The organism is Streptomyces sodiiphilus (genome assembly GCF_039529215.1).
GTDB classification, from domain to species: Bacteria; Actinomycetota; Actinomycetes; order Streptomycetales; family Streptomycetaceae; genus Streptomyces; species Streptomyces sodiiphilus.
This window is the reverse complement of record NZ_BAAAMJ010000010.1, coordinates 229,159-285,767: the sequence shown is the minus strand read 5'-3', so window position 1 is coordinate 285,767 and position 56,609 is coordinate 229,159. Positions and strand designations below refer to the sequence as shown.

The 56,609-nt window shown below is 73.6% G+C and carries 49 protein-coding genes, 1 tRNA gene and 1 pseudogene (1 of these 51 running past the window's edge); 29 read left to right on the top strand and 22 right to left on the bottom strand.

Annotated features, from left to right (window positions below; all coding sequences use genetic code 11):
• Window positions 1-183 precede the first annotated feature (183 nt).
• Entirely contained in the window at window positions 184-1,041 is an 858-nt protein-coding gene (locus tag ABD299_RS06450; protein WP_344259531.1) for an alpha/beta fold hydrolase, read from the top strand.
• Between the two features lie 67 nt (window positions 1,042-1,108).
• On the opposite strand, the gene ABD299_RS06445 is transcribed toward ABD299_RS06450, so the two are convergent.
• The 9 genes from ABD299_RS06445 to ABD299_RS06405 all read right to left on the bottom strand — a co-directional run bounded on the left by ABD299_RS06445 (window position 1,109) and on the right by ABD299_RS06405 (window position 6,871).
• On the bottom strand, window positions 1,109-1,717 hold the full coding sequence (locus ABD299_RS06445) for a MarC family protein (RefSeq protein ID WP_344259530.1): 609 nt from the start codon (window positions 1,715-1,717) through the stop codon (window positions 1,109-1,111).
• A 45-nt stretch (window positions 1,718-1,762) separates the two neighbouring features.
• Window positions 1,763-2,605, bottom strand: coding sequence for a PHP domain-containing protein (locus tag ABD299_RS06440; protein ID WP_344259529.1), 843 nt, complete (start codon window positions 2,603-2,605; stop codon window positions 1,763-1,765).
• A gap of 57 nt (window positions 2,606-2,662) precedes the next feature.
• Window positions 2,663-3,301: a DUF6758 family protein gene (locus ABD299_RS06435; RefSeq protein ID WP_344259528.1), complete on the bottom strand. Its 639-nt coding sequence runs from the start codon at window positions 3,299-3,301 to the stop codon at window positions 2,663-2,665.
• Window positions 3,302-3,344: 43 nt separating this feature from the next.
• Window positions 3,345-3,938, bottom strand: coding sequence for a suppressor of fused domain protein (locus ABD299_RS06430; RefSeq protein ID WP_344259814.1), 594 nt, complete (start codon window positions 3,936-3,938; stop codon window positions 3,345-3,347).
• Window positions 3,939-3,956: 18 nt separating this feature from the next.
• Window positions 3,957-4,907 carry a DMT family transporter gene (locus ABD299_RS06425; protein ID WP_425581265.1) on the bottom strand — a complete coding sequence of 317 codons (951 nt, stop codon included), beginning with the start codon at window positions 4,905-4,907 and terminating at the stop codon, window positions 3,957-3,959.
• 132 nt (window positions 4,908-5,039) lie between these two features.
• On the bottom strand, window positions 5,040-5,312 hold the full coding sequence (locus ABD299_RS06420) for a hypothetical protein (protein WP_344259527.1): 273 nt from the start codon (window positions 5,310-5,312) through the stop codon (window positions 5,040-5,042).
• A 107-nt stretch (window positions 5,313-5,419) separates the two neighbouring features.
• Complete coding sequence (locus ABD299_RS06415) at window positions 5,420-5,647, bottom strand: DUF3107 domain-containing protein (protein ID WP_344259526.1); 228 nt, start codon at window positions 5,645-5,647, stop codon at window positions 5,420-5,422.
• Window positions 5,648-5,826: 179 nt separating this feature from the next.
• Window positions 5,827-6,465: a TetR/AcrR family transcriptional regulator gene (locus ABD299_RS06410; protein ID WP_344259525.1), complete on the bottom strand. Its 639-nt coding sequence runs from the start codon at window positions 6,463-6,465 to the stop codon at window positions 5,827-5,829.
• A 172-nt stretch (window positions 6,466-6,637) separates the two neighbouring features.
• A complete protein-coding gene (locus tag ABD299_RS06405) occupies window positions 6,638-6,871 on the bottom strand; it encodes a hypothetical protein (RefSeq protein WP_344259524.1) in 234 nt (77 codons plus the stop codon).
• 152 nt (window positions 6,872-7,023) lie between these two features.
• Between ABD299_RS06405 and ABD299_RS06400 the strand changes: the two genes are divergently transcribed.
• The 4 genes from ABD299_RS06400 (at window position 7,024) to moeZ (ending at window position 11,904) form a co-directional block, all read left to right on the top strand.
• Window positions 7,024-8,043: an alpha/beta fold hydrolase gene (locus ABD299_RS06400; protein ID WP_344259523.1), complete on the top strand. Its 1,020-nt coding sequence runs from the start codon at window positions 7,024-7,026 to the stop codon at window positions 8,041-8,043.
• An 8-nt stretch (window positions 8,044-8,051) separates the two neighbouring features.
• Complete coding sequence (locus ABD299_RS06395) at window positions 8,052-9,173, top strand: DUF3152 domain-containing protein (RefSeq protein ID WP_344259522.1); 1,122 nt, start codon at window positions 8,052-8,054, stop codon at window positions 9,171-9,173.
• 461 nt (window positions 9,174-9,634) lie between these two features.
• Complete coding sequence (locus tag ABD299_RS06390) at window positions 9,635-10,609, top strand: NAD-dependent epimerase/dehydratase family protein (RefSeq protein WP_344259521.1); 975 nt, start codon at window positions 9,635-9,637, stop codon at window positions 10,607-10,609.
• 116 nt (window positions 10,610-10,725) lie between these two features.
• The gene (moeZ, locus tag ABD299_RS06385; protein ID WP_344259520.1) at window positions 10,726-11,904 is read left to right on the top strand and encodes an adenylyltransferase/sulfurtransferase MoeZ; all 1,179 of its coding nucleotides are present in this window, start codon (window positions 10,726-10,728) and stop codon (window positions 11,902-11,904) included.
• A 77-nt stretch (window positions 11,905-11,981) separates the two neighbouring features.
• On the opposite strand, the gene ABD299_RS06380 is transcribed toward moeZ, so the two are convergent.
• Complete coding sequence (locus ABD299_RS06380; protein ID WP_344259519.1) at window positions 11,982-13,604, bottom strand: alpha/beta hydrolase; 1,623 nt, start codon at window positions 13,602-13,604, stop codon at window positions 11,982-11,984.
• Between the two features lie 217 nt (window positions 13,605-13,821).
• On the opposite strand from ABD299_RS06380, the gene ABD299_RS06375 reads away from it, so the two are divergent.
• Window positions 13,822-14,256, top strand: coding sequence for a hypothetical protein (locus ABD299_RS06375; RefSeq protein ID WP_344259518.1), 435 nt, complete (start codon window positions 13,822-13,824; stop codon window positions 14,254-14,256).
• Between the two features lie 48 nt (window positions 14,257-14,304).
• Here the strand turns inward: ABD299_RS06375 and ABD299_RS06370 are convergent, their stop codons facing one another.
• The 5 genes and pseudogenes from ABD299_RS06370 to ABD299_RS06350 form a co-directional block, all read right to left on the bottom strand.
• Window positions 14,305-15,909 (bottom strand): alpha/beta hydrolase, encoded by a 1,605-nt coding sequence (locus ABD299_RS06370; RefSeq protein ID WP_344259517.1) that lies wholly within the window; start codon window positions 15,907-15,909, stop codon window positions 14,305-14,307.
• Window positions 15,892-16,805, bottom strand: a pseudogene (locus tag ABD299_RS06365) (ABC transporter permease); the annotation flags it as partial. The gene ABD299_RS06370 and the pseudogene ABD299_RS06365, both read right to left, overlap by 18 nt.
• Before the next feature lie 38 nt (window positions 16,806-16,843).
• On the bottom strand, window positions 16,844-17,599 hold the full coding sequence (gene modA / locus ABD299_RS06360) for a molybdate ABC transporter substrate-binding protein (protein WP_344259516.1): 756 nt from the start codon (window positions 17,597-17,599) through the stop codon (window positions 16,844-16,846).
• On the bottom strand, window positions 17,596-18,006 hold the full coding sequence (locus tag ABD299_RS06355) for a TOBE domain-containing protein (RefSeq protein ID WP_344259515.1): 411 nt from the start codon (window positions 18,004-18,006) through the stop codon (window positions 17,596-17,598). Before ABD299_RS06355 ends, modA begins: the two co-directional genes overlap by 4 nt.
• A gap of 96 nt (window positions 18,007-18,102) precedes the next feature.
• On the bottom strand, window positions 18,103-20,859 hold the full coding sequence (locus ABD299_RS06350; RefSeq protein ID WP_344259514.1) for a flippase-like domain-containing protein: 2,757 nt from the start codon (window positions 20,857-20,859) through the stop codon (window positions 18,103-18,105).
• A 185-nt stretch (window positions 20,860-21,044) separates the two neighbouring features.
• Here ABD299_RS06350 and ABD299_RS06345 point away from each other — a divergent pair, with 185 nt between their 5' ends.
• From ABD299_RS06345 to nudC, 5 genes are all read left to right on the top strand, one after another.
• The gene (locus tag ABD299_RS06345; protein ID WP_344259513.1) at window positions 21,045-21,371 is read left to right on the top strand and encodes an MGMT family protein; all 327 of its coding nucleotides are present in this window, start codon (window positions 21,045-21,047) and stop codon (window positions 21,369-21,371) included.
• Window positions 21,372-21,553: 182 nt separating this feature from the next.
• On the top strand, window positions 21,554-24,871 hold the full coding sequence (locus ABD299_RS06340; protein WP_425581264.1) for an ATP-dependent helicase: 3,318 nt from the start codon (window positions 21,554-21,556) through the stop codon (window positions 24,869-24,871).
• A gap of 38 nt (window positions 24,872-24,909) precedes the next feature.
• Window positions 24,910-25,623, top strand: coding sequence for a LolA-like protein (locus ABD299_RS06335; protein WP_344259511.1), 714 nt, complete (start codon window positions 24,910-24,912; stop codon window positions 25,621-25,623).
• Between the two features lie 63 nt (window positions 25,624-25,686).
• Window positions 25,687-29,052, top strand: a complete 3,366-nt coding sequence (locus tag ABD299_RS06330) for an ATP-dependent DNA helicase (RefSeq protein ID WP_344259510.1) — start codon at window positions 25,687-25,689, stop codon at window positions 29,050-29,052.
• A 10-nt stretch (window positions 29,053-29,062) separates the two neighbouring features.
• Complete coding sequence (gene nudC, locus ABD299_RS06325; RefSeq protein ID WP_344259509.1) at window positions 29,063-30,004, top strand: NAD(+) diphosphatase; 942 nt, start codon at window positions 29,063-29,065, stop codon at window positions 30,002-30,004.
• Between the two features lie 21 nt (window positions 30,005-30,025).
• Here the strand turns inward: nudC and ABD299_RS06320 are convergent, their stop codons facing one another.
• Window positions 30,026-30,268 (bottom strand): mycoredoxin, encoded by a 243-nt coding sequence (locus ABD299_RS06320; RefSeq protein WP_344259508.1) that lies wholly within the window; start codon window positions 30,266-30,268, stop codon window positions 30,026-30,028.
• 217 nt (window positions 30,269-30,485) lie between these two features.
• On the opposite strand from ABD299_RS06320, the gene ABD299_RS06315 reads away from it, so the two are divergent.
• From ABD299_RS06315 to ABD299_RS06300, 4 genes are all read left to right on the top strand, one after another.
• Window positions 30,486-32,759, top strand: coding sequence for an ATP-dependent DNA helicase UvrD2 (locus ABD299_RS06315; RefSeq protein ID WP_344259507.1), 2,274 nt, complete (start codon window positions 30,486-30,488; stop codon window positions 32,757-32,759).
• A 146-nt stretch (window positions 32,760-32,905) separates the two neighbouring features.
• Window positions 32,906-33,223 carry a hypothetical protein gene (locus tag ABD299_RS06310; protein WP_344259506.1) on the top strand — a complete coding sequence of 106 codons (318 nt, stop codon included), beginning with the start codon at window positions 32,906-32,908 and terminating at the stop codon, window positions 33,221-33,223.
• 156 nt (window positions 33,224-33,379) lie between these two features.
• Window positions 33,380-33,700: a WhiB family transcriptional regulator gene (locus ABD299_RS06305; protein ID WP_425581275.1), complete on the top strand. Its 321-nt coding sequence runs from the start codon at window positions 33,380-33,382 to the stop codon at window positions 33,698-33,700.
• On the top strand, window positions 33,697-34,029 hold the full coding sequence (locus ABD299_RS06300; protein WP_344259504.1) for a hypothetical protein: 333 nt from the start codon (window positions 33,697-33,699) through the stop codon (window positions 34,027-34,029). Before ABD299_RS06305 ends, ABD299_RS06300 begins: the two co-directional genes overlap by 4 nt.
• A gap of 58 nt (window positions 34,030-34,087) precedes the next feature.
• Here ABD299_RS06300 and ABD299_RS06295 read toward each other — a convergent pair whose 3' ends face one another.
• Together ABD299_RS06295 and ABD299_RS06290 are read right to left on the bottom strand one after the other, a co-directional pair.
• Entirely contained in the window at window positions 34,088-35,500 is a 1,413-nt protein-coding gene (locus ABD299_RS06295) for an ABC1 kinase family protein (RefSeq protein ID WP_344259503.1), read from the bottom strand.
• An 86-nt stretch (window positions 35,501-35,586) separates the two neighbouring features.
• Window positions 35,587-36,723 (bottom strand): TOMM precursor leader peptide-binding protein, encoded by a 1,137-nt coding sequence (locus tag ABD299_RS06290; protein WP_425581263.1) that lies wholly within the window; start codon window positions 36,721-36,723, stop codon window positions 35,587-35,589.
• 214 nt (window positions 36,724-36,937) lie between these two features.
• Here ABD299_RS06290 and ABD299_RS06285 point away from each other — a divergent pair, with 214 nt between their 5' ends.
• Window positions 36,938-37,540, top strand: coding sequence for a M48 metallopeptidase family protein (locus ABD299_RS06285; RefSeq protein ID WP_344259501.1), 603 nt, complete (start codon window positions 36,938-36,940; stop codon window positions 37,538-37,540).
• Between the two features lie 31 nt (window positions 37,541-37,571).
• Here ABD299_RS06285 and ABD299_RS06280 read toward each other — a convergent pair whose 3' ends face one another.
• Together ABD299_RS06280 and ABD299_RS06275 are read right to left on the bottom strand one after the other, a co-directional pair.
• On the bottom strand, window positions 37,572-38,096 hold the full coding sequence (locus ABD299_RS06280) for an NUDIX hydrolase (RefSeq protein ID WP_344259500.1): 525 nt from the start codon (window positions 38,094-38,096) through the stop codon (window positions 37,572-37,574).
• Entirely contained in the window at window positions 38,093-39,547 is a 1,455-nt protein-coding gene (locus ABD299_RS06275) for a zinc-dependent metalloprotease (RefSeq protein WP_344259499.1), read from the bottom strand. The genes ABD299_RS06280 and ABD299_RS06275 overlap by 4 nt, the downstream gene beginning before the upstream one ends.
• Window positions 39,548-39,713: 166 nt before the next feature.
• On the opposite strand from ABD299_RS06275, the gene ABD299_RS06270 reads away from it, so the two are divergent.
• The 4 genes from ABD299_RS06270 (at window position 39,714) to ABD299_RS06255 (ending at window position 42,775) form a co-directional block, all read left to right on the top strand.
• Window positions 39,714-40,826, top strand: coding sequence for an SDR family oxidoreductase (locus ABD299_RS06270; protein WP_344259498.1), 1,113 nt, complete (start codon window positions 39,714-39,716; stop codon window positions 40,824-40,826).
• Window positions 40,827-40,870: 44 nt separating this feature from the next.
• Complete coding sequence (locus tag ABD299_RS06265; protein ID WP_344259497.1) at window positions 40,871-41,326, top strand: molybdenum cofactor biosynthesis protein MoaE; 456 nt, start codon at window positions 40,871-40,873, stop codon at window positions 41,324-41,326.
• Window positions 41,327-41,456: 130 nt separating this feature from the next.
• Window positions 41,457-41,654: a hypothetical protein gene (locus ABD299_RS06260; RefSeq protein WP_344259496.1), complete on the top strand. Its 198-nt coding sequence runs from the start codon at window positions 41,457-41,459 to the stop codon at window positions 41,652-41,654.
• 26 nt (window positions 41,655-41,680) lie between these two features.
• Entirely contained in the window at window positions 41,681-42,775 is a 1,095-nt protein-coding gene (locus ABD299_RS06255) for a YlbL family protein (protein WP_344259495.1), read from the top strand.
• An 86-nt stretch (window positions 42,776-42,861) separates the two neighbouring features.
• On the opposite strand, the gene ABD299_RS06250 is transcribed toward ABD299_RS06255, so the two are convergent.
• Window positions 42,862-43,482, bottom strand: a complete 621-nt coding sequence (locus tag ABD299_RS06250; RefSeq protein WP_344259494.1) for a PPA1309 family protein — start codon at window positions 43,480-43,482, stop codon at window positions 42,862-42,864.
• Window positions 43,483-43,618: 136 nt separating this feature from the next.
• Here ABD299_RS06250 and ABD299_RS06245 point away from each other — a divergent pair, with 136 nt between their 5' ends.
• From ABD299_RS06245 to ABD299_RS06235, 3 genes are all read left to right on the top strand, one after another.
• Window positions 43,619-46,663 carry a UPF0182 family membrane protein gene (locus ABD299_RS06245; RefSeq protein WP_344259812.1) on the top strand — a complete coding sequence of 1,015 codons (3,045 nt, stop codon included), beginning with the start codon at window positions 43,619-43,621 and terminating at the stop codon, window positions 46,661-46,663.
• A 45-nt stretch (window positions 46,664-46,708) separates the two neighbouring features.
• Window positions 46,709-46,785, top strand: a tRNA-Met gene (locus tag ABD299_RS06240).
• A gap of 323 nt (window positions 46,786-47,108) precedes the next feature.
• Window positions 47,109-48,794 carry a tetratricopeptide repeat protein gene (locus ABD299_RS06235; protein ID WP_425581262.1) on the top strand — a complete coding sequence of 562 codons (1,686 nt, stop codon included), beginning with the start codon at window positions 47,109-47,111 and terminating at the stop codon, window positions 48,792-48,794.
• A gap of 18 nt (window positions 48,795-48,812) precedes the next feature.
• On the opposite strand, the gene ABD299_RS06230 is transcribed toward ABD299_RS06235, so the two are convergent.
• On the bottom strand, window positions 48,813-49,412 hold the full coding sequence (locus ABD299_RS06230; protein ID WP_344259492.1) for an SACE_7040 family transcriptional regulator: 600 nt from the start codon (window positions 49,410-49,412) through the stop codon (window positions 48,813-48,815).
• Window positions 49,413-49,523: 111 nt separating this feature from the next.
• On the opposite strand from ABD299_RS06230, the gene ABD299_RS06225 reads away from it, so the two are divergent.
• The 6 genes from ABD299_RS06225 to ABD299_RS06200 form a co-directional block, all read left to right on the top strand.
• Complete coding sequence (locus ABD299_RS06225) at window positions 49,524-51,155, top strand: carboxyl transferase domain-containing protein (RefSeq protein ID WP_344259491.1); 1,632 nt, start codon at window positions 49,524-49,526, stop codon at window positions 51,153-51,155.
• 13 nt (window positions 51,156-51,168) lie between these two features.
• The gene (locus tag ABD299_RS06220) at window positions 51,169-53,226 is read left to right on the top strand and encodes an acetyl/propionyl/methylcrotonyl-CoA carboxylase subunit alpha (RefSeq protein WP_344259490.1); all 2,058 of its coding nucleotides are present in this window, start codon (window positions 51,169-51,171) and stop codon (window positions 53,224-53,226) included.
• Window positions 53,223-54,164 carry a hydroxymethylglutaryl-CoA lyase gene (locus ABD299_RS06215; RefSeq protein WP_344259489.1) on the top strand — a complete coding sequence of 314 codons (942 nt, stop codon included), beginning with the start codon at window positions 53,223-53,225 and terminating at the stop codon, window positions 54,162-54,164. Before ABD299_RS06220 ends, ABD299_RS06215 begins: the two co-directional genes overlap by 4 nt.
• Before the next feature lie 2 nt (window positions 54,165-54,166).
• Entirely contained in the window at window positions 54,167-55,324 is a 1,158-nt protein-coding gene (locus tag ABD299_RS06210) for an acyl-CoA dehydrogenase family protein (RefSeq protein ID WP_344259488.1), read from the top strand.
• A 398-nt stretch (window positions 55,325-55,722) separates the two neighbouring features.
• On the top strand, window positions 55,723-56,469 hold the full coding sequence (locus tag ABD299_RS06205; RefSeq protein ID WP_344259487.1) for an ATP-binding cassette domain-containing protein: 747 nt from the start codon (window positions 55,723-55,725) through the stop codon (window positions 56,467-56,469).
• Window positions 56,466-56,609: the 5' portion of a hypothetical protein gene (locus tag ABD299_RS06200; protein ID WP_344259486.1), read on the top strand. It continues 1,089 nt past the right edge of the window; 144 of the gene's 1,233 nt are visible here — the first part of the coding sequence; the start codon lies at window positions 56,466-56,468; its stop codon lies off the right edge, out of view. The genes ABD299_RS06205 and ABD299_RS06200 overlap by 4 nt, the downstream gene beginning before the upstream one ends.

The following is a 56,609-nucleotide window of genomic DNA, read 5'->3' as shown; positions in this document are numbered from 1 at the left end:
CGCGAGGCGGCCGCGGAGGAGCGTCCGGGGCCGGGACGCAGCAGCCGGCGGTCCCGGAGGCGGAGGCCGGCGAGGCTCCGGCAGGCGCCCCGGCCGCGGACGCCGCGCCGAGCCGGCCGCGTCGCCGCCGGCGGTCCCGCAGCGGCGCCGCCTCCTCGGCCTCCGAGGAGTGAGCAGCCGGACGTGAGCAGGCCACCGTTCATCGCGCCACCGGGCGGGGTCCGGGCGTACCGGCTGGAAACGGCCCGGGGCGCGTTCGCTGTTCTGGACGCCGCCCCGGAGCGGGAGCCCCGGGCCACCGCCCTGCTGGTTCCCGGTTACACGGGCAGCAAGGAGGACTTCATCGCGCTGCTCGGACCGCTGGCCGAGGCCGGCTACCGGGCGGTGGCGGTGGACGGCCGCGGGCAGTACGAGACCCCCGGCCCGCGCGAACGCCACGCCCGCTCCGCCTATGGCCTGGCCGCGCTCGCGGAGGACGTGCTGGCCCAGGCCCGGGCGCTGGGCACCGGCGGCCTGCACCTGGTCGGGCACTCCTTCGGGGGTCTGGTCAGCCGCGGTGCCGTGCTGCGCGCCGCCGCCGCACGGCACACGCCGTTCGATTCGCTGACGCTGATGAGTTCGGGCCCGGGGCGGATCGCCCGGCTGCAGCGCTGGCGGGTCCGGGCGCTGTGCGGCGGTCTGCCGGTGCTCGGCCCGAAGGCCGTGTGGCGGATGTGGCACCCGGCCGAGGACCGCTCCGAGGTCGGTGACTTCCTGCGCCGCCGCTGGCTCGCGCACACCCACGCGCAGCTGCTGGCGGTCGGCCGGACACTGCGCCACGAGCCGGACCGGGTCGCGCACCTGGCCGCCACCGGCCTGCCGGTGCACGTCCTGTCGGGGGAGCGGGACGGCGCCTGGCCGGTCCCGCTGCTCGACCGGATGGCCGGCCGTCTGGGGGCGCACCGCACGGTCGTCAAGGGTGCCGAACACTCCCCGAACGCGGAGCAGCCCCTGGTCACCGCGGCCGTCATGGTGGACTTCTGGGCGGGGCTCGGGCGCTGAGAGCGGCCCGCGCGCTCTTCGGCCGTGCGCTCCTCGGCCGTGCGCGCCGGGCGGGTGGTGCCGGTGATCAGGTGGTGCCGGTGATGAAGCCCTGGATGCCGTTGGCGATCTGCTGCACCGCGATCGCCGACAGCAGCATGCCGGACAGCCGGGTGACGAGCACCACGCCGCCGTCCTTGATGATGCGGATGATGAGCAACGAGTAGCGCAGGGTCAGCCAGAGGACCAGGTGCATCACGGCGATCGCCGACCAGACGGCGGTGTGCTCCCAGGGACCGTCGGCGCGCTGCACGGCGAGGATGACGGTGACGATCGCCCCGGGGCCGGCCAGCAGGGGCATGCCCAGCGGCACCAGGGCGACGTTGACGTCCTTGGTCTGGCTCGGCTCGTCGCTCTTGCCGGTCAGCAGATCGAGCGCGATGAGCAGCAGGAGCAGCCCTCCGGCCACCATGAGGGCGGGCAGCGACACCCCGAGGTAGTCCAGGATCTGCCGTCCGGCGAGTCCGAAGACGGCGATGACGCCGAGCGCGACCAGGGTCGCCTGCCAGGCCATCCGGCGCTGGACCTTGACCGGGCGGCCCGAGGTCAGGGCGAGGAAGATCGGTGTGGTGCCGGGCGGGTCCATGATCACGAAGAGGGTCACGAAGACGGACCCGAAGAGAGCGAAGTCGAACACGGGAGGGCCTCGGAGGTGGCGGGAGCGGTGAACGGTCGGGCGGGTTCAGCCGGTCAGCGGCTTCGCCCCGTCGGCCCGGGCGGCGATCTCGGCGTAGACGCCGGGCGCGGTCGTGTACTCCCCGAGCCGGCAGGGCTTGCGGCTGCCGTGGTAGTCGCTGGAGCCGGTGACCAGCAGGCCCAGATCGGCGGCCAGACCGCGCAACCGCCGGCGGGCGGCGGTGTCATGGTCCATGTGGTCGGCTTCCAGGCCGTCCAGTCCCGCCTCGGCCAGCTCGGCGATCTTCTCGGCCGGCACCGTGCGGCCGCGCTTGACGGCCAGCGGGTGCGCGAAGACCGCGACGCCGCCGGCCGCGTGGATGAGCCGGACCGCCTCGAAGGCGTCCAGCTCGTGCTTGGCGACGTGCGCGCGCCCGCCGTCGGCGATCCACTCCTGCGTGAAGGCGCCCGCGATGTCCTCGACGACCCCGGCCTCCACCATGGCGGTGGCGATGTGCGGGCGCCCGACCGCACCCTGGGCGAGCTCGCGGACACGTTCCCACTCGACGGGAGCCCCGAGCTCGCGCAGCCGGGCGACGATCGCCCGGGCACGGGGCACCCGGTCGTCCCGCAGCAGCTCCCGCTCCCGGGCCAGGGCGGGCTCGGCCGGGTCGAAGAGGTAGGCCAGCATGTGCAGGCTGGTCCCGTCCAGCCGGCAGGAGAGCTCCGCGCCGGTGACCAGGGTCAGACCGCGGGGGAGGGCCGCCGCGGCCTCGGTGTGCCCGGCCACGGTGTCGTGATCGGTCAGGGCGACGACGTCCAGCCCTTCCCCGGCGGCCCGGCGGACCAGTTCTGCCGGGGTGTCGGTGCCGTCCGAGGCCGTGGAGTGGGTGTGCAGGTCGATGCGCACGGCGACGGCTCCCGGGGGCGGTACGGACGGCGGACGCCCCCAGGATAGCCGCGGCCCTCAGGACAGGATGCGGGGCGACAGCGCTCCGCAGGGGAGCAGGTCGACCTCCGACCCCGCGGCGCGGATGTCGGTGAGCACCAGTTCGTCGTACATCAGCAGCCCGGAGTGCTGGGGCCACACGACCGCCCACAGCCACACCCCCAGGGCCTCCCCGGCGAACACCGCGCGGTCCGGCGGGGTGTCCTTGAGGAGCCACAGCGGGGTGGGGCGGCCCGCCGCGTGCACCTTGGTCTGCGGGGGGCGGCCGACGTCGAGCTGAGGCCCCGGATCCGGGCCCTCGATGCCGGCGTACCGGGCGCCGAGCCCGACGCCCAGTTCCTCGGCGATCAGCAGCAGCTCACCCGGCCCGCCGAGCGGGCTGGGTCCAGAACAGGCCACGGCGACGGCCCGGCCGCCGCTGCGGTCGTCACCGGCCGAGGCCACCCCGGTGAACAGCCAGCCGACGGGCAGCGGCCAGGGCATCCACACCGGCACCTTCGTACGGTTCACCACCACGGTGAGCGCGTCCACGCTGGGAGGTATGACCGGCTGGAGCGGATGCACCGGGCCGTGCGCGTCGCACCGCCAGGAGTCGGAGAAGAGGCCGGGAGCCCGGACCCGGCCACCGCACTTCGGGCAACTTGGTTCGCCCCTCATGCTGACCAACGGTCCCCGGGTACCGCCGCCGCGTCAAGCGCTGTCACTCGCCCAGGCGTACCCCGGCGCGCGCCGGGTCCCGCAGATCCGTGCCGTGACGCAGCCACCGTTCCTGGAGGGCCTCGGCGCCGTGCACCCGCTTCCACGCCGCCTCGTTGGGCGTCATGGGCAGCAGCGGCATGAACCGGACCGGCTCGCAGGGGTCGGGAAGGGCCAGGTCGGGCACCAGTCCGCCCGGCTCGCCGACCAGCACCGAGGTGAAGGGCGCGTTGGGCCACAGCGGACCGCCCGTGTCGAGGGAGCCGCCGGGAGCCACCACGACCCCCTCGACCTGCGGCGCGGCGGCCAGCGCCGCCAGCGGCCGGAGCACCCGGTCGGTGTCGGCGCGGCCGGCCCGGACGGTCAGCAGCAGCTCCGCCCGGGGGCCGCGCAGCGGGTCGGCGACGGCTGCCGTGGGGTCGGTCATCGGGGCCGCGCACATGCCGAGCGTGGCGTACCGGACCAGGCCGCCGCCGTCGGGAGTCACGAAGCGGAGCACTTCGATGCGTTCGGTGCCCAGAAAGGTCACCGAGGCCCGGGCGTCGGGTTCACCCAGTGCTTCGGTGAGTTGCTGCTCGGCCCGCTCGCGTACCCGCATGGCATCCACGCGACGAGCCTACGGTGCCGGCGCGGGCCGCACCCGTTCGGCCCTGATCACCACGGCGAGGCCGGCCAGGATGACCGCGAGCGCCGGGTAGGCGGCGAGCGGCGGGAGCTGGCCCAGCCAGAGCGCCGCGATGAGGGCCGCCCCGGGAGTCTCCAGCAGGATCGCGGTGGACGTGACCGAGGGGCCGAGCCGCTGCACGACGCGGTTCAGCAGTGAGTGGCCCAGCAACTGGGAGGCGAGCGCCAGGACGAGCAGTTTCAGCCAGGTCTCGGCGGTGTAGTCGCCGCCGAGAGACGTCCCGGTGGCCAGGCAGGCGGCCAGGAGCAGCACGGAGGTGGTGCTGTAACAGATGAAGGTGTAGCCGGTGGTGCTCGTGGTCCGGCGCACCTCGGCGCCGATCAGCACGTAGACGGCCGCCGTCATGCCGCCCGCCAGGGCCAGGGCGTCACCGGCCAGCGCCCTGGCGGAGACCGTCAGATCCACCCCGGTGAGCATGATCACCCCGGCGAACGCGACCGCGGTGCCCAGCCACACCTGGGCAGGCGGCCGGTGGCCGCGCAGCCGCAGCAGCACGGTCGTCCAGATGGGGGTGGTGGTGACCAGAGCCACCGAGGAGGCGACGGAGGTCAGGTGCAGGCTGGGCAGCCAGAGGGCGAAATGCGCGGCGAGCGCCGCACCGGCGGCCAGCGACAGCAGCCACGTCCGGCGGTCCAGGCGGGCCAGTTCCCGGCGTAGCCTGCCGCGCAGCGCGACGACCGGCGCCAGGCCGGTGACCGCCATCGCGTTGCGCCAGAAGGCGATGGCCAGGGCGGGCGCCGCGGTGGCGGCGATGAGCGGCCCGGACAGGGAGATACCCAGCACGGCCACCGCGAGCAGCAGCAGATCGGCGCGCACCTGGGACAGGGGCACCGGAGCCACTGCCGTGGGACCGGCGGCGCGCCGGGTATCGGCAGCGGGCACAGTTCCTCCTGCGGGGGACGGACGGGTGCGGAGCGCTCCCCAGAGTAAGCCGTGGCCGGGGGCTGCTCCGTCATCCCCGGCGGGCGCGCGGGGACGGCTGCGGTGCCTCGCGGCGCTGCCGGGACGTGCGGCTCAGCCGAGTCCGCGGGTGACCCGCGGCGCCGGGGCGGGGGCCCGGAACAGCAGCGAGACCAGCGCGACGCTCACTCCCAGCGCGACGGTGAGCGTCGCCGCGGCGTGCCCCTGCCCCAGCACCGCCCGGGCGATCACCCCGCCCAGCAGCGCTGCCGCGGGGCCGGTGACCAGGGCCAAGGCCTGGTCGGGGAAGCGTGAGGGACGCCAGCGGGTCGCGGCGAAGGCGACGCCGAGCCCGAGCACGAGGGAACCGATCGCCTCCCAGAACATGGCCACCTCCCGGAGCGGGGCACTGCGGACGTTCCGGTCCTACCCCTGCCGCGGGAAACACAAAACGGCGGCCGGATGAATTCCGCCGGCCGCCGTCTCGCGGTGTCTCACAGCGCTCCGAAACCGACCCTGCGGGTGGCCTGCTCACCGATCTCCACGTAGGCCACCCGGTCGGCGGGGACCAGCACGGTGCGGCCGCGTTCGTCGACGAGCTTGAGCAACTGGCTGGTGCCGGAGAGGGCGTCGCCGACGGCCTTCTCCACCTCCTCGGCAGACTGTCCGCTCTCCAGAACGATCTCGCGCGGCGTGTGCATGACGCCGATCTTGATCTCCACGGCTTGTCCCTCCGCTGGTGCTGACGTGCGCGACGGTCCGCGCCGTACCCGCACAGGTTATCCGCGCCTCACCCGGGCGGACGGCCACCCGCCCACGCCCAGAGCGAACACGGCGAAGGGAACGAACGGGACGAAGGCGGTGGGGGTTCCCCGGCCCGGCCGGGAGAGCGGCCCGCCGGTCAGCCGTGCTGGCCCTGCTGCATGGGGAAGCCGGCGATGCCTCGCCAGGCCAGCGAGGCGGTCAGGTTCTTGGCCGTCTCGCGGGGGATCTGCCGGCCCGAGCCCAGCCAGTACCGGGCGGTGATCTGTGCCAGCCCGCACAGGCTCACGGCCAGCAGCATCGCCTGGTCCTCGGGGAGGTTGGCGTCCTCGACGATCAGTGGGCTGACCAGCTCCGCGCAGTCCAGCGAGACCTTGTCGACCCGTTCGCGCACCGCCGGCTCGTTGGTCAGGTCGGATTCGAAGACCAGCCGGAAGGCGCCGCCCTCCTGCTCGACGTACACGAAGTAGGCGTCCATCGTCGCGGCGATGCGCTGCTTGTTGTCGCTGGTGGAGGCCAGCGCCTCGCGCACGGTGCTCACCAGCGCCTCGCAGTGCTGGTCCAGCAGGGCGAGGTAGAGCTCCAGCTTGCCGGGGAAGTGCTGGTAGAGCACGGGCTTGCTGACCCCGGCCCGGTCGGCGATGTCGTCCATGGCGGCCGCGTGGTAGCCCTGGGCGACGAACACCTCCTGTGCCGCGCCCAGGAGCTGGTTGCGCCTGGCCCGCCGCGGCAGGCGGGTGCCGCGGGGGCGGGCCTCGGTGTGCTCGATGGCTGTCACGCCGCCTCCCAGTATGTCGACCGTTGCGCTGCTGTCCTGCGCGGTGTGCTCGCCATCGTACGTTCGGGTAACCGTGCCGGGCGCATCGTGAGGGCAGGGTTTCACTGTGTGGACAGTCACAAACCGGGTGGCTCCGCCGTAAGGCGGACAGACCGGCCGCGGCCGTGCCCGGCTATCTGTCGTACTCGTCGTCGTCGTACTCCACGGCCAGCGCCTGTTCCTGGACATCGGCCGGGTCGGCCTCCTCCACTTCCTGCCCGGGGGGCGGGGTGCCGTGGTGCGGCAGCAGGTCGGCCCGCTGTTCGGCGGCGTCCTCGGCGGGTACCTCGGCGGGCGCCTCCGGGAAGCCGTTCTCCTCCTCGGGCAGCTCGTCCATGCTCTCCGGCTCGGTCGGGTTCACCGACATCCGCACGCACCTCCAGTGGACAGTGGGGAGGTCCAGCCTAGGAGGGGAGGACGCGACATGCGAACGCGGCGGCGACGCCGGGCCGCGAACCGGCGGGCGCGGTGGCGCACCGGGCGTGGTGGCGTGGTGTGACGGTCTCGTAATATTGCGCCATGCCAACCACCGAAGAGCAGCGGACGCAGGCCGCGCTGGCTGCCGCGGAGGGCTGGCCGGGTGTGAGAGAGGGCGAGACGATACGCACGGTCTCGCTCTCCGGCCTGGTGCTGGCCGTCCGCCGTCGCGCGGCCCACCGGGACCAACTGGCGCCGGCGCTGTTCGTGCACGGCCTCGGGGGCTCCTCGCGCAACTGGTCGGCGCTGATGGAGCACCTGGCCGGCGACGTCGAGTGCGAGGCGCTCGACCTGCCGGGCTTCGGTGCCTCGCCCCCTCCGCCCGGTGGCGACTACTCCCTGCCCGGGCACACCCGGGCCGTGATCCGGTTCCTGGAGGCCGCGGGCCGGGGTCCGGTGCATCTTTTCGGCAACTCGATGGGCGGAGCCGCCGTGACCCGCGTCGCGGCCCTGCGGCCGGACCTGGTGCGCTCGCTGACACTCGTCTCGCCCGCGCTGCCCGAGCTGCGGCCGCAGCGCACCGCGCTGCCCACTGCGTTGCTGGGGATGCCGGGGATGGGCCGGCTGCTGCGCCGGATGACCGCGCAGCTCGCCCCCGAGCAGCGCGCCCGTGACGTGCTGCGGCTGTGCTACGGGGATCCGGCACGGATCACTCCGGAGGAGTTCTCCGCCGCCGTCGCCGAGTTCGAACGGCGCCAGAATCTGCCCTACTTCTGGGACGCGCTCAGCCGCAGTGCCCGCGGCATCGCGGACGCCTACACCCTGGGCGGCCAGCACTCGCTGTGGCGGCAGGCCGAACGTGTGCTGGTGCCCACGCTGTTGGTCTACGGTGGGCGGGACAAACTGGTCTCCTCCCGGATGGCGGGCCGGGCCGCGGCGTCCTTCGCCGGTTCGCGGCTGCTCGTCCTTCCGGACTCGGGGCACGTGGCCATGATGGAATACCCGGACGTCGTGGCACGGGCCTTCCGGGAGTTGCTGGCCGAGACGTCCACTCCGACCCAGACATTCACCCAGACACCCACCGGTTCCGGCGAGCGGTCGCCGGGAGAGACGGCGGGGTAGGGAGCCGCATGGAGCGCCGCAACGAGTCCGGCCCCGCGGCCGGCACCGCCGACCGGCCGCGGGGCGGCCCCGCGGTGGTGCCGCCGTCACCGGGCGGGTACGGCGGGCCGCGCCAGGAGTACGTCGAGGCCTTCGACGGTCCGGCCGCACCCGTGCTCCCCGATCAGCCGGTGTCCGGGCCCGACGACACCATGGGCGGGCCGGCCCCTGACCGGGAGGCTCCGGCACGGCCCTCCGGGCGCCACCGCGCACCGTCACCACGGTCCGCCGCGGGCGGGCGGGAGGAGGCGTCGGAGAGCCACTGGGGCCGGACCCTCACGGGGATGGCCGCGGCCGCGGTGGTGACGGTGCTGGCTGTCGTGGTGACCGGGCAGGTGGCCGGGGAGCGCACGGCCGCGGACATATCCGGAGCCGGGGACGGGGATCCGTCGGTGACGGGGGAGAAGGACGGGGAGGTCGGTCCGGCAGGCGGGAGCGGGGAGGCCGTGGAGTCCGGCGGAGAGCCGGCCGGTGCCGGTGCGGAGCCGGATTACGACGAGCTCATGACCACCGGGTTCGACCTCGACCCCGGCCTCACCGCCACGGGGGAGCTGGCCCCGGTCGGTGGCAGTGACCCGGCCGCGGACCCGGACGCCGCCACTGTGCTGCGCTACCGGGTCGATGTCGAGCGGGGGGTGGAGTGGGCCCCGGAGATCTTCGCGGAGGCCGTGCACCGGACTCTCAACGACGAACGCGGGTGGGGGAACAGGGGAGAGCGGAGTTTCGCCCGGGTCTCCTCCGGGCCCCACGACTTCGTGGTCACCCTGGCGAGTCCGGGCACCACGGCCGAGTGGTGTGCCAAGTCGGGGCTCGACACGTCGGTGGAGAACGTCTCCTGCGACTCGGCCAGCACCGAGCGGGTCATGATCAACGCGTGGCGGTGGGCCCAGGGGGCGGAGACCTACGGGGACGACATCGAGGGCTACCGGCAGATGCTCATCAATCACGAGGTGGGGCACCGGCTGGGCTACGGCCACGTGCTGTGCCCGGAGGACGGAGCCCTGGCGCCGGTGATGATGCAGCAGACCAAGTTCCTCACGACGAACGGCCGCACCTGCCGCGCCAACCCCTGGCCCCACCCGGAGCGCTGACCCTCTCTCCTGACCGCGGTGCCCCTGCCGCGGGCGGGCTCACCGAGAGCCCTGTCCCGCCGGTTAACGCCGAAGCGCGTCGATAGTTACGGTTCTTCACCCTTTCCGGTGGCGCGACGGACAACCGTCCGTCATGACCCCGTCCTCCGGCCCTACCGTCGTCCCGCGGACGCCGCTCCGGCTCTTCCGGTTCCGGCCGCGGTGCCCGCAGCAACCACAGGCCGTTCACGGGAGATCGGGGCGCGGATGCCTTTCGTGCCGTTCGTTCACGCAGAGGGGCCCGGGCGGGCAGGGGTCCTTCCGGCGGTTCCTCCGGCTGCCGTTCCGGCGCCCTCCCCCCCCCTCGCCCGACCGTCGCAGCAAGGAGCGCCAACGATGATCAGACAGCCGTCCGGGGCCCCCTTCCCGGAACCCGTCCCCGCCGGTGCGGTGGGAGGCCCTCCCCGGCCGGAGGTGGCACGGTGAGGGTTCTCCTCCTGGGAGCCGGCGGCTACCTCGGCCGCTTCGTCGCCGACCGGCTGCTCGCCGACCCGGCCGTCCAGATCACGGCGCTGGGCCGCGGCGACGACGCGGATGTCCGCTTCGACCTGTCCACCGGCAGCCCCGGGGCGCTGACCCGTTTCCTGGACGCGGTGCACCCCGGTGTCGTCGTCAACTGTGCCGGGGCGATCCGCGGCACGGCCGGCGAACTGGTCCGGCACAACACGGTGTCCGCCGCCACGCTGTGCGAGGCGCTGCGCCGCAGCGGCTGCGGAGCCCGGCTGGTGCAGCTGGGTTGCGCCGCCGAGTACGGCCCGTCCCCGCACGGCTCCTCCCTCGCCGAGGACGCCACCGCAAGGCCCGGCGGCCCCTACGGTGTCAGCAAGCTCGCCGCGACCGAGCTGGTGCTCGGCTCGGGGCTGGACGCCATCGTGCTGCGCGTGTTCTCCCCGACGGGGCCCGGCACTCCGGCGGGTTCCCCGCTGGGCCGGCTGGCGGACTCCCTGCGCCGGGCCCTGCAGCACGGGGACAGCGAGCTGAAGATGAGCGGACTGGGCGTCCAGCGCGATTTCGTGGATGTCCGCGATGTGGCCAGGGCGGTGCACGCGGCGACGCTGTCGGCCGCTCAGGGCGTCATCAACATCGGCACCGGCCAGGCCGTCCGGCTGCGGGATGCCGCCGTGACCCTGGCCCGGATCTCCGGGTACGCCGGCACCCTTCACGAGCTGGACGGTCCGCTGCCGGGGCCGCCCGCGCCGCGCAGTGCTCCGGGCGAGCCGGCCGGGCACCTCCCCACCCCGGCCGGACAGGTGCCCTGCCCTCCCTACCCGGACGGGTGCGGTGCGTGGCAGCAGGCGGACGTGCGCACCGCCCGCGACCGGCTCGGCTGGCGGGCCAGGATCAGCCTGGAGGAGTCCCTGGCGGACATCTGGATGGAGGCCGCCTGCCGGATGTGACAGGTTCCGTCCTGTGGGACGCCGCCGTCTCGCACGCCGGGACGGGTGTCTCGGAATGAGATCGGCCGTGGCAGTGTTACGGGGAGTACGACTGTCCCTAGACCATCGGAGTCCCCGTGTCGCTGCCACCCCTGGTCGAGCCGGCTGCCGAGCTCACCGTCGACGAGGTCCGCAGGTACTCCCGCCACCTGATCATCCCGGATGTGGGGATGGACGGGCAGAAGCGGCTGAAGAACGCGAAGGTCCTGTGTGTCGGTGCCGGCGGGCTGGGTTCGCCCGCGCTGATGTACCTCGCCGCAGCGGGCGTGGGCACGCTCGGCATCGTGGAGTTCGACGAGGTGGACGAGTCGAACCTGCAGCGGCAGATCATCCACAGCCAGGCGGACATCGGCCGTCCCAAGGCTGTCTCCGCCAAGGAGACGGTGCAGGGCATCAACCCGTACGTGCGGGTCAACATCCACGACGAGCGCCTGGACTCGTCGAACGTGATGGAGATCTTCGCCCAGTACGACCTGATCGTGGACGGCACGGACAACTTCGCCACCCGCTACCTGGTCAACGACGCCTGCGTCCTGCTGGACAAGCCCTACGTCTGGGGTTCGATCTACCGCTTCGACGGCCAGGCGTCGGTGTTCTGGTCCGAGCACGGGCCCTGCTACCGCTGCCTGTACCCCGAGCCCCCGCCGCCCGGCATGGTGCCCTCCTGCGCCGAGGGCGGCGTCCTGGGTGTGCTGTGCGCCTCCGTCGGGTCGATCCAGGTCACCGAGGCCATCAAGCTCCTGACCGGCGCCGGTGACCCGCTGGTCGGCAGGCTGATGATCTACGACGCCCTGGAGATGACCTACCGTCAGGTCAAGGTCCGCAAGGACCCCGACTGCGCGGTCTGCGGGGAGAACCCGACCGTCACCGAACTGATCGACTACGAGGCGTTCTGCGGTGTCGTCTCCGAGGAGGCGCAGGCCGCCGCCCTGGAGTCGACGATCACTCCCAAGCAGCTCAAGGAGTGGATCGACGGCGACGAGAAGATCGAGATCATCGACGTCCGGGAGCCGAACGAGTACGAGATCGTCTCCATCCCCGGTGCCCGGCTGATCCCCAAGAACGAGTTCCTCATGGGCAGTGCGCTGGGGGACCTCCCGCAGGACAAGCGGATCGTCTTGCACTGCAAGACGGGTGTCCGCTCCGCGGAAGTCCTCGCGGTGCTCAAGAACGCCGGCTTCGCCGACGCCGTGCATGTCGGCGGCGGAGTGATCGGCTGGGTCAACCAGATCGAGCCCGACAAGCCCGTCTACTGACCGGCCCTCCGCTCGTGCGGGCGCCCCCGCTCCGGAGAACCCTCCGGCCCGGGGGCGCCGTTGTGTCCCCCGAGGGCTCAGCGGCACACCAGGCCGTCCGGTGGCACCGCGCCGGAGAGCAGATGGCCGTCCACCGCGCGGCCCACGCAGTCCGCGCCCCCCTGGTAGGCGCCGTGTCCCTCTCCCTCCAGGGTGAGCAGCACCCCCACCCCCTCGCCCAGCTCCTCCCGCATCCGCTCGGCACCGGCGTAGGGAGTGGCCGGGTCGCCGGTGGTGCCGATCAGCAGGATGGGACGCGCTCCCGCCGCGTGCACCCGGGGCTGGTCACGCTCACCGGTGACCGGCCAGTGGCTGCAGCCCAGCAGCCCCCAGACCAGGAACTCCCCGAAGACCGGTGAGACCTCCTCGAAGGCGGCCCGGTGCTCGCGCACGGTGGCCACGTCCGGCCGTGAGGCGAAGTCCGCGCAGTTGATGGCGGTGTTGGCGGCGTGCAGATTGTTGTACCGGCCGTCCGGCGAGCGTCCGTTGTAGCCGTCCGCCATGGCGAGCAGGGGCCCGCCGTCGCCGCTCAGGGCGCTCTCCAGCGCCTGCGTCAGGTGGGCCCAGGACCGCTCCGAATACAGCGCGGACACCACCCCGGTGACGGCGAGGCTCTGGGTGAGCAGCCGCTCCCCGTCCCCGGGCAGCGGGCGGCCGTCCAGCTCCGTCAGCAGGTCGCCGACGGCCCGCCGGCCCTCCGTCACGCTCCGGCCCACCGGGCACTCCGGCTGCCCGGCACAGTGGGTCAGGTAGTTGTCCAGCGCCAGCTGGAAGCCCTCCGCCTGGCCCAGGGCGCGGTCGACGACATCCCGGGTGGGGTCGACCACGGCGTCGAAGACCATGCGGCCCACCCGTTCCGGGAAGAGGTGCGCGTACACCCCGCCCAGCTTCGTCCCGTAGGAACTGCCGAAGTAGTTGAGCTGCCCGTCGCCGAGTGCCTGGCGCAGGAGGTCCATGTCCCGCGCGGTGCCGGCCGTCGTCAGATGCGGCAGCAGCGGCCCCGCGTTCGCCGAACAGCCTTCCGCATAGGTGCGCTTGGCGGTCAGCAGCGCCCGTATCTCCTCCGGCGTGTCCGGAGTGCTGTCGACGCTCTGGCCCGCCGCTTCGATCTCCGGTGGCTCCAGGCACTGCACGCCGGCGCTCTCCCCGACGCCGCGCGGGTCGAAGCTGACCAGGTCGAAACCGGCCTGGAGGGTGCGGTACCGGTCGGCGAGGCGGGGCAGCCGCGCGACGCCGGACCCGCCCGGGCCCCCGAAGTTGAACACCAGCGACCCGATCCTGTCCCGGTCGCCACCGGTGCTCCGGGTGCGGATGACGGCGATCTCCAGCGTCTCGCCCCCGGGATCGGCGTAGTCGACGGGCACGGTCAGACTCGCGCACTGCCACCGGTCGCCGGGAGCGGGACCGCCGCCCTGCAGCACGCCGGGTTCCCCGCAGCGTCTCCAGTCCAGGGTCTGCCCGGTCAGCTCCGGCGGCAGCGGCGGCTGCTCCCCGGTCTCCGGCACCGGCCCGGGAGGCTGCTGTATCAGCGGGGTGCTTCCCGCGGACCCGTCGGCGCTCCCGTCCCGTCCGGCCCCGAGGCCGCACCCGGCGGCCAGGAGCATCACCATGCCGGCCGCCGCGCACGCGCGCCCGGCCCCGCGGACATCGCTGCTCCGCATCAGCCCCCCTGTCTTCCCGGCTCTTCGTCCCTGCGTACCGTCACGGAGACTACTTGGCCCCACCCCGACAGTGACCTTGTCGGTGACGGGAGGGATACTCAGAGCTGTGACTTGAGTACCGTGACGGATGGCAGGGGGGCCGGGCCGCGAGACCGTGGACACCGGCGGAGCGCCGGTTGCTGCCGGCCGGAGACGAAGGACGGACAAAGGGGGCGGAATGGCGACGGCGCAGGACCCGCGATCCTCGCCCGGCGACGTGCTGCTGGTGGGCGACGAGGCACTGACCGATTTCGCGGCGTGGCTCGACGGGTCGCTCACCTCGCTGCGCGACATGGGGATCTCCCCCGGGAAGCTGGGGGAGATGGCGCTCGGGCGGGCGCAGTTCGGCGGCTGGTTCACGGCGATGTCCGAGGTGGCCGCCAAGTACGAGACGGCAGTCCTGCGCCTGCAGACACTGGTGGGGATCCAGCAGGATCTCATCGAGGCCCTCGGCATCGCGACGCTGATCGCCGAGCGCGGGTACGAGAACGTCGAGGCCGAGCACGTCGCACGCTTCGAACAGATCATGGGCGAGCTGGAAGCGCACTACACACGGGCACAGGACCCCGCCCCCACCCGGGACATGATGGGGGTGACGCCGATCGCCCACTGAACACCCGCCGGGCAGAGGCGGAGAGGGTGGGCGAGTGGGCTCACGTGCTCAGGTGCAGGTGGTTCCGTCGGCGGGGATCTCGCCCTCCAGCAGGTAGGCGTCGGTTCGCTGCCGGACACAGGAGTTGCCGCTGTGGTAGGCGCCGTGCCCCTCGCCGTCGTAGGTGAGCTCGACCGACACCCCCTCGCCGAGTGCCTGCCGCATGCGCCTCACTCCCTCGTACGGGGTGGCCGGGTCGCCGGTCGTGCCGATCAGCAGGATGTCGGTGGCGGCGCCCCCCGCCCCGACCTCGGGGTGTGCGCTCTCGCCGTCCACGGGCCAGCCGGTGCAGCTCAGCAGCGACCAGGCCATGGTTTCCCCGAAGACGGGTGACGCCTCCTCGAACCGCGGCAGCAGCCCGCGGACGTCCTCGATGTCGTAGCGCCGGTCGGAATCCGCGCAGCGCACCGCCCGCAGGGATGCGTGGAGAGTGGAGTAGGAGCCGTCCCCGGTGCGGCCGTTGAGCGCGTCGGCGAGGACGAGCAGGACGGTGCCGTCGGGGCCCTCCGCGTCCAGGGCGTCGTCCAGGCCCTGGGTGAGGAAGGTCCAGAAGTCCTGGGAGTAGAGCGCCTGGGCGATGCCGGTCCAGGCGAGGGAGCGGCTGAGCGGACGCCCGTCCGGGTCGCGGGTGGGTACCGGGTCCTCGCGCAGTCGTTCCAGGAAGTCCCCGAGGACCCGCTCGGCCTCCTGGGGAGAGGAGCCCAGCGGGCAGTCGGTCTCCGCCGTGCAGGACTCCAGGAAGTTGCCCAGCGCGCGCTGGAAACCGGTGGCCTGGCCGAGCGCGCCCTGCTCGTCGGTGAGGGTGGGGTCCACGACCGCGTCGAAGACGGTGCGCCCGACCCGCTCCGGGAAGAGGTGCGCGTAGACGCCGCCGAGCTGGGTGCCGTAGGAGATACCGAAGTAGTGCAGCAGCTCGTCCCCCAGGACGTGCCGGATCAGGTCGAGGTCGCGGGCGGTGTCGGTGGTGGTGAGGTGCGGCAGCAGCTCTCCGGCGCGCTCCTGGCAGGCGGCGGCGAAGTCCTGGACGCGCTGCAGGTACTCGGCCTCCTCCCGGGGGGTGCGCGGTGCGCGGTCGGCGGCGAACCAGTCATCCAGTTCCTCGTCGTCCAGGCACACCAGGCCCTCGCTGTCGCCCACCCCGCGGGGGTCGAAGCTGACCAGGTCGTAGCGCTCGTGGAGGGCGGCGTAGTCGTCGCCGAAGGCGGGGAGGGTGGTGACGCCGGAACCGCCCGGCCCGCCGAAGTTGAACAGCAGCGAGCCCAGGCGTTCCTCCGCCGGGGCCGGGGTCCGTGCCCTGATCACGGCGATGGGTATGGCCGGGCCCTCGGGCTCGGCGTAGTCGCGCGGGACGTCGATCGTCGCGCACTCCCAGTCGGTGCCGTCCGGGAGCTGCTGGGGGACGACGTCGCCCTCCCGCGCACCGGAGATCTCGCACGTCTCCCAGTCGGGCTGTTGCCCCGTCAGGGATTCGGGCAGGCCGTCGGTGTCAGTGGCCACGGATATGAGATCCGCCGCGGTGCCGGGGGAGGCGGCCCGGTCCGTTCCGGAGCAGGAGGCGAGGGCCAGCACAGCGGTGATCGCCAGGGCAGTGGTGCGGGGCGCGGGTCGGGGCATGGCGGTGGTCCTCGTTCCTGGTCCGTGACTGCCCATCGTGGCCGGGCAGGCGGGCCGGGGCCCGCCGGGCGGGGCGTCGGAGTGACCCGGCCTCCCGCTCCGGACGGTCAGCCGCGGCCGACGCCCGTCCAGCGTCCCCGCAGCGAGAGCAGCACGGCGGCGGCGATCACCACCAGCAGCAGGGAGACGGCGGTCGCCCCGGCCGGGTCCTCCTGGAGCAGGAGGTAGACCTGGAGCGGCAGGGTCTGGGTGACGCCGGGGAGGTTGCCCGCGAAGGTCAGGGTGGCGCCGAACTCACCGAGGGCCCGCGCCCAGGTCAGGGCGGCACCCGCGGTCAGGGACGGGAGCACGAGCGGAAGCGTGACCAGTCGCAGGATCTGCAGCGGCCCGGCCCCCATGGAGGCCGCGGCCTCCTCCAGGCTGCTGTCCAGGCCCGCCAGCGCCCCTTCGAGGGTGATGACCAGGAACGGCATGGAGACGAAGGCCGCCGCCAGCACGGCGCCCGCGGTGGTGAAGGGCAGGCTGACGCCGATGGCCTCCAGGGGCCCGCCGAGCAGTCCGGACCGGCCGAATCCCTGGAGCAGGGCGACCCCGGCGACGGTCGGAGGCAGCACCAGGGGCAGCAGGACGAGGGAGCGGATCAGCGGCTTGCCGGGGAAGTGCGCGCGGGCCAGCACCCAGGCCAGCGGTACGCCCAGGAGCACCGACAGCAGCAGGGCCCATCCCGAGACCAGCAGGGACAGGCCGAGGGCCTCACGGACCCGGGCGCTGCCGAGCCGGGCGGGCAGTTCGCTCCACGGGGCGCCGGCCAGCACGCCGAGCAGGGGGATGGCCAGCAGGGCGACGGCGAGCACCGCGGGGGCGGTGAGGACGGCGGGCTGCCGTGGGCGCGCGATGGCACGGGAGGGCGTGCGCGTGGTGGAGCCCGGGGGCGTCACGGCTGCTGGAAGCCGGCGTCGTGCAGCAGTCGCTGTGCGGTTCCGGACTCCAGCCACAGCAGGAAGTCCTCGGCCTGGGCGGGGTGCGTCGAGTCGGTGAGGGCCGCCGCCGGATAGCGCACGGTCACGTTCTCCTCGGACGGCACCGGAACCCGGCCGACCGATTCCCCGGCCGCTACCGCGTCGGTGACGTAGACCAGCCCGGCGTCCGCCTCCCCGAGAACCACCTTGCCCAGCACCGCGCGCACGCCCGGCTCCTCGGAGACCGGCGACACCGTGACGCCCGCCCGTTCCAGCACCTCGCGGCCGTACGCACCGGCCGGCACCTCGGGGGCGGCGAGCACCACCTTCAGGCCGGGGCGGGCCAGGCCGGCCGTGTCGTGGATGCCGTCCGGGTTGCCGGGAGCGGTGACGATCGTCATCTCGTTCCCGGCGATGAACCGGACCTTTCCCGTGCGCCCGCGGAGCGCGTCCATGGTGTCGCTGTCGGCCGTGATCAGGATGTCGGCGGGCAGTCCCTGACGGATCTGGGCCACCAGTTCCTGGGAGCCCGCGAAGGAAAGGCGCAGCCGGATGTCCGGCTGCTCCTCCTCGTACCCGGCCCGGGCCTCGTCGAGCACGTCGGCCAGCGAGGAAGCGGCCAGCACGGTCAGCGTGATGGCGGGGTCGCGCTGCTGGGCGTCCCCGCACGCCGCCACCGGCGCCACCAGCAGTGCGGCGGCGAGCACCGCGGCGCGCGACCGCGCCCTCATGCCGGGGCGGCCCGGTCGATGTGGACGTTGGTGGCCTTCACCCGGGCCACGGCCTCCGTTCCCACGGCGAGCCCGAGTTCCTCGACGGACTCCCGGGTCAGCAGCGACACCAGCCGGTGGGGACCCGCCTGGATCTCGACCTGTGCCACCACGTCGCCGACCGTGACGGCGGTGACGATGCCGGGGAAGGAGTTGCGCGCACTGGTGTACGGGGACGGATCGGCCGTGTCGGCGCCCTCCTCCGAAGCGAGCGCGACGGCGAAGGCGGCCAGGTCGGGACCGTCGATCAGGCGCCTGCCCGTCTCGTCGCGCCTGGTCGGCAGCCGGCCGGCGTCCGCCCAGCGGCGGAGCGTGTCAGGACTGACACCGAGCAGCCGGGCAGCCCGGCCGATGGAGTAGGGCCGCATGTGCGGCACACTATGGCCTCATGGCTGGCAGATGCAAGGCGGTGGCCGCCGGTCTGCTCGCAGATGCGGCCCGAGGGGGGATCGCGGCGGCCGCCGTCAGATGGCTTCCTTGCGGGTGAGCTGGGTGAAGGCGAGCCAGCCGGGCAGCACCGGCAGCCAGAAGGTCACCAGCCGGAACAGCAGAACGGCCGGGGCCGCGGTGTCGAAGGGCAGGCCGAACGCCACCAGGCCGGCGATGAGCGCGCCCTCCACCGCGCCGAGACCGCCCGGGGTCGGTGCCGCCGAGCCCAGCGCGTTGCCCGCCAGGAACACCACGGCGATGGTCGCGTAGCTCAGCTCCCCCCCGAACGCCCGGACACTGGCGTCCAGGCACATCACGAACGCCAGTGTCATCAGCAGCATGCCGCCGATGCCGGCGAGCAGCTTCTGCGGGCGCTGGACCACGTCGAGCATCCGCGGCACCACTCCGGCGAAGAGGCTGCGGACCCGCTCGGAGATGAACTTCCGCAGCGCCGGGACGGCCGTGATGATCAGCACCAGAACGGCGACCGTCAGCAGCCCCGCGATGACCGTCCGGGACGGCGACAGCGTCGGGGTGTGCTGGGTGCCGGTGAGGTAGGCGAAGGTCAGCAGCAGGCTGACGTGCGCGCCCAGCCCGAACAGCTGGTTGGCGCCGACGCTGGCCACCGCGTGGCCCGGGCGCACCCCGGAGCGCTGCAGGTAGCGGGCGTTGAGCGCGACACCGCCGATCGCGGCCGGTGCCACCAGCTTCACGAAGGATCCGGCCACCTGGGCCAGTACGGTCCGCAGATAGGACACCTTCTCCGGGACGAAGCCCAGCAGGCTGACCGCCGCCGCGAAATAGGTCAGCGTGGCGAACGCCCCGGCCGCCAGGGCCCAGCCCCAGTCGGCCCGGTCCACCACGTCGTGGAAGTCGATGTGCACCAGCTGGGACATCAGGAAGTAGACGGCGAAGACCCCGGCGATGATGCTGACCAGGGTGCGCGGCCGGATCCGTTCCAGCCGGGCGGGCTCTATGGGGGCCTGCGGGCGGATCAGCAGCACCTGCTGCCGGATCTCGGAGAGCAGGTCCGGCTCCCTGGCGTTCTCCAGGGCCTCCTCCATGACCTGCTTCTCCGCGTGCTTGGCCGCCCGGACGGCCTTGCGGTCCGCGCCGGGGGGCAGGCTGCCCCCGGCCTCCCGGTAGGCGCGGGTGGCGTCCAGCACCGCCTGCCGTTCCCGCTGCGAACGTTCCTTGCCCAGCCTGCGCAGTGTGGTGCGGGTGCTGCGGCTGAGCGCGATCGGCTGGAGCAGCGGCAGACTGTCGGCGACCGCGTCCGGGCCGAGCACCGCCACCGCGGCCGCCACCGCCCGCTCGGCCCCGACCCGCAGGCCGAATGTGGCGAGGAGCTGCGCGTTGTCCATGCGCAGCAGCAGATCGCCGGCGGCGATCTCCCCGTTGCGCAGGTCGGTGAGGAACACCGTGCCCGACGGGTCGATCAGCAGGGAGCGGCCGACCAGCCGCCGGTGCGCGATCCTGCGGGACTGCAGCGCCGCCACCTGGCGCCAGGCCGCGCGCATCAGCTCGTCGGTGATCTCCTCGTCCGGGACGGAGTCCAGATCCCGTCCGCCGATGTGCTCGTAGACGAGCATCACCGCGTCCGGCCCCAGCTCGGAGGTGGCGATCAGCTTGGGAGCGTTGGCCCCGGCGGCGATGGCCGCGTAGGCCAGCAGCGCCTCCTGCTCCAGTGCCTGACGCAGCGAGGGCATGCTGCGCTGCCGGGTGATGCCGCGCAGGACGAACCGCCGCCAGGTCCGGTAGAAGAATCCCTGGGCCTGCTGCTCCCGGTCGACCACGGTGACATCCAGCGGCGGCCCGCCCCGCAGCGTCACCAGATAGCGGTTGCCGGTGTCGTCCCGGTCGGTGTGTTCGCCCTCGGCGGCGGGCTCCTCCGCGCGCTGGGCACTGACCGGCCGGAAGCCGACGTGCCGCAGGCCGGTGAGCAGCTGATGGCCGGTGGGCCGGACGTTCGGCGAGCCGACCGAGTACATCGTGGCGTAGGCGACGGTCCAGCCGATGAGCACGGTCACGATGATGGAGAACGGTGTGGAGTAGCCGACGACCAGCACCGCGAAGATGTCCAGCAGCAGCACGCCCCACATCAGGACGCGCCAGTGCGGCCGGTGGGACATTCCCACCGCGGTCATGTAGGCGATGACCGGTGCCAGATAACCGTGCACCGGCTCCGTCAGGCCGCCGGCCGGGGCCTGGGTGGTCAGCGCCTCCTGCACACTGGGCGGGGCCAGCCGCACGACCCACAGACTGAACGACAGGGACACCCCGTGCGCCAGCACCGCGGCCAGCACGCCGTCGGCGATGCGCAGCCCGTCCCGCTTCACCAGCCGCTCCACGGCGAACGCCACCGGTACGCCGAGCACCGCGACGCTGGAGAAGAGTCCGGCCAGATTGATCAGGAGGGGCGGGGCCTGCCCGGTCGCCTCACCGATGTCGCGTTCCAGGCCCTCGGTGGTGCCGTGGGCGAAAGCCGCCAGGGCCAGCACCACACCGATGCCCAGCAGGCCCAGGAGGACCCGCAGCAGGTCGGAGGGCCGGTGCACGCGGGCGGCCAGCAGCGGTTCGTCGACCTCCAGCGGACCGGCGGCCGGGGCGCCCGCGAGCCCGGGCGCGGCGGCATGGGCCCCGCCGTGCGCACGATGGTGCCCCGCAGCGCGCGCGGTGCTCTCTTCGCCCGCAACGGAAGGGTGGCGCGGGCCGCCGGCCGGCGGCAGGAATCCGTCGCCGTCGTGCCGTTCGCCGTGCCGCCGAGCGGACTCTTCCTCGCCCCGTATCACCGGACACTTCCTCGCCAGGGAACCGGCGGCCGGTCCGGCCGCCGGAAGGCGCGGCCGGGGCCGCGGAAAACCGTTGCGCGGGCTCCGGTCCCGGCCCGCGCGCGGTGGTTGTCGTCACTGCGACCATACCGGCCCGGGCCGACAGCGCGCCGGGAATGTCCGTGCGGTGCGGCACCATGGCCGCCATGGGCACATCCCTTCCCGCACTGCCGGAGTACGCCGACCGCGTGCTCACCGTCGCCGAGTCCGTCCCGCCGGGACGGGTCCTGACCTACGGGGACGTCGCGTCCGTACTGGGCGAGGGCGGGCCCCGCCAGGTGGGCCGGGTGATGGCCCTGTACGGCGCGGCGGCCCCGTGGTGGCGCGTGGTGCGCGCCGACGGCCGGCTGCTGCCGGGGCACGAGCGGCGGGCACTGGAGCACTACCGGGCGGAGAACACCCCGCTGCGCGGCGCCGGCCAGGGCATACCGCGACTGGACATGCGGCGTGCCCGATGGACCGGTACCTCCTGAACGGGTCGGCTTTGCGTGGATCACAGGCACCAGCTTCCGTCATCCCGGCGGACGCGGGGAAACCCGCCGTCCGTACGGAGTACCCGCGGGACGACCTGCGCGCCGCGCGCCCCCTGGCGTACCGTCGTCCCCATTGCTCCGCCCGATTCCTCCCCTGAGGGGAGCCCCCGCGAGAACCTGCGATGCACGTGAGCCTCTCTGTCCCCTCCACTGACCGGCGCCCCGCGGCTCCGGGAGCGTACCGGCTGGTACGTCCCCCGGTCATGCCCGCGGGTCCACCCGTACAGGACGCGGACCAGCGCGCCGTGGTTGAGCATCCCGGCGGACCGCTGCTCGTCCTGGCCGGGCCGGGCACCGGAAAGACCGCCACCCTGGTGGAGGCGGTCGCCGCGCGGGTGGCGCGGGGCACGGACCCCGAACGCCTGCTGGTTCTCACCTTCAGCCGCAAGGCGGCCGCCGGACTGCGGGAGCGCCTGGCGGCCCGGATCGACGGGCACGCGCCGCAGGCCACCACCTTCCACTCCTTCGCCTACGGCTTCGTACGCGCCCACCAGGACCGCGAGCTCTTCGCCGAGCCGCTGCGCCTGATGTCCGGGCCGGAGCAGGACCTCTACCTGCGCGACATGCTGCACGGCCACCGGGAGATGGAGCGGGAGGGCCGCGGCCCGGGCTGGCCCGAGGAGCTGCGCGCCTGCCTGACCACCCGCGGTTTCGCGGACGAGCTGCGCGCCGTCCTCGCCCGCAGCCGGGAGCTGGGACTGGGCCCGCGCACGCTCGGTGACTTCGCCCGGCGCACCGGCCGCCCGGACTGGGAGGCGGCCGCGGCGTTCCTGGCCGAGTACCTGGACGTCACCGAGGCCCAGGGCGTGCTGGACTACGCCGAGCTGGTGCACACCGCGGTGCGGCTGGCCGAGCGCCCCGAGCACACCGCCTCCGTCCGCTCCCGCTACGACGCCGTGTTCGTCGACGAGTACCAGGACACCGACCCGGCACAGGTGCGGCTGTTGCGCGCGCTGGCCGGCGACGGGCGCGACCTGGTCGTCTTCGGCGACCCCGACCAGGCGATCTACACCTTCCGGGGGGCCGACGTGAACGGCATCCTCGACTTCCCCGACAGCTTCCGCACCCGCCGGGGCACCCCCGCGCCGGTCGCCGTGCTGGGCACCGGCCGCCGCGGCGGCGCCGGGCTGCTGGCCGCGACCCGCCTGGTCGCCGCGCGGATGCCGCTGTCCCGGCTGCCCGCCGACGCGGTCCGCGCACACCGCGAGCTGCGGCCGGTGCGCGAGGGGGGACGCGTCGAGGTGTACACCTACCCGACCCCCGGCGCCGAGCTGGACAACATCGCCGACCTGCTGCGCCGCGCCCATCTGGAGGACGGCCTGCCGTGGGGCGACATGGCGGTCCTGGTCAGGGCCGGCAGCCGCTCCATCCCCGGGGTCCGGCGGGTGCTGACCGCGGCGGGTGTCCCCCTGGAGGTCGACGGGGACGACCTGCCGCTGCGCCAGGAGCCCGCCGTGGCCCCGCTGCTGGCCGCACTGCGGGCGGTGGCCGGGAGCGAGGCGGAGCTGGACGCGGAGACCGCCGTGCACCTGCTCACCTCCCCGCTGGGCGGGATGGACGCCACCGATCTGCGCCGGCTGGGCCGCGCGCTGCGCAACGAGGAGCGTGCCGCCGGGGCGGCGGTGCCGCTGCCGTCCGACGAGCTGCTCACGCGGGCGCTGTGCGAGCCCGAGCGGCTGGTCGCCCACGACCCGGCGTACACCGCCGGTGCCGAGCGTCTGGGTCTGCTGCTGCGCAAGGCCCGTGAGCTCCTGGACGGCGGCGGCAGCGCCGAGGAGGCGCTGTGGCTGCTGTGGGACGGCACTCCCTGGCCCGAGCGCCTGCAGGCCGCCGCCCGGCGCGGCGGGACGGCGGGGCGCAACGCCGACCGTGACCTCGACGCGATCTGCGCGTTGTTCTCCGCAGCCGCGCGCGCCGAGGAACGGACCGGCGGGCGCGGCGCCCGCAACTTCCTCGCCGAGCTGGACGCCCACGACATCGCCGCGGACACCCTGGCCGCGCGGCCGGTGCGCCCCGACGCGGTACGGCTGCTCACCGCGCACCGCGCCAAGGGACTCCAGTGGCCCCTGGTGGTGATCGCCGGTGTGCAGGAAGGGCTGTGGCCGGACCTGCGGCGCCGGGGCTCGCTGCTGGAGGCCGACCGGATCGGCCGGGACGGTCTCGCCGAGCCGCTGAGCCCGGGCGCGCTGCTGGCCGAGGAACGGCGGCTGTTCTACGTCGCCGCCACCCGGGCGAGCGAGCGGCTGGTGGTGACCGCGGTCCGCGGCGCGGAGGGGGACGGCGACCAGCCGTCCCGGTTCCTGCGCGAGCTGGGCGTCGAGCCGCAGGAGGTGAGCGGCAGGCCGCGCCGGCCGCTGGCCGTCTCCGCGCTGGTCGCCGAGCTGCGCGCGACCACGGTGGACCCGGCGGCGTCGCCCGCGTTCCGCCGGGCGGCGGCCCGCCGCCTGGCCACACTGGCCGCGCTGCGCGACGACGAGGGGCACGCGCTGGTCCCGGCCGCCCACCCGCAGCGCTGGTGGGGACTGCGGGAGACCACCAGCAGCAGCGTCCCGCTGCGCGACCCCCGCCAACCGGTCGCCCTGTCGGGCAGCGCGCTGGACCAGCTCGCGAACACCTGCTCGCTGCAGTGGTTTCTGGGCCGCGAGGTGCACGCCGATGCTCCCGCCACCGCTGCCCAGGGCTTCGGCAACGTGCTGCACGTGCTGGCCGACGAGGTCGCCTCCGGAACCACCCCGGCCGATCTGTCGGTCCTGATGGAGCGGCTGGAGACCGTCTGGGACGCGCTGGCCTTCGAGGCCCCCTGGCAGTCCCGGCAGGAACGCGACGAGGCCCGCGCCGCCCTGGAGCGCTTCCTGCGCTGGCACGTCCTCCAGGGGGAGACGGGGCGGGAGCCGGTGGCCAGTGAGAAGGAGTTCGACGTCACCCTGCACGCCGGCGGGCACCGGGTGAGGGTGCGGGGGGTGATGGACCGGGTCGAGCGCGACGCCGCCGGGCGGCACTACGTCGTGGACTTCAAGACCGGGCGGACCAAGCCGGCCAAGGACGCGGTGGCCCGTCACCCGCAGCTCGCCGTCTATCAGCTCGCCGTCCGCCACGGGGAGGGGGACGCGGCCGTCGGCGGCGCGGAGCTGGTTCACCTGCGCCAGGGCGCGCCTGTGCGGGAGGGGGGCGACGCACTCCCCGCCGTGCAGCGCCAGGAGCCGCTGGACTCCCCCCTCGCGGTTCCCGGGCCCGCCGCGCCCGGGAACCAGGACACCAGGACGGATCCCGCCGAGCCGGGCGATGCCGCGGACGGCGACTGGGTGGGGGAGCTGCTGGCCACCGCCGCCGGGCGGGTTCTCGACGAGCGCTTCACGCCCGGCCCCGGCCGGCACTGCACCCACTGCGCGTTCCGCGGCGCGTGCAGCGCGCGACCGGAGGGTCGCCAGGTGGTGGAGTGATGCGCGAGGATGGCACCCCCACACACGAGGAGTCCAGCGTGACAGCGAAGAAGCCCGTCCTCGCCGCGGCAGTGGCCGGTGTCCTGGCGATAACCGTGGCAGGCTGCGGCGGCAGCGGCAGTGACGGCGCGTTCGAGGGCATGAGCGCCCAGGAGATCGCCGAGCAGTCCATCGAGGCGATGCAGGGCCTGACCTCGCTGACGCTGCACGCCACGAACGAGAGCGAGGAGGGCACCCTGGAGATGCGGCTGTCGATGTCCAGGGACGGCCTGTGCACCGGCACCATGGCGCTCGGCGAGGGTGAGACCGAGCTGATCGCCGTCGACGGCGAGTCCTACATGAGGGCCAACGACGCCTTCTGGGAGAGCCAGGCGGGCGAGGACGAGCAGGACATGGCCGAGCTGGTCGACGGCCGGTGGATCCGGATGCCCGGCGGGACGGGCGGCTTCAGCGAGTCCTGTGACCTGGAGGCGCTGCTGGCGGAACTCGACGCGGAGTCGTTGGGCGAGGGCGCCGAACGCGCCGACGGCGAGCCGGTGAACGGCACCGACACCGTGGCGCTGATCAGCGAGGAGGGCGAGGAGACCCGCACCGCCTACGTCGCGGCGACCGGCGAGCCCTACATCCTGCGGATGGTCACCGAGGGCGGCCCGGACGCCGGCACCGCCACCTTCAGCGACTTCGACGAGCCGGTGGAGGCCCAGGCCCCCGACGAGGAGGACGTCGTCGACTTCCAGGACCTCGCCCAGTGACCGCCGCCGGGGCCACCGGGGCGTGACGCCGTCCCGGGGCACCGGGCGTACTAGCCTCGTGCCGTGCCCGCACCACTGAGCCGTCCCGAGGAACTCAAGGAGCTTCTCGGGATCCCCTTCACCCCGGAGCAGACGGCCTGCATCACCGCGCCGCCCGCCCCGCAGGTCATCGTGGCCGGTGCCGGCTCCGGCAAGACCACGGTGATGGCCGCCCGGGTGGTGTGGCTGGTCGGCACCGGCCAGGTCGCCCCCGAGCAGGTCCTCGGCCTGACCTTCACCAACAAGGCCGCCGGGGAACTCGCCGAACGGGTCCGGTCCGCCCTCGCCCGCGCCGGGGTCACCGGGCCCCCCGCGGACGGGGCGGCGCCCGACGGCGCGGTGCCCGGTGAGCCGCAGATCTCCACCTACCACGCCTTCGCCGGGCGGCTGCTCACCGAGCACGGACTGAGGCTGGGCATCGAACCCTCCTCCCGGCTGCTCGCCGACGCCGGCCGTTTCCAGCTCGCCGCCGAGGTGCTGCGCGCGGCGCCCGCCTCCTGGGAACCTCCCGCCGGCAGCTTCACCACCCTGGTGACCGATCTCGTGGCGCTGGAGTCCGAGCTCTCGGAGCACCTGGTCACCCCGGAGCGGCTGCGTTCCTGGGACACCGGACTGATCGCCGCCCTGGAGAACGAGAAACTCACCAACAGGGACCTGCGGCAGATCCCGCTGACCGCCCGTGACCGGATCGCGCTCCTCGCCCTGGTCGAGGAGTACCGCTCCCGCAAGCGTGCCCGTGACCTGCTGGACTTCGGCGACCAGATCGCCTGGGCGGCCACGCTGGCCAGGGATGTCCCGGAAGTGGGCAGGGCGCTGCGCGAGGAGTTCGCCGTCGTCCTCCTGGACGAGTACCAGGACACCTCCGTCGCCCAGCGGATCCTCCTGTCCGGACTCTTCGGCGGCGGCACCGGCCACGCGGTCACCGCCGTCGGCGACCCCTGCCAGGCCATCTACGGGTGGCGCGGCGCCTCGGTCGCCAACCTCGACGACTTCCCCGCCCACTTCCCGCACCGCGACGGCAGCCCCGCCCGCCGCCACAGCCTCAGCGAGAACCGCCGCAGCGGCGGCCGGCTGCTGCGGCTGGCCAACACCCTGGCGACCCCGCTGCGCGAGCGCCACCCCGCGGTGGCCCCGCTGCGCCCGGCACCCGGCGCCGAGGGCGACGGCACGGTGCGCTGCGCCCTCCTTCCCACCCATGCCGGGGAACTGGACTGGCTGGCGGACTCCCTCGCCCACCTGGTGCACACCGGGACCCCGCCCGGCGAGATCGCCGTGCTGTGCCGGACGGCCGGCGACTTCGGGGAGATCCAGCGCGCCCTGGTGGAACGGGAGATCCCGGTCGAGGTCGTCGGTCTCTCCGGGCTGCTGCACCTGCCGGAAGTCGCCGACCTGGTCGCGGTCTGCCAGGTGCTGGCCGACCCGACGGCCAACGGCGCGCTGGTGCGGCTGCTGACCGGCCCGCGCTGGCGGATCGGCCCGCGTGATCTCGCCCTGCTGGGCCGCCGGGCCCGGCTGCTGGTCCGCCGCGAGCGGCCCGGTGAGGGCGAGGCGGAGCGCCTGGCCGCGGCGGTGGAGGGCACCGACCCGGCCGAGGTCACCTCGCTCGCGGACGCGCTGGACACCTTCGTGGGAGAGCGCGAACCGGAGGACGCGCTGCCGTTCTCCGCGGAGGCCCGGATCAGGTTCGCCCACCTCGCCGCGGAGCTCAGGGATCTGCGCCGTTCACTGGGCGACCCCCTCATGGACATCCTGCACCGGGTGCTGACAGCCACCGGACTGGAGGTCGAGCTGTCCGCGTCGCCGCAGGCACTGGCCGCCCGCCGGCGCGAGACGCTGGGGGCCTTTCTCGACCTGGCGGCGGGGTTCGCGTCCGGCCGGCAGGCCACCGCCGTGGACAGCGAGGCGACGCTGCCGGCGTTCCTGTCCTTCCTGCGGGCCGCCGACCGCTACGACAAGGGCCTGGACACCGCCCTCCCCGGCGGTGAGAACACCGTCAAGGTGCTGACCGCCCACAAGGCGAAGGGCCTGGAGTGGGACGTGGTGGCGATCCCCGGGCTCTGCGCCGGCGGATTCCCGGCCAAGCCGTCGCGGGACTCCTGGCTCAGGCACCACCGCACGCTGCCGCACCCGCTGCGCGGCGACGCCGCGACGCTGCCGGCCATCGAGGAGTGGACGTCCAAGGCGCACAAGGACTACCTCGCCGCCACGGCCCGCCACCTGGAACTGGAGGAGCTGCGGCTGGGCTACGTGGCCTTCACCCGGCCGCGCACCCTGCTGCTGGGGTCCGCCCACTGGTGGGGCCCCAGTCAGCGGAAACCGCGCGGCCCCTCGGGCTTCCTGGAGGCGCTGCGCGAACACTGCGAGGAGAACCCGGCGCACGGAGAGGTCGAGCGCTGGGCGCCGGCTCCGGCCGGGGACGAGGAGAATCCCGCGCTGGCCGAGCGGGACGCCGACCGGGCCTGGCCCCTGCCGCTGGACCCCGCCGCACTGGCCCGCCGGCGCGAGGCGGCGGACCTGGTGCTGGATCATCTGCGGGGCGAGCCGGGCGCGGCCGTCCCCGGCCCGCGCCCGGCACCCGCCGCGGACGCCGGCACCGCGGGCGAGGGACCCGGCGAGGCGGGCGAGGACACCGGGGAGCCCGCCGAGGACACCGGACTCACGCCGGAGGAGCAGCGGGCGGTGGAGTCCTGGGACCGCGACCTGGAAGCCCTGGCCGGGGAACTGCGGCGCTCCCGCGAGCAGACCCGTGAGGTGCCGCTGCCGGTCACGCTGTCCGCCTCCCAGCTGCAGCGGCTGGCCGCCGACCCGGACGGCTTCGCGGCCGGACTGGCCCGGCCCATGCCCCAGCCCCCGCAGCCCGCCGCCCGGCGCGGCACCCGCTTCCACTCCTGGGTGGAGTCCCGGTTCGAGGAGCTGGCGCTGCCCCTGCTCGGCCCGGACGAACTGCCCGGCGGTGACCCGGACCGGGACGAGGAGATCCGCGGCGAGCGGGACCTGCGGGCACTGAAGGAGGCGTTCGGACGGACCCCCTACGCCCACCGCACGCCGTACCGGGTGGAGGCGCCCTTCCAGCTGCGGCTGGCCGGGCGGGTGATCCGCGGACGCATCGACGCCGTCTACCGTGAGCGCGGCCCCCACGGTCCGCACAGCGACACCTACGAGATCGTCGACTGGAAGACCGGCCGGGGCCGGGACGCCGACCCTCTCCAGCTCGCCGTCTACCGGGTGGCCTGGGCGGAGCGGTGCGGCGTGCCGCTGTCCGCGGTCACGGCCGGCTTCCTCCACGTCCGCAGCGGTGAGCTGATCCGCCCCGCGCACCTGCCGGGCCGCGAGGAGCTGGAGAGACTGCTGACGGGGGAGGATGCCCCGGCGGCGGACACCCCCGGTTAGGCTCTGGCCCATGAGCAGTATCCGGGACGGCGCCGTCCAGCCGATCACGCTTGCCTCCACGGGGGGCATCGACCGCCGTGCCGGGTACCGGATGGACGAGGCGTGGCTGGCCGCGGCCTGGAGCCACCCCTCCACCCGGGTCTTCGTGGTCAGTGACGGGCAGGCGCTGGTGGAGGACACGCCGGACGGGCGGACCGAGCTCGTCATGATGCCGTCCTTCGACGCCCCGCTCACCGAGGCCCACCGCTACTTCCTGGGCGTGGACCAGGAGGGTGTGAGGTACTTCGCGCTCCAGAAGGACTCCCTGCCCGGCCGGATGGGCGACGCGGCCCGGCCCTCGGGGCTGCGCGGCGCCGCCGGGCTGCTGTCCGACCGGGACGCCGAGCTGCTGGTGCACGCGGTGGCGCTGGAGAACTGGCAGCGGATGCACCGGTTCTGCTCACGCTGCGGCGAACGCAGCGTGATCGCCGCGGCCGGGCACATCCGGCGCTGCCCGGCGTGCGGCGCGGAGCACTACCCGCGCACCGACCCGGCGGTGATCATGCTGGTGACCGACGACCGTGACCGGGCGCTGCTGGGCCGCCAGGTGCACTGGCCCAAGGGCCGCTTCTCCACGCTGGCCGGTTTCGTCGAGCCGGGGGAGTCGATCGAGCAGACGGTGATCCGTGAGACCGCCGAGGAGGTCGGGATCCGGGTCGGCGGGGTCCGGTACGTCGCCAGCCAGCCGTGGCCCTTCCCCTCCAGCCTGATGCTGGGCTTCATGGCCAGGGCCGAGACCACCGACGTGCGGGCGGACGGCGACGAGATCGAGCAGGCCCGCTGGTTCTCCCGGGAGGACCTGCGGGCCGCGATCGAGTCCGGCGAGGTGCTGTCACCTTCCGGTATCTCCATCGCGGCCCGGCTGGTGGAGATGTGGTACGGCGGGCCGCTGCCCCGTTCCCCCCGGCCCTGACGGGCGGCACGGCCCCGGCGGTCAGAGACCGGCGGCCGACTTGACCTGGGCCAGCGAGGGGTTGGTCAGCGCGGTGCCGTCCGCGAAGACCAGCGTGGGCACCGTGCGGTTGCCGTTGTTGGCCTTCTCGACCAGGGCCGCGGCCTCGGGGTCGTGCTCGATGTTGACCTCCGTGAAGGGAATGCCCTCACGCTCCATCTGCTTCTTGAGACGGCGGCAGTATCCGCACCAGGTGGTGCTGTACATCGTCAGGCTGCCCAGCATCGTCGCTTCTGCTCCTTGTCGAAGGTTGCGGCGCGTCCGGGGAATCCCGGCGTCCCCGGGAGGAACGTGCGACGCCGCGGCGTCATTCCCCTCCCGGCAGGGCGGCTGCCCGTCCGGCGGCGGATCCACGCACGGGCAGCCGTCCGGTATGACGGATCCGCACCACCTGTGGACCGAGATGTCCGTGCCGCGAGGGGCACCTGGCAGCATGGCGGGCGTGACATCCGCATCGCACTCCTCCCCGCTCCCGCTCCGGCCGCCGGAGTTCTCCGCGGTCCCCGACTCCGCCGACGCGGTGCTCGACGGGCTGGACCCGGAGCAGCGCGCGGTGGCCACCACCCTGCGGGGCCCGGTGTGCGTGCTGGCCGGCGCCGGCACGGGGAAGACGCGGGCGATCACCCACCGGATCGCCTACGGGGTGCGCAGCGGGATCCTCCAGGCCGGCAGTGTGCTGGCGGTCACCTTCACCCAGCGCGCGGCGGGCGAGATGCGCGGCAGGCTGCGGCAGCTCGGCGCGGCCGGGGTGCAGGCCAGAACGTTTCACTCCGCGGCCCTGCGCCAGCTCCAGTACTTCTGGCCCAGGGCGGTCGGCGGCGAGCTGCCGGCACTGCTGGAGCGCAAGGGGCCGCTGGTGGCCGAGGCGGCGGCCCGCTGCCGGGTGCGGCTGGACCGCGCCGAACTGCGGGATGTCACGGCCGAGGTCGAGTGGGCGAAGGTGACCCGCACCACACCGGAGGACTATCCGGCAGCCGTGCGCAAGGCGGGCCGGGCGGCCCCCCGGGACCCGGCCGGGACCTCCCGGATCTACGCGATGTACGAGCAGCTGAAGCAGGAGCGGGGACAGATCGACTTCGAGGACGTGCTGCTGCTCACGGTGGGCATTCTGCAGGAGCGCGCCGACATCGCCGAGCGGGTACGGAGCCAGTACCAGCACTTCGTCGTCGACGAGTACCAGGACGTCAGCCCGCTCCAGCAGCGCCTGCTGGAACTGTGGCTGGGGGACCGGGACAGCATCTGCGTGGTCGGGGACGCCAGCCAGACGATCTACTCGTTCACCGGCGCCACCCCTGACCACCTGCTGGACTTCCGGCTCCGCCACCCCGATGCCACCGTCGTGCGGCTGGTGCGGGACTACCGCTCCACCCCCCAGGTGGTGGCGCTGGCCAACGGGCTGCTCTCGCAGGCCGTGGGCCGGGCCGCCGAACACCGCCTGGAGCTGGTCTCCCAGCGTCCGGCAGGGCCCGAGCCGGTCTACCGCGAGTACCCGGACGAGCCGGCAGAGGCCGAGGCGACGGCCCGGCGGATCCGCGAGCTGATCGGGGCCGGGGTCCCGGCCGGCCGGATCGCGGTGCTCTACCGGATCAACGCCCAGTCCGAGAACTACGAGCAGGCGCTGGCCGACGCGGGCGTCGCCTGTCAGCTGCGCGGGGCCGAGCGCTTCTTCGAGCGGCAGGAGATCCGCCAGGCGGGGCTCGCGCTGCGCGGTGCGGCCCGGGCCGGCGGCAACGACCGCGTGCTGGACGGCGCCGATTCCCTGGCGGGGCAGGTGCGGGCGGTGCTCAGCAGCATCGGCTGGACGCACGAACCGCCCGGCGGCTCCGGGGCGGCCCGGGACCGCTGGGAGTCGCTGCGGGCCCTGGTCCGGCTCGCCGAGGACTTCCAGCGGGCGAGGCCCGCCGCCACTCTGGCCGACCTGGTGGCCGAGCTGGACGAGCGGGCCGCGGCCCAGCACGCCCCGGAAGTCGAGGGCGTGACGCTGGCCTCGCTGCACGCGGCCAAGGGGCTGGAGTGGGACGCGGTCTTCCTCGTCGGCCTCACCGACGGCATGCTCCCGCTCACCCATGCCCGGACGCCCGAGCAGATCGAGGAGGAGCGCAGGCTGCTGTACGTCGGCATCACGCGGGCCCGTGTGCATCTGACCCTCTCCTGGTCGCTGGCCCGCGCCCCCGGGGGGCGGCCGGGCCGCCGGCCCAGCCGCTTTCTGGAAGGGCTGCGGCCGTCCGCCGGCGGTACCGGGGGCCGCGCGGCGGCCGGCGGGGTGGTGCGGGGCCCCCGGCGCGCGGAGCGCGTCGAACGCGGCCCCGTCACCTGCCGGGTGTGCGGGCGGGCGATGACCGAGGCGGTCGAGCTGAAACTGCGGCGCTGCGCGGGCTGTCCCTCCGACCTGGACGAGGAGCTCTACGAGCGGCTCTCGCACTGGCGGGCGGGCCGGGCCCGGGAGCTGGGGCGACCGGCGTTCGCCGTGTTCACCGACGCGACCCTGACGGCCATCGCCGAGCGGGGGCCGGTCACCACGGCCGAGCTCTCCGCTGTCCCGGGCGTCGTGCCGCACAAGGTGCGGCAGTTCGGCGCCGAGGTGGCGGCGGTGTGCGCCGGCCGGGCGGCGGAGATGTCCGGACCGGCCGGGCCGTCCGGGAGGGAGCACCGGGAAACGGAGGAAGACGCTCCGGAAAACTTTCCTCAGTCTTCTCAGGAAACCGCCGGAAAATGATTTGCGTGCCCCGGAGAGATCCGCATAGCGTGCTCACACGGCACCGGAGGAGGCTTCCGCATCCGGCGGTGCCGTGCTGTACTGAATTGCTCGCCGGGTCGGTGTCCGCACCGACCCCCACAGACGCCGAGAGGAGGCGAACCCCGATGAAGACCATGACGACGATCACGACGATGACCGGCAAACTGGCCGGCTGCGCGGTCAACGCCTCCTGCCTGCCCGGCTCCCGGCTGTCCGGTACCGGTGTGTCCGGTGCCGCGGGTGTCCGCCCGGTGTCCGTCGTGATCCGCGAGCGGATCGGTGCACGACCGACCCAGGCACCTGCGGTAGCAGCAGCGGCACAGGCCGATGTCTATGCCTTTGCGGCCAATGGTGCCGGCCACCAGCTTTTCGGACAGCAGAAGACCCAGCTTCACACGATGTGGGCCCTCCGCGGGCTCAATCCCTGGAGTGACCACACCTGATCGGCGATCAGGTCGGCACCTTCCAGGGCCGCGGAACCCACACCGGGATCCGCGGCCCTTCTGTTTTGCCAAAAAGCCCGGCCACCAGCCGGAACAGACCCGTAACGACGACACGAGGACAACACCGTGCCACTCGCGCCGTACGACCGCCCCGACCTGAACTCACCCCCCGATCCGGAGACTTCTGTGACCTCGCTGTCCACCCTGAACGCGCTCGACGAGGCGATCGACCGTCTTGACGACGGCGCTCCCTGCCGCAGCTACGACCCGGAGGTGTTCTTCGCCGAGTCCCCCGAGGACGTCGAGTACGCCAAGTCGCTGTGCCGTGCCTGCCCGCTGCGGGAGGCCTGCCTGGCCGGCGCCAAGGACCGTCGCGAGCCCTGGGGCGTGTGGGGCGGCGAGCTGTTCGTCCAGGGCGTCGTCGTGCCCCGCAAGCGGCCCCGTGGCCGTCCGCGCAAGCACCCGGTAGCGGCGTGAACACCCCCGGCACGATCGGCAGACCGGCACCGTACGGCCCGCCGCTGAACCCCGCGGCACGTTTCACCGGCACCAGAACCCTCGACACACCGGCGGCGGCCGCACGGCCCTGCCGCCACGAACAGAACAGGACGCACACCGTGCAACTCATTCCGGAGATGGCCCGGTCCCAGCTGAGGGACCGGGCCGAGGAAGCCGAATCCCAACGCACCGCCCAGCGGCTGGCCGCCGCGAGGCGGCTGCAGCGCCGCTCCCGCCGCCTCGGGCGGCCGGCCGAGCGCGGCGCTCAGCGCGCCCGCCGCGCCATGGCCCTGGCGGTGATGCAGTAGTCGGCGCCGGTCGGGGACACACCGGGCCCAGGACCTTCGCGCCCCGGGCCCGGTCCGCTCACGCCCGACCGGCGCTCCCCGGCCCCTTCGCCGTCCGGGAGTCCTCGGGCCGGCGCTGCCGGGGCAGCGGCCCGGGGCCGGTGGCGAACGCCGGCAGCCCGGCCTCCAGCTCCTCCCGCAGCCGCACGCGGGCGCCGAGCTGGCACAGCACTCCGATGGTGCTGAGCGTCACCCGGTGGATCAGCAGGTAGGACGGCGGAAGATTCAGCCGGCGCCCCAGCTGGTGGGCCGCCGAACGCGGGTCGGCGATCCGGGCGGCCTGCTCCCGGATCCACTGCCGGCTGAAGGCGAACTCCGGCTGCCGGGCCGGCTCGATGACCGGCAGCAGGTACTCCAGTACCTCCCTCGCGTCCAGCTCGACGGTTTCCTTGACGAAGCCCTGGTCGCGCAGCATCGCGTGGACGGCCTCCGCCTCGCCCTCCAGCGCCATCCGCAGCGCGGTCCCGATCTGCGGAGGCAGACCCTCGGGAAGCCGGTCCACCGCCCCGAAGTCCATCACCCCGAGCTGCCAGGTTTCCGGCGGAGCACCGGGCGAGGGCGGCACCAGCCGGAAGTTCCCCGGATGGGGGTCGGCGTGCAGCAGGCCGGTGCGGGCGGTACCGGAGAACAGGAAGCGGGCCAGCAGCTGGCCGGCGCGGTCCCTCTCCTCCTGGCTCCCGTCGCTGATGACACGGGACAGCGGAACACCCTCCAGCCACTCGCTGACCAGCACCTGTTCGCACTGGTGGAGCACATCGGGCACCACCACCCAGGCGTCGGCACGGAACTCCTCGGCGCAGACGCGCTGAGCCTCGGCCTCCAGGCCGTAGTCCAGCTCCTCGGCGACCCGCTCGCGCATCTCCTCGATCAGCGGCTTGATGTCCATGCCCGGTACCAGCGGTCCCAGCAGCCGGGCGAAGCGTCCGAGCTGGTCGAGATCGGACAGCAGCGCCTTGCCGGCCCCGGGGTACTGCACCTTCACGGCGACCTCGCGGCCGTCGTGCCAGACCGCCCGGTGCACCTGTCCGATCGACGCGGCGGCCGCCGGCACGTCGTCGAACTCGTCGAACAGCTCGCGCCAGCCGGCTCCGAGCCGCTCGGCCAGTGCGGCGTGCACCGAGGCGGCAGGCATCGGGGGAGCGGCTTCCTGGAGCCGGGTCAGGGCCGCCCGATAGGGGCCGGCGACCGTCTCCGGCAGCGCCGACTCGAACACCGACAGCGCCTGACCGACTTTCATGGCGCCGCCCTTGAGCTCCCCGAGGACCGTGAAGAGCTGTTCCGCGGTGCGCTGCTGCAGTTCGCTGCCGACCAGCTCGGCGGAGTATCCGCCCAGCCGCTTGCCGAGCCCCCAGGTGGCCCGGCCGGCGAAGGACAGCGGCAAGGTGGCGAGTCTGGCGGTGCGGCTCACGGCCCTGCGCGGCAGATCCGACATGGGCGTCTCCTTCGACGTGCGGCGTTCCCCCCGGCACCGCCGCGCCGGGCGCCCGGCGGTCGTGGCGGGCGGGCTGTGCCGTCCGTTCATTGTGGACTCTCCGGCCCGGTCTGCCGCGGTTCCTGCGCGGACTCCTCCGGATCCGCGGGGCGGGGGTGTGCCGCCGCGCCCGCCGCTCGCGCCGCGCCGCAGGGGCATTCGGGGTGCGGTGCGATCCGTTCCCTGGTCAGGGTCAGCCGCGGGAGCACCAGCTCGGCACGCGTGCCCTCGCCGTCCGCCCGTACGCCGTCGAGGTGGGCGAGCGCCGACGCGGCGGCCAGGCCCGCCACCGCCGTGGCCAGTGCGGCGTCGCAGGCGGGCACCCCGCGGGAACGGGCGTTGCGCCACTGCCCGACCAGCAGCGGCCAGCCGGGCTCCCGGGCCGCCCGGGTGCGCAGCAGGCAGCCCGCGCAGCCCGTGCTTCCCGGCAGCACCAGGGGGCCCACGAAACCCGTGCCTTCCACCACCCCGGTGTACAGGTGGGGGAGCCCGGCCGCGAGCACGGGCTCGGCGACGGCCGGATCCGGCGCGTACGCCGCCAGCCCGTCCCGGGGCGCGAAGATCACCAGCCGGGCCCCGCCCTGCCGCTCCGTACAGGACCGCCGCGGCCACGCGCGGGCGGACCTCACCACCGCGCACGCGGCGGCGTCCCTGCGCTGGCCGGTCCGCTCGGCCGGGATGGCGCCGGGTGCGGTGTCCTCCGGCTCGACCCGCCCGCCGTCCACCACCTCCACCCGGCCCACACCGGCCTGCGCCAGCGTCGCCGCGAGGGCCGCTCCGACCCGGCCGGCCCCGCGCACCTGCACCCATGCCCGCCGCCGGGCCACCAGCCGGCGCAGCCCCCCGCCCGGCTCCGGATGCAGCAGGGACAGCGAGGCGAGGTCCGGGCGCAGCCGCTCGGTGACCTGGGCGGCCGCCCGACGGTCGGCCGTGGCGTCCTCCAGCACACCGGCCGCCGCGAGCTGCCCGGCCAGCCGGTCCGCGGCGCCGGCGCCCAGCCCCAGCCGGGCGGCCGCCTCCCGGAGCACGGGCAGCCCCCGGGTGCCGTCCAGCAGGGACAGGAAGCTCTCGGTGCCGCTGTCCAGCGGGCCGAACAGCACAGCGTGCGAGGGGGTCACTCCGAAGCGGACGGTCTGCCGGTCCCGCCAGCTGCGCCGCAGCGACGGCTTGATCATCGGATGCACGGTGAAGGCCCCCTGTCCGGTGACGAGGTGGAAGGTATGCCCCCATCCTGGGGCAGGCCGGACAGTGGGGAGGAGTGGTTGTCCACAGGCGGTGTTGATCGTCCTACAAGATGTCGCACGGGTGGTGCACGGGTGGTGTACAAGGTCCTCCGGATGGTGCTGCGGACGGCCCGCAGGCGGGACATTTCCGGCTGCCAGCGGGTAACGTCGTGGTGTGTCCGCCGACCCGCTGAACAGCACCGGCCCGCCGCAGCGCAGCACCGCGGCGGGCGCGACCGGGCTGAACGGGGACACCGCCGGCCCCGTGGAGGTCAGGCGCAGCCAGCGCAGGCGGCGCACGGTCTCCGCCTACCGCGAGGGCAACCGCACGATCGTGCTCATCCCGGCCCGGATGACCGCGGACGAGGAGCGCCGCTGGATCTCCGTGATGCTCGACAAGCTGGCCGCCCAGGAGCACCGCAGGACGCTGGACGACCAGGACCTGGAGCAGCGCGCGGCCGAACTGTCCCAGCGCTACCTGCACGGACGCGCCCGCCCCCGCAGCGTGCGCTGGGTCACCAACCAGAACGCCCGCTGGGGTTCCTGCACGCCGGCCCTGGGCAGCATCCGCCTCTCGCACCGGCTGCAGGGCATGCCGGAGTACGTGGTCGACTACGTCCTGCTGCACGAACTGGCCCACCTGCTGGTGCCCGGACACGGCCCCGGCTTCTGGGAGCTGCTGGAGACCTACCCCCGTACCGAGCGCGCCCGGGGCTTCCTGGAGGGCGTCGTGGCGGCCGAGAGGCTGCCCTACGTTCCCGCCGCCCGCGCCGAGTGACCGGCGCGGGCGGCAGTCGCGCCGGCCCGGATCACAGCAGGGCGCGGGTGCGGTTCACCAGACGGACCACGGAGTCGTCGGCGACCGCGGCCACCTCGTCGAAGCCGAACCAGCGCACGTCCAGCGACTCGTCGCTGACGGCGTGCGCCGCGCCCGCCGGGGCGAGCGCGGCGTACTGCACGTCCAGATGCTCCGCGCACGGCGTGGGGTGCCGGTCCAGCACCACCGGGCCGGGCAGCAGCCGGAGCCCGTCGATACCGGATTCCTCGGTGGCCTCCCGCAGCGCCGCGCCCGCCAGCGTGATGTCGGCCGGTTCGCAGTGCCCGCCGGTCTGCAGCCACATCCGCAGCTTGCGGTGCAGGGTCAGCAGCACCTGCCGCCGCTCGGCACAGACCACCAGCGCACTGGCCGTGAGGTGACCGGCCGCGCACGCCTTCCACATGCCGTCCGGATGCGCCGCCAGATGGTCCGTGTAGGCCCGGCGCAGGACGTTCTGCTCACCGTCCGGGGCCCTCCAGGCGGTGAGCACTCGCACCGCGTCCGCGTGCAGGCTCACGCGCCGGACCCGCCGCGCCCGGGACCTTCCGGCCCGCTCTCCCCGTCGTCCTCGCCGTCCCGCTTCTTCCCGGCGTCGCCACCGCGGCTCCCGCCCGGGCCGCTGCCCCCCTCGGCGCCGGGCGCCGAGGCGTCGCCGAGCATTCGGTCCAGCTCCGAGAAGTCCGGCTGCTCACGGTGCACGAAGCCGTCCGGGTCGTCCAGGTCCGCGGCGGTGGGAAGCATGTCCGGATGCGCCCACAGCGCGTCGCGCCCCTGCGCGCCCCTGGCGTCGGTCAGCGACGCCCACAGCCGGGCGGCGTCCCGCAGCCTCCGGGGCCGCAGCTCCAGCCCGATCAGCGTGGCGAACGTCTGCTCCGCGGGGCCGCCGGACGCCCGGCGCCGCCGCAGCGTCTCACGCAGCGCGGAAGCCCCCGGCAGGTGCGGCTCGGCGGCGGCGTGCACCACCGCGTCCACCCAGCCCTCCACCATCGCCAGCGCGGTCTCCAGCCGGGCCAGCGCGGCACGCTGCTCCGGGCTGTCCTCCGGCTGGAAGAGCCCCTGCTGAAGCTTTTCCTGCAGGTCCTCGGGACGGCTGGGGTCGATCCGGCCGACCAGGTCCTCCAGCTTGCCGGTGTCCACCTGGATGCCGCGCGCGTAGCCGTCGACCGCGCCGAAAAGATGCGACCGCAGCCAGGGGACGTGACCGAAGAGCCGCTGGTGGGCGGCCTCGCGCAGGGCCAGATACAGCCGCACCTCCTCCCGCGGTACGCCCAGGCCCTCGCCGAAGGCCGCGATGTTCCCCGGCAGCAGCGCGGCCTGCCCGGCCGGTGCCAGCGGGAGTCCGATGTCGGTGGAGCCGACCACCTCGCCCGCCAGTACCCCGACGGCCTGGCCGATCTGCGAGCCGAACATCGCGCCGCCCATGGACCGCATCATCCCGAGCAGCGGGCCCGCCATGGCCTGCATCTCCTCGGGAAGGATGTTGCCCATCGCGCCGCCGACCCGTTCCGCGACCGGGTCCACCAGCTCCCGCCAGGCCGGCAGGGTCGCCTCCACCCATTCCGCGCGGCTCCACGCCACCGCGGAGCGCACCCCGGAGGGCAGCGAGGTGACGCCGTCGAGCCACAGGTCGGCCAGGCGCAGCGCCTCCTCGGTCTGCGAGCGGTCGTGCATCGTGACGCTGGCGTCCTTGCTGCCGTCCTGGGCGCCCCCGGCGACCGTCTGCCGGGCGACCTGGCGCGCCAGGGTCCAGTTCACCGGGCCCTCGTCGGCGGAGAGCATCTGCCCGATCTGCTGGAAGGCGGCACCCAGGTCCTGCGGGTTCATACCTCCCCCCATCGGCCCGAACGTGGCGGCGAACGGGTTGTCGGCCGGGTCGGGGCCGCCACCGCGGCCCCTGCCGGACTGCTTGCCCGACTCGCCGTCGTCCGGCTCCTCCGGGAGGCCGAATCCGAATGGGTTATGACTCACGGGAATCCTCGGCTCTGTGTCGTTCGGACGATACGGAATCGGGCGGTCGGACGGTACGAGACCATGCGAACGTGTGCGATCCGTGGCCTTGGCCCCCAGCCTAGACATCTCTCAGGCAGGATGGGTCCGCGCACGTCGTACCAGAACCAACCGCTGGAGAGGTCTCGTGAGTTCCCCGGAGCAGGCAGTTCGCGCAGCGCGAAACGGCCCCCCGGCCGCCCTGACCGTCGCGGTCACCGGTGCGGCGCAGGGGGTCGGCGCGCTGCTCACCCGGCGGCTGACCGCCGGCGAAGAGGTCAGAAGAGTGCTCGCGCTGGACGAACGCGCGGGGGACGTGGAAGGCGCCGAGTGGCACACCCTCGACATCCGTGACCCCTCCGTCGCCGAACGGCTGCGCGGCGACGGGGACCCGGTCGACGTGGTGGTCCACCTCGCCCTCGACATGGGCCTGGAGTCCGACCCGGCGGCCCGCAGCGCCTACAACGTGCGCGGTACCCAGACCGTGCTCACGGCGGCCGCCGCGGCGGGTGTGCGGCGGGTGGTGCTGTGCACCTCGGCCATGGTCTACGGGGCGCACCCCGACAACGACCTTCCGCTTTCCGAGGACGCCGAACTGCGTGCCACCGAGGAGGCCACCGGTGTCGGCGACCTGCTGGAGATCGAGCGGCTGGCCAAGCGCGCCCCGCGCACCCATCCCGGCCTGAACGTCACGGTGGTCCGCCCGGCGATCCTGGTCGGCGGGGTGGACACCGCCCTGACCCGGTACTTCGAGTCGCCGCGGCTGCTCGTGGTGGCCGGCTCGCGTCCGCGCTGGCAGTTCTGCCACGTGGAGGACCTCGCGTCCGCGCTGGAGTACGCGGCGCTGGAGAAGGTCGAGGGCGACCTCGCGGTGGGCTGCGACGGCTGGCTGGAGCAGGAGGAGGTCGAGGACCTGTCCGGCATCCGCCGGATGGAGCTGCCCCCGGCGGTGGCCCTGGGCGCGGCCTCCCGGCTGCACCGGCTCGGGCTCACCCCGTCGCCGGCCGGTGACCTGGCCTACACGATGCACCCGTGGGTGGTCGGCGTCGGCCGGCTCCACGAGGCCGGGTGGCGTCCGCAGTGGCGCAACGAGGAGGTGCTCGCGGAGCTGCTGGCCGAAGTCGCCGGCCGGCACACGGTCGCCGGCCGCAGGCTGGGCCGCAAGGACGCCGCCACCACCCTGGGCGCGGCGGGAGCCACCGTCGCCCTGGTGGGCACCGCCGCGCTCGTGCGACGGGCCCGCCGGGCGCGCCGACGCTGACCCCCTGTCACGGCTCCGGCAGCCCGATGAGGGAGCATGGAGGGATGCAGAACACCGACCCGCGTCCGTCCCCGGTCCGGCTGCTGGCGATCCGCGACACCCCGCTCTCCGTGGACGAGGTTCTCGCCGCGGTGGGGGACCCGGCGGCGGGCGGCACGGCACTCTTCGCGGGAACGGTCCGGGATCACGACGCGCACCCGGAAGGGGCGCGAGTCACCTCGCTGGCCTATTCGGCGCACCCGACCGCCGAGGCGGAGCTGCGCCGGGTGGCGGAGCGGGTGGCCGCCGCGTTCCCCGTCCGGGCACTGGCGGCCGTCCACCGGACCGGGGCCCTCGCCGTGGGAGACCTGGCGGTCGTGGTCGCGGTGTCCTGCGCGCACCGCGGCGAGGCCTTCGAGGCCGCCCGGAGCCTGATCGACGATCTCAAGCGGGAGGTCCCGATCTGGAAACACCAGGCGTTCACCGACGGCACGGAACAATGGGTCGGCGCCGGGAGTTGAGCAGGTGAGCGCAGCGTCCGGCAGGGTACTCCGGTTGCGCGGAGGACCCCCACGGCCGAGCGTTGTCTCCATGAGGGTGTGTCCGTTCCATCGTCCGGTCGTGATGGAGCGCTGAAGTGGGAGGTCGGTCATGGCGGCACTGGTGTGGCTGCTGATCCCGTTGGCCGGGGCAATGGTGGCGGCTGCGTGGAGCACGTGGGCCACGCGCCGGAGCAACGGGGCCGGGGGCGTCGGGGACGTCCAGGGGGTCGCGGGTTACGAGGCGTTCCGGCAGGCGATGGAGCAGCCGCGCCCCGCGGACCGGACGGCGGCCCGGGCCGACGGCTGACGGCCGCGTCCCGTAATGTTCGAGCCATGCCACGCCGCACCGCGACGCTTCTCACGTCCGTCCTGCTGCTGACAGGTCTGCTCTGCGCCGCCGTCCTGATCAGGGTGCCGTACGCGGAGATGTCACCGGGACCGACGGTGAACACCCTCGGAGAGCACGGCGGGGAGCCGGTGCTCAGCATTCCGGGCGAGCAGACCTACGAGCCCTCGGGGCACCTGAACATGACGACCGTCCGGGTGACCGGGGTGAACTACCGGATGAACCTGGTGGAGGCGGTGCACGGCTGGCTCTCCGGTGAACGGGCGGTCGTCCCGCACGAGACCCTCTACCCGGATGACCGCAGCGCCGACGAGGTGGAGGAGGAGAACGCCGAGGAGTTCAGCCGCTCCCAGGAGAGCGCCAAGGTCGCGGCGCTGGAGCAGCTGGGGTACGAGGTGGACTCCTACACCATCGTCGACTCGGTGATCAAGGACAGCCCGGCCGAGAACGCGCTGCACGCCGGGGACGCGATCCTCGCCGTGGACGGCACCCCGGTGACCCGCCCGGCCGAGGTGGCAGAGCTGGTGACCGGGCGGGACGCCGGTGAGGACGTGGTGATCACGGTGGTGCCGGCCGAGGCCGCCGAGGCGGCACGGGCGGCCGGGCAGGCGCCGGGCCCCGAGCGCGCCGAGGACGTCACGATCACCACCGCGTCGGCCCAGGACGACGGCCGGGCCATCGTGGGCATCCAGGCGGGCAGCGCCCACGTCTTTCCCTTCGAGATCGAGATAGAGCTGGCCGATGTCGGTGGCCCCAGCGCCGGGCTGATGTTCGCCCTGGGGCTGATCGACAAGCTGACCCCGGAAGACCTGACCGGCGGCAGTTTCGTGGCCGGCACCGGCACCATCGACTACGACGGCCGGGTCGGACCGATCGGCGGGGTGGCGATGAAGACGATCGCCGCCCGCTCCAAGGGCGCCGAGTACTTCCTGACGCCCGAGGCCAACTGCTCCGCGGCCGCCGCCGACGTCCCCGAAGGGCTCACCCTGGTGCGGGTCGGCACGATCGACGACGCCCTGGACGCGCTGGAGGACATCCGGCAGGGGAACGACGCGGACCTGGCGGTCTGCGCCGCCGGCTGACCCGGCAGGGGCGTACGGACCCCGGACGACGCGCGTTCCGGGGTCCGCCGTGGAGCCCCGCTCGGGACCCGGCGCCTGGCCTCCCGTTACCCGGTGGGTTCGTCGAAGGTGGCTGCGAGGGCGGTGGCAAGACCCGGGACCAGGTCCGGACCGGTGAGTACGTCCAGTTCGGTGTCCTTCTCCCGCAGCCGGAGCGCGGTCTCCCGCTCCCCGTCACGCAGCACGGCCACGGTCATCCGCACCTCCTGCCGTTCGGGGTGCTCGGCGACCCAGCGGGCCAGCGCCGCCCCGTCGTCCCCGCCGTCGCGCAGTTCCGCGGGCACGGCGGCCTCGGCGGACGGCGGCAGCATCAGCCGCTCGACGGTCAGGGCGCAGCCCGAGACGGCGTCCGGCCAGGCGATGGTGGCCAGGAACTCGTCGAGCGGGACTCCGGCCGGAATCTCGTCCTGCTCGATCGGGGTGAGGGACACGCCGGACGCGGCAGCGGAGTCTTCCGGTCCGGGGGCGCCGTCCGCGTCCAGTCCGATCCGCTCCGCCAGGTCGGGCTCCTCGGCCCGCAGCCGGTCGGTGTCGACGAGGGCGAACAGCATGGCGGGGCGGTCCCAGCCGAGGCCCGCGACATAGGAGTCGATCTCCAGCACCGCCCGGGTCAGGGGGTTTACTGCCGTCTGGTGGGGGGGTGCGCCCTCGAGGGGTGTGTTGTCCATGTCCATATCGTGCCGTCTGCGACCCCGGAAACGGGAACCGGGTAAAGCTTGAGTAAGTTAGTGGAGTGGGTCACCCCTGGGCTGGCCCGGTTGTTGTCCACAGCGACTCTTCGAGGTGCGCACCTTGGCTTTCCAGATGCCGGACCGGGGCCCGGGCCGCCCCAGTGGTCCGAACGGCCCCAGAGGACCCAGAGGGCCCCGCGGTCCGGGCGGGCCCGGATTCAGCGTGGGGCGCCCGTCCAAAGGCGCCAAGACGCTGCTGATCACCGCGGCGATCCTGGCCGGACTGGCCATTCTGTTCGCGATGTTCGCCGGGTTCTGGACCGACTGGCTCTGGTACCGGTCGGTCGACTACACGAACGTCTTCACGACCCAGCTGTTCACCAGAATGGTGCTGTTCGCCGTCTTCGGCGTGCTGATGGCGGTCGCGGTCGGCTTCAACATCTGGCTGGCACACCGGCTGCGTCCGCCGCTGAGCGCGATGTCGATGGAGCAGCAGAACCTCGACCGCTACCGGATGAGCATCGCGCCCTACAAGAAGTGGGTGCTGCTGGCAGCCGCCCTGCTGATCGGGCTCATCGCGGGCGGCTCGGCCTCCGCGCAGTGGCGCACCTGGCTGCAGTGGGTCAACGGGACGTCGTTCGGTACCACGGACCCGCAGTTCGGCATGGACATCTCGTTCTTCGCCTTCGACCTGCCGTTCTACCGGTTCCTGCTGGGCTTCGGCTTCGCGGTCGTGGTGCTGTCGCTGATCGCGGCCGGCCTGGTGCACTACCTCTACGGCGGTCTGCGGCTGACCACTCCGGGCAACCGCATCACGTCCGCGGCAACCGGCCACCTGTCGGTGCTGCTGGGCCTGTTCGTGGCGCTGAAGGCGGTGGCCTACTGGTTCGACCGGTACGGCCTCGCCCTCAAGAGCAGCGACTTCCGTGACGCCGACGGCTGGACGGGGCTCCGGTACGTCGACGCCAACGCCTATCTGCCGGCGAAGACCATCCTGACGATCATCGCGGCGATCTGCGCGGCGCTGTTCTTCGCCACCCTGTGGCGCCGGATCTGGCAGCTTCCGGTGATCGGCCTGGGTCTGATGGTGCTCTCCGCGATCCTGATCGGCGGCGTCTACCCGGCGCTGGTGCAGCAGTTCCAGGTCCGGCCGAACGAGCAGGCCATGGAGACGCCGTACATCCAGAAGCACCTGGACGCCACCAAGCAGGCGTACAATATCGCCGACACGGAGATGGAGAGCTTCGGGCGCCAGCAAGCGGTCGAGGTCACCGACGAGAACCGCGTGCAGCTGCGCGACGACGTGCGCAACGCCGCCAGCATCCGCCTGGTGGACCCGAACGTGATCTCCCCGGCGTTCCAGCAGCTCCAGCAGATCCGCGGTTACTACCAGTTCGCCGGCACGCTGGACGTCGACCGCTACCCGACCGCCAACGGCGACCAGGACACCGTGGTCGGTGTCCGGGAGATCAACATCAACAACCTCCCGGACCGGAACTGGATCAACGACCACTTCCGTTACACCCACGGCTTCGGCATCGTGGCCGCCAAGGGCGACGAGATCCTCGGCAACGGCACTCCGGACTTCACCGAGAAGGAGCTGCCGCCGATCGGTGACCTCGGCGAGTACGAGCCCCGGATCTACTTCGGCGAGGCGACCACCTTCTGGTCGATCGTCGGCGGGCCCCAGCGCGAGCTGGACTACATCCGTGGCGATTCCGGCGCGGACGAGGAAGCCGTCGACGAGGGCGAGGAGGAGCCGGCGGAGCCCGCGGAGGAGGAGCCGGCCGGTTCCGAGGTCGAGTACAGCTACACCGGCGAGGGTGGCGTCAACCTCGACAACTACTTCAACCGGGCCGCCTTCGCGCTGACCCTCAGCGAGCCGCAGATCTTCTACTCCGGTGCCATCGGCGAGGGTTCGCGGATCCTGTACAACCGCACGCCCAAGGAGCGCGTCGAGGCGGTCGCCCCGTGGCTGACCATCGACGCGGACCCGTATCCGGCGGTGGTGGACGGCCGTATCCAGTGGATCGTGGACGCCTACACCACGACCAACGGCTACCCGTACTCCTCGCGGACGGTGCTGGAGGAGGCGACCGAGACGGCGCTGACCGACGCCCAGCGGCAGGTCATCGCCCAGCAGAACCAGGTCAACTACATCCGCAACTCGGTGAAGGCCACGGTCGACGCCTACTCCGGCGACGTCGTGCTCTACGAGTGGGACGAGGAGGACCCGGTCCTCAAGACCTGGCAGAAGGCGTTCCCCGGCTCGGTGACGTCCAAGGAGGAGATCAGCGAGGAACTGCTGGCGCACCTGCGCTACCCGCAGGACCTGTTCAACGTGCAGCGCGAGATGCTCCAGCGCTACCACGTGGACTCCGCCAGCCTGTTCTACACCGGCGGTGAGCGCTGGGAGGTGCCGGACGACCCGACCCACCCGGGCAACCCGGTCCCCGCCTACTACCTGAGCATCCGGATGCCCGGGCAGGACGAGCGCAGCTTCTCGCTGACCACTACGTTCAACCCGCGTGACCGCGAGACGCTGGCGGCCTACATGGTGGTCGAGGCGGACGCCCGCAAGGACGACTACGGCACGATGCGTATCCTCCAGCTGCCGTCCAACACGACGACACCGGGCCCGCAGCAGGTGCAGAGCAGGTTCAACGCCGAGCCGTCGATCGCCGAGTCGATCAACCTGCTGCAGCGGGGCGACTCGGAGATCGAGTACGGCAACCTGCTGACCGTCCCGCTGGGCGACGACCTGCTCTATGTCGAGCCGGTCTATGTCCGCGGCGCGGGGGCCAACTACCCGCGCATGCAGAAGGTGCTGGCCTCCTACGGCGACGAACTCGCCTTCGAGGACTCCCTGGAGGCGGCGCTGGACACGCTGTTCGGCGTCACCGAGACGGGTGAGCAGGTCGATCCGGAGGAGCCGCCCGCCGACGGCGAGGAGCCGCCCGCGGACGAGGGCGAGGAGCAGACTCTCCAGCAGGCCATCGCGGCGGCCCAGGAGGCCTGGCAGGACAGTCAGGCTGCCCTGGCCGAAGGCGACTGGGCGGCCTACGGCGAGGCCATGGAGCGCCTCGAGGAGGCCATGGAGCGGATCGGCGAGGACGAGGCCGCCCGCAACGAGGAGGACGAGGCGCCGGACGGCGCCGAGGAGGGCGACGACAGCTGATGAGCGGCTCGCACCCCGCGGCGTGGTAGTGTGAACACACCACATCGCGGGGTGGAGCAGCTCGGTAGCTCGCTGGGCTCATAACCCAGAGGTCGCAGGTTCAAATCCTGTCCCCGCTACCACAGGAAGGGCCCGGAGTCTTCAGGACTCCGGGCCCTTCCGCCTGTCCGGCTGCCTCCGTGCCGCCTGTTGCAGCACTGTTGCGAACCGGCTGTCTCGGCCCGGTGAGCCGGGGTAGGTGACTGTTGGGGCATCAGTTCGCCCTCATCGTCACCCGGATGCCGACCTGCCGCTGCGCGACACGGCGTCATACTGCGTGACGAGAGTGTCGGCTCCCCGGTCGCCCTGGCGTTTGGGGGTAGGCATATCGGGAAATCGACAAACCTCTAAGTGAACTCTCCGGCCGGGGATTTCCAGGTGTACGCGGGTGTCGGGTGGTGCGAGTATGGACCTTATGGGGGACAAGGCGAGGTTCGGCAGCAGCCGCGCGTCGGCACAGGAGGGCGCGCGGCTGCTGCGCGGGGGCGAGCTGGAGCGGGCCGAGGCGCCGCTGCGCTCGGCCGCCGCCGAGGGGGACAGGTCCGCGGCGAACAATCTGGGGGTGCTGCTCCACCAGTCCGGCCGGGCGGACGAGGCCGCCGGCTGGTGGCGGATCGCGGCGGTCGCCGGCTCGGCGCCGGCCGCCCACGCGCTCGGCCGCTACCAGCGCGAGCGGGGGGACGAGGCCGCGGCCGAGTACTGGCTGAGGCAGGCGGCGGAGTCCGGTCACGCCTCGGGCGCCTATGCCCTGGCGGACCTGCTGGACCACCGCGGCTCTCCCGAGGCGGAGGGCTGGTTCCGTGCCGCTGCCGACCGCGGGCACCGGGAGGGCGCCTACCGCTACGGCTGCCTGCTGGCCGCGGCGAAGGACACCGCCCAGGAGGCCGAGTCGTGGTTCCGGCAGGCCGCCGCCCGCGGACACCGTCGCGCGGCGCTGCGGCTGGGTGCGCTCCTGGAGGAGCGGGGCCGGGTGCAGGAGGCGGGCCGCTGGTACCTGGACGCGGCCAAGGCCGGCGAGCACAAGGCGGCCTGCGCGCTGGGCTTCCTGCTGCGCGACGCCGGTGACGAGCACGGCGCCGAGCAGTGGTGGCGCCGGGCGGCGCGGGACGGCAACGGCAGCGCCGCCAACGCGCTGGGCGCCCTGTACGCCGAGCGGGGCGAGCGGCAGGAGGCGCAGCGCTGGTACCGCGCCGCGCTGGACGCCGGCGACATCAACGGCGCCTTCAACCTGGGCCTGCTGAGCGCCGGCCAGGGCCGCACGGCCCAGGCCGAGCAGTGGTACCGGCGGGCCGCCTACTCCGGCCACCGGGAGGCCGCCAACGCGCTTGCCGTGCTGCTGCTGCAGCGGGGCGACGCGGCCGGCGCCGAGCCGTGGTTCTCCAAGGCGGCCGAGGCGGGCAGCGTGGACGCCGCCTTCAACCTCGGCATCCTGCACGCCGGCCGCGGAAACCGGGAGTCGGCACGCCGCTGGTACGAGCACGCTGCCGAGGCGGGGCACGCCGAGGCCGCGCTGCAAGTCGCCATCGACCTGCTGCGCGGGGGTTCTGCCGCGCACCAGGAGCGCGCCGAGGAGCACCTGCGGAGGGCGGCCGAGGGCGGCAGCGTGGAGGGAGCCTTCCGGCTGGGCCTGCTGCTGGAGCGCCGCCTGGGCGGTCAGGCGGCCCCGGCGCGGCCGGGAGCCGGCGATGTGGAGCGCTCCGAGCCGGAGCGCTGGTTCGCCCGTGCGGCGGAGGCCGGGCACCGCCGGGCGCAGGTCCGGCTCGGCATGTGCGCGGCGGCGCGCGGCGATGTGGTGGAGGCCGCCCGCTGGTACCGGGCGGCGGCCGAGGCGGGCAGCCGGAACGGCGCCTTCAATCTCGGGCTGCTGCTGGCCCGGGAGGGGAGCGAGCCGGAGGCCGCGCTGTGGTGGAAGCGCGCCGCCGAGGCCGGCCACGGCCGGTCGGCGCTGCGGCTGGCGCTGCTGGCCTCGCGCCGGGGCGACCTGGCCGAGGGCGGCGTGTGGTGCGCGCGGGCGATGGAGCTGGGCCCGGCGGAGGTCGCCGAGCGGGCGGCCCGGCTGCTGGAGGCGCTCCAGCCCGAGCTGACCGCCTGAGGGGCCCTCGCGGCGGCCTCACCCGGCCGCGAAGGCTCCCCGGGCGAGCCGGTGCAGCAGGTCCGCCGTCTCGCGCCGGTCGGGCAGCGAGGCGGGCCGGCTCAGGTGGGGGGTGGAGTTCAGCAGCCCGAAAACGGCGTGCACGCAGGCGCGGGCCCTCCGCTCGGAGAGCCCGGGGTGCACCTGCCGGACCACCCCCACCCACAGCTCCACGTACTGCCGCTGGAGCTGCCGCACCTGCTTGCGGTCGGCCTCCTGGAGCTGGCCCAGTTCGCGGTCGTGCAGGGTGATCAGCGCGCGGTCGTCCAGGGCGAAGTCGATGTGCCCGGTGATCAGGCTGTCCAGGGCGGCCGACGGCGGCAGTCCTCTGGCCTCGCAGTCCCGGACCCGCTGGATCCCGCCGTCCCTCAGCCGGCTGCTGATGCCCACCAGCAGTTCGGCGAGCATGGCGTCCTTTCCGGCGAAGTGCCGGTAGATCGCCGGGCCGCTGATGCCCACCGCGGCGCCTATCTCGTCCACTCCGACGCCGTGGAAGCCCCGCTCGGCGAAGAGCCGGGCGGCCTCGCGCAGGATCTGCCGACGGCGGGCTGGGCCGGTGGGTCCGGCTCGGGTGCTCATGGGAAGACATTGTAGACAGCCATGGTTAGCGGGCGTTAACCTCGACGGTGTGGGTTAACGAACATTAACCACGCACGGCACGCATCAGTACGGCGAAAGGGCTGGACGGTCATGCGGCAGGCACCGGTGCTCAGCAGCACCGTCGATCCGGCGTCGGAGGCCTACCTGGCCAACGAGGCCGCGCACCGCGAGCTCGCGGCGCGACTGCGGGAGAAACTCGCGGCGGCCCGGCTCGGCGGCGGGGAACGGGCGCGGGCCCGGCACACCGCCCGGGGCAAGCTCCTTCCGCGCGAGCGGGTGGACACCCTGCTCGATCCCGGCTCCCCCTTCTTGGAGCTGGCTCCGCTGGCGGCCGACGGCATGTACGGGGGGCAGGCGCCCGCGGCCGGTGTCATCGCCGGCATCGGCCGGGTCTCCGGCCGGGAGACCGTCGTGGTGGCCAACGACGCCACGGTCAAGGGCGGCACCTACTACCCGATGACCGTCAAGAAGCACCTGCGGGCCCAGGAGGTGGCGCTGGAGAACCGGCTGCCGTGCCTGTACCTGGTGGACTCCGGCGGCGCCTTCCTCCCGATGCAGGACGAGGTCTTCCCCGACCGCGAGCACTTCGGACGGATCTTCTACAACCAGGCCCGGATGTCCGGCGCGGGCATCCCGCAGATCGCCGCCGTGCTCGGTTCGTGCACCGCCGGCGGTGCCTACGTCCCGGCCATGAGCGACGAGGCCGTCATCGTCCGCGGCCAGGGCACGATCTTCCTGGGCGGCCCGCCGCTGGTGAAGGCCGCCACCGGCGAGGTCGTCACCGCCGAGGAGCTGGGCGGCGGCGAGGTCCACTCGAGGACCTCCGGCGTCACCGACCACCTCGCCGAGGACGACGCGCACGCGCTGCGGATCGTGCGGACCATCGTCTCCACCCTGCCCTCGCGCGGCGTGCTGCCGTGGACCACCGCCCCCGTCGAGGAGCCACGCGTCGACCCGGCCGGGCTGTACGGCGCGGTCCCGGCCGACAGCCGCACCCCCTACGACGTCCGCGAGGTCATCGCCCGGCTGGTGGACGGCTCCCGCTTCCACGAGTTCAAGGCCGAGTACGGCACCACGCTGGTCACCGGCTTCGCCCGTATCCACGGCCACCCGGTCGGCATCGTCGCCAACAACGGCATCCTGTTCGGGGAGTCCGCCCAGAAGGGCGCCCACTTCATCGAGCTGTGCGACCAGCGCGGCGTCCCGCTGCTCTTCCTGCAGAACATCTCCGGCTTCATGGTCGGCCGCGACTACGAGGCGGGCGGCATCGCCAAGCACGGGGCCAAGATGGTGACGGCCGTGGCCTGCACCCGGGTGCCCAAGCTGACCGTCGTCATCGGCGGCTCCTACGGCGCCGGCAACTACTCGATGTGCGGCCGGGCCTACGGCCCCCGCTTCCTGTGGATGTGGCCGAACGCCAAGATCTCGGTGATGGGCGGCGAACAGGCCGCCTCCGTGCTGGCCACCGTCAAACGCGACCAGCTCGAGGCGCGCGGCGAGGACTGGCCCGCCGCCCAGGAGGAGGCGTTCAAGGCGCCGATCCGCGAGCAGTACGAGACCCAGGGCAACGCCTACTACGCCACCGCCCGCCTCTGGGACGACGGGGTCATCGACCCCCTGGAGACCCGGACCGTCCTCGGGCTGGCCCTGACCGCCTGCGGCAACGCGCCGCTGCCCGAGCGTGACCCGGCCGTGCCGCACTACGGCGTCTTCCGGATGTGAGGGAACCTCCACCATGACCACCCAGACCCCCCGCTCCGGACTGTTCGACACCGTCCTGGTCGCCAACCGCGGCGAGATCGCCGTCCGCGTCATCCGCACCCTGCGCCGGCTCGGCATCCGCTCGGTCGCCGTGTACAGCGACGCCGACGCGGGCGCCCTGCACGTGCGGGAGGCCGACACGGCCGTCCGGATCGGCCCGGCCGCGCCCGCCGAGAGCTACCTGTCCATCGAGCGCCTGCTGGCGGCCGCGGAGGCCACCGGAGCCCAGGCCGTCCACCCCGGCTACGGCTTCCTCGCCGAGAACGCCGCGTTCGCCCGGGCCGTCACCGGTGCCGGCCTCGTCTTCATCGGGCCGCCCGCCGACGCCATCGAGCTCATGGGCGACAAGATCCGCGCCAAGGAGACGGTCTCGGCCGCCGGCGTACCCGTGGTCCCGGGCTCCTCCGGCAGCGGGCTGGCCGATGCCGCCCGGGAGATGGGCATGCCCGTACTGCTGAAACCCTCGGCGGGCGGCGGCGGCAAGGGCATGCGCCTGGTCCACCGGACGAGCCGGCTGGAGGAGGAGATCGCCGCCGCCCGCCGCGAGGCGATGGCCGCCTTCGGCGACGACACCCTCCTCGTCGAACGCTGGATCGAACGCCCCCGGCACATCGAGATCCAGGTACTGGCCGACGCCCACGGCAACGTCGTCCACCTCGGCGAGCGCGAGTGCTCCCTGCAGCGCCGCCACCAGAAGATCGTCGAGGAGGCCCCCAGCCCGCTCCTGGACGAGGACACCCGGGCCGCGATGGGCGAGGCCGCCGTGCAGGCCGCCCGCTCCTGCGGCTACCGCGGCGCCGGAACCGTCGAGTTCATCGTGCCCGGCGACGAGCGCGGCACCTACTTCTTCATGGAGATGAACACCCGTCTCCAGGTGGAGCACCCGGTGACCGAGATGATCACCGGGCTGGACCTCGTCGAGTGGCAGCTGCGCGCCGCTGCCGGCCAGCCGCTGGGCTTCACCCAGCGCGACATCGGCAGCACCGGCCACGCCGTCGAGGCCCGGATCTGCGCCGAGACCGCCCGGGTGACCGGTGACCGGGTCGACTTCCTGCCGTCCGCCGGCACCGTGCTGCTGCTGCGGGACGCCGACGGCGAGGGCGTCCGCGTCGACACCGGCCTGATGGAGGGCACCGAGGTCGGCACCGGCTACGACCCGATGCTGGCCAAGGTCGTCGCGCACGGACCCGACCGGCCCACCGCGCTGCGCAGGCTGCGCGCGGCCCTGGCCCGCACCACCGTGCTGGGCGTGGACACCAACACCGCCTTTCTGCGCGCCCTGCTGGACCGGGCCGAGGTGCGCTCCGGCGACCTCGACACCGGCCTGGTGGACCGCGTCGCCGCCACGCTCGTCCCGGACACCGTCCCCGCCGAGGTGTACGCCGCGGCGGCCCTGCTCCGGCAGGCGGAGCGGGAAGCGGCCGCCGGGCGGCCGGGGGAGTGGACCGACCCGTTCTCCGTCCCCTCCGGCTGGCGGCTCGGATCCGTCGCCGCCTGGAGCGAGCACCACCTGAAGGTGCCCGGACACGACCCGGTCACCGTCCGGCTGCGCGGCACCACACGCGCCGCCGAGGTCCGCGTCGGCGACGCCGCCGCGGTGCCCGCCCGCCTGGACACCACCGGCCCCGGGCGTGTCCTGGTGGCCCTGGACGGCATCGGCCACTCCTTCGACCTGGCCCGCGACGCGGGCAGCAGCTGGCTGGGCCGGGACGGCACGAGCTGGCACGTCCAGGACCACGACCCGCTCTCCCTTGCCGGATCGGCCGCCGCGGCCGGTGCCGACGCGCTGACCGCCCCCATGCCCGGCACGGTCACCCTGATCAAGGTGGCGGCCGGCGACGAGGTGACCGCCGGCCAGAGCCTGCTGGTGGTCGAGGCCATGAAGATGGAGCACGTCATCGCCGCCCCGCACGCCGGAACCGTCACCGAACTGGGGGTGACCGCCGGGGCGCCGGTCGCCATGGACCAGGTGCTGGCCGTCGTCACCCCGCACCCGGAGGAGACCGAGGGGGACAAGGAGGCAACGCCATGACCGACGACCTGCCCATGCGGGTCCGAGCCGACGGCCTGCCCGAGCGGGTCCGGATCCACGAGGTCGGCCCCCGCGACGGCCTGCAGAACGAGCAGACCGTGGTGCCCGTCGAGACCAAGGCCGAGTTCATCCACCGGCTGGCCGCGGCCGGGCTCACCACGATCGAGGCCACCAGCTTCGTCCACCCCCGCTGGGTTCCGCAGCTCGCCGACGCCGCGCGGCTGATGCCGATGCTCGACGACCTCACCGGCGTCCGGCTGCCCGTGCTGGTCCCCAACGAGAAGGGCCTGGAGCGGGCCCTTGAGCTGGGCGTCACGGAGGTCGCCGTCTTCGCCAGCGCCACCGAGTCGTTCGCCAGGGCCAACCTCAACCGCACCGTCGACGAGGCGCTCGCCATGTTCGAGCCCGTCATCGCCCGGGCCGCCGGGGCGGGGGTCAACGTGCGCGGCTACCTCTCCATGTGCTTCGGCGACCCCTGGGAGGGAGCGGTGCCCCTTCCGCAGGTCACCGCCGTCTGCCGCCGCCTGAGGGACATGGGCTGCACGGAACTGAGCCTGGGCGACACCATCGGCGTCGCCACCCCCGGACACGTCACGGCACTCCTGACGTCCCTGAACGAGGCCGGCGTCCCCACCTCCGCCCTGGCCGTCCACTTCCACGACACCTATGGCCAGGCGCTGTCCAACACCCTCACCGCCCTCCGGCACGGCGTCACCACCGTGGACGCCTCCGCCGGCGGGCTCGGCGGCTGCCCGTACGCCCGCAGCGCCACCGGCAACCTCGCCACCGAAGACCTGCTGTGGATGCTCCAGGGCCTGGGCATCTCCACCGGAGTCGATCTCGGCCGTCTCACCGCCACCAGCGCGTGGATGGCCGGGCAATTGGGCCGGCCCAGCCCGTCCCGTACCGTACGCGCGCTCTCCCACAAGGAGTCCTGACCATGTCCCTGGACCACAGGCTGACCCCCGAGCACGAGGAACTGCGGCGCACCGTCGAGGCGTTCGCCCACGACGTGGTCGCCCCGAAGATCGGCGAGTTCTACGAGAACCACGAGTTCCCCTACGAGATCGTCCGCGAGATGGGCCGCATGGGCCTGTTCGGGCTGCCGTTCCCCGAGGAGTACGGAGGCATGGGCGGCGACTACCTCGCGCTGTGCCTGGCCCTGGAGGAACTGGCCCGGGTGGACTCCTCGGTGGCCATCACCCTGGAAGCCGGTGTCTCGCTGGGGGCCATGCCCGTCCACCGGTTCGGCACCGAGGAGCAGAAGCGCGAGTGGCTGCCCCGGCTGTGCTCCGGGGAGATCCTGGGTGCCTTCGGACTGACCGAGCCGGAGTGCGGCTCGGACGCCGGCGGCACCCGCACCACCGCGGTCCGGGACGGCGACGAGTGGGTCATCAACGGCACCAAGAGCTTCATCACCAACTCCGGCACCGACATCACCGGCCTGGTGACCGTCACCGCCGTCACCGGCCGCAAACCGGACGGTGCCCCGGAGATCTCCAGCATCATCGTGCCCTCGGGCACTCCCGGCTTCACCGTCGCCGCCCCCTACTCCAAGGTCGGCTGGAACGCCTCGGACACCCGCGAACTGTCCTTCGCCGACGTCCGCGTCCCGGCGGCCAACCTGCTGGGCGAGGAGGGCCGCGGCTACGCCCAGTTCCTGCGCATCCTCGACGAGGGCCGGATCGCGATCTCCGCACTGGCCACCGGGCTGGCCCAGGGCTGCGTGGACGAGTCCGTCCGCTACGCCGGGGAACGCCAGGCCTTCGGCAGGCCCATCGGGGCCAACCAGGCCATCCAGTTCAAGCTGGCCGACATGGAGATGCGCGCCCACACCTCCCGCATCGCCTGGCGGGACGCCGCCTCCCGGCTGATGGCCGGCGAGCGGTTCAAGAAGCAGGCGGCCATCGCCAAGCTGTACTCCTCGGAGAGCGCGGTGACCAACGCCCGCGAGGCCACCCAGATCCACGGCGGCTACGGCTTCATGAACGAGTACCCCGTCGCCCGCATGTGGCGGGACAGCAAGATCCTGGAGATCGGCGAGGGCACCAGCGAGGTCCAGCGCATGCTCATCTCCCGCGAACTCGGCGTCGCCTGACCTCTCCTGGCTCCGCGCCAGCTCCTCCACCCCCCGCCCTCCGCGCGGTGACAGGCACGTCCGCCTGCCGTCACCGCGCGGAGCGCTGTTTCCACCGCCGGGAGACGCCGCTGCCGCAATTCCTTTGCGCTCTGCAGAAGTTGGCCGGTAAACGATCACCCCCGCAGCTGCCCGAAGAGGTCGCGTTGACGTGTGGTGACGGGGGTGGTTGGCTCCCAGTGACATCGAAGCCACCGGCGGCAGGTCACACGAAGTACCGCGGCGCTGAAAGAACCGGGCTCATGGCGATCCGACTCGACGTCGGGCGTGACCGCGGCACTGCGCGCTTCCGGCAGTGACTCTCAGCCGGCACGGAAGACCGTCCGTCAGTGTGGGCACTCCTGGAGCAGAAGGAACTCATGCGCGCTCATTTGTCCGGTGTGCGTCAGGGATACCGGGGGCGTCTCGTCCTCGACGGACTGGATCTGGCCCTCGGGCCCGGGGTGACAGCGCTTCTCGGTCCCAACGGTGCCGGAAAGACGACCCTCATGCGCACCCTGGCCACGGTGCAGCCGCCCATCGAGGGAACCGTCACCATTGGCGACACGGTTGTGTCCGACGAGAGGACGGCACGCCGGGTCAGACGGCAGATCGGCTATCTGCCCCAGGCGTTCGGCTGGGACCCAGGGATGCGCGTGGGCGACTTCGTGGAGTACGCCGCGTGGCTGCGGGAAATCCCGGCCCGGGACTGCCCCCGGGCCGTCGAGGAGGCGCTGCGGCACGTGGACCTCGTGGACCGCCGCCGGGACAGGCTCTCCCGGCTCTCGGGCGGGATGCGCCGGCGGGCCGGTATCGCCTGGGCCGTTGTCGGGGCACCGGGGTTGGTGATCCTCGATGAGCCCACGGCAGGGCTCGACCCGCGCCAGCGCCTCCAGTTCCGGCGTATTGTCACCGGCCTCCCGGACACCACGGTGCTGCTGAGCACTCACCTCATCGACGATGTCGCTGCCGCGTGCGACCGGGTGGTCGTCCTGCACGGCGGCCGGCTCCGCTTCGACGGGAGTGTGGCCGACATGGAGGCCCGGGCATGTGACGGTCTCCCCGGCCACACGCCGCTCGAGCGTGCCTACATGGAGCTCCTCCCGGAAGAGGAACGCACGCTGTGAGAGCTCTTCTTCTCCACGCCCGTTCCACCCCTTTGCGGTGGCTGCTGCTTCCCCTGGTGGTACTCGACCTGGCCGTGATCCTCACCCGGGACCCCTACTGGCACGGTCTGTGGGGGGACACCGGGGCGGCCGGACAACTC

What these genes read in the sequence shown, in the direction of transcription:
- ABD299_RS06435 (WP_344259528.1), bottom strand. Translation starts at nt 3,301, where the DNA reads ATGAGGGGCGAACCAAGTTGCCCGAAGTGCGGTGGCCGGGTCCGGGCT.
- ABD299_RS06430 (WP_344259814.1), bottom strand. Translation starts at nt 3,938, where the DNA reads ATGCGGGTACGCGAGCGGGCCGAGCAGCAACTCACCGAAGCACTGGGT.
- ABD299_RS06420 (WP_344259527.1), bottom strand. Translation starts at nt 5,312, where the DNA reads ATGTTCTGGGAGGCGATCGGTTCCCTCGTGCTCGGGCTCGGCGTCGCC.
- ABD299_RS06405 (WP_344259524.1), bottom strand. Translation starts at nt 6,871, where the DNA reads ATGTCGGTGAACCCGACCGAGCCGGAGAGCATGGACGAGCTGCCCGAG.
- ABD299_RS06400 (WP_344259523.1), top strand. Translation starts at nt 7,024, where the DNA reads ATGCCAACCACCGAAGAGCAGCGGACGCAGGCCGCGCTGGCTGCCGCG.
- ABD299_RS06395 (WP_344259522.1), top strand. Translation starts at nt 8,052, where the DNA reads ATGGAGCGCCGCAACGAGTCCGGCCCCGCGGCCGGCACCGCCGACCGG.
- ABD299_RS06380 (WP_344259519.1), bottom strand. Translation starts at nt 13,604, where the DNA reads ATGCGGAGCAGCGATGTCCGCGGGGCCGGGCGCGCGTGCGCGGCGGCC.
- ABD299_RS06375 (WP_344259518.1), top strand. Translation starts at nt 13,822, where the DNA reads ATGGCGACGGCGCAGGACCCGCGATCCTCGCCCGGCGACGTGCTGCTG.
- ABD299_RS06370 (WP_344259517.1), bottom strand. Translation starts at nt 15,909, where the DNA reads ATGCCCCGACCCGCGCCCCGCACCACTGCCCTGGCGATCACCGCTGTG.
- modA (WP_344259516.1), bottom strand. Translation starts at nt 17,599, where the DNA reads ATGAGGGCGCGGTCGCGCGCCGCGGTGCTCGCCGCCGCACTGCTGGTG.
- ABD299_RS06355 (WP_344259515.1), bottom strand. Translation starts at nt 18,006, where the DNA reads ATGCGGCCCTACTCCATCGGCCGGGCTGCCCGGCTGCTCGGTGTCAGT.
- ABD299_RS06345 (WP_344259513.1), top strand. Translation starts at nt 21,045, where the DNA reads ATGGGCACATCCCTTCCCGCACTGCCGGAGTACGCCGACCGCGTGCTC.
- ABD299_RS06340 (WP_425581264.1), top strand. Translation starts at nt 21,554, where the DNA reads ATGCACGTGAGCCTCTCTGTCCCCTCCACTGACCGGCGCCCCGCGGCT.
- nudC (WP_344259509.1), top strand. Translation starts at nt 29,063, where the DNA reads ATGAGCAGTATCCGGGACGGCGCCGTCCAGCCGATCACGCTTGCCTCC.
- ABD299_RS06320 (WP_344259508.1), bottom strand. Translation starts at nt 30,268, where the DNA reads ATGCTGGGCAGCCTGACGATGTACAGCACCACCTGGTGCGGATACTGC.
- ABD299_RS06310 (WP_344259506.1), top strand. Translation starts at nt 32,906, where the DNA reads ATGAAGACCATGACGACGATCACGACGATGACCGGCAAACTGGCCGGC.
- ABD299_RS06295 (WP_344259503.1), bottom strand. Translation starts at nt 35,500, where the DNA reads ATGTCGGATCTGCCGCGCAGGGCCGTGAGCCGCACCGCCAGACTCGCC.
- ABD299_RS06265 (WP_344259497.1), top strand. Translation starts at nt 40,871, where the DNA reads ATGCAGAACACCGACCCGCGTCCGTCCCCGGTCCGGCTGCTGGCGATC.
- ABD299_RS06260 (WP_344259496.1), top strand. Translation starts at nt 41,457, where the DNA reads ATGGCGGCACTGGTGTGGCTGCTGATCCCGTTGGCCGGGGCAATGGTG.
- ABD299_RS06255 (WP_344259495.1), top strand. Translation starts at nt 41,681, where the DNA reads ATGCCACGCCGCACCGCGACGCTTCTCACGTCCGTCCTGCTGCTGACA.
- ABD299_RS06250 (WP_344259494.1), bottom strand. Translation starts at nt 43,482, where the DNA reads ATGGACAACACACCCCTCGAGGGCGCACCCCCCCACCAGACGGCAGTA.
- ABD299_RS06245 (WP_344259812.1), top strand. Translation starts at nt 43,619, where the DNA reads ATGCCGGACCGGGGCCCGGGCCGCCCCAGTGGTCCGAACGGCCCCAGA.
- ABD299_RS06235 (WP_425581262.1), top strand. Translation starts at nt 47,109, where the DNA reads ATGGACCTTATGGGGGACAAGGCGAGGTTCGGCAGCAGCCGCGCGTCG.
- ABD299_RS06230 (WP_344259492.1), bottom strand. Translation starts at nt 49,412, where the DNA reads ATGAGCACCCGAGCCGGACCCACCGGCCCAGCCCGCCGTCGGCAGATC.
- ABD299_RS06225 (WP_344259491.1), top strand. Translation starts at nt 49,524, where the DNA reads ATGCGGCAGGCACCGGTGCTCAGCAGCACCGTCGATCCGGCGTCGGAG.
- ABD299_RS06220 (WP_344259490.1), top strand. Translation starts at nt 51,169, where the DNA reads ATGACCACCCAGACCCCCCGCTCCGGACTGTTCGACACCGTCCTGGTC.
- ABD299_RS06215 (WP_344259489.1), top strand. Translation starts at nt 53,223, where the DNA reads ATGACCGACGACCTGCCCATGCGGGTCCGAGCCGACGGCCTGCCCGAG.
- ABD299_RS06210 (WP_344259488.1), top strand. Translation starts at nt 54,167, where the DNA reads ATGTCCCTGGACCACAGGCTGACCCCCGAGCACGAGGAACTGCGGCGC.
- ABD299_RS06205 (WP_344259487.1), top strand. Translation starts at nt 55,723, where the DNA reads ATGCGCGCTCATTTGTCCGGTGTGCGTCAGGGATACCGGGGGCGTCTC.